The following is a 57,671-nucleotide window of genomic DNA, read 5'->3' as shown; positions in this document are numbered from 1 at the left end:
ATTATATCCTGGACTGGTCCGTCCTGAGAAGCAAGATACGGGACTATACACCATAGGTAGAATAGACCATGCACGGATCACCCCCGGGACACTTATTCCGATGCATCCACACAGGAATGATGAAATCATCACCTACCTGAGAACAGGCAATGTGAAACATCTTGACGCTACAAACAAAACCGACATAATCTCAAACCAAAGATTAATGGTAATGAATGCAGGGGGCAGCTTTTTTCATGAAGAGAGGGTATTAGCGGAAGGTGGTGTTTTGGAAGGACTACAAATATTCATCAGGCCAGATACTGCCGATCTTCCGCCCCAGGTTCAGTTCTTTCAGTTGACTGAAATTTACAGTACCAACTTATGGAGAAAGATAGCAGGTAAGGGGGATGGTTTCCCGCTTCAGTTACGAAGCCATACCTGGGTGATGGATCTGCGATTGGAAAAGGGGGAAGTAATACTCCTGCCAGATGCACCGTCTGAAAATTGCGCCTTCCTGTTCTATGTTTTCGTCGGAAAAATTACCGTCAATGATGCAATGCCTCTTGCCTCTGGAGAAAGTGTACTGATGGAGAATGAAGAACCAAAATTCCGTGCCGATGAAACAAGTGATATAGTACTGTTCATGACACAGCCAAATTCGGAGCATTTTGACAAAGGGATGTATAGTGGCAACCTGCATCTTTAAATAACCTTGGTCGCCATCAGAACAGTGATCTGATACAAGTTTAATGCTCCCATTGCACGCACCTTTGTAAAGTAATCAAATGACTATAACTAAATCACGCTAAACATGACATCCAGTAAAAAAACAAGAAATCAAAAGAGAAATCCTGAAATCACGATTGCGGTGACCATCAACTCGCAAATTGAAAACGCTTTCAATTATATAGCTCCCATCAACCTAATGCACATCTTTCGAGGAAATGCCATGATCCCGGCAATCATTGATACCAGTGTGAAACAGGGATGGAACCAAGCCGGACTGCAAAGAACTGTTTACTTTGGAGATGGGTCCACCTCTCGGGAAACCCTTCTTACAGTAGATTCACCGACTTCATTTTCTTACAAAAACGAACATTTTACTTCAAAGATCCTCTCATCCCTCCTTAAACGACTCGAAGGCGAATGGCTGTTCATAGATCTGGAAAACGGCAGCACAAAAATAGAATGGACTTATAGAACCATCCCTACAAATTTTTTTGCCAGGCTGTTTGTAAAATTAGTCCTTATAAAAGCAGTGCATGCTATGCTTAGGGATGCAATGGAAATCATCAGGCATGACCTGGAGACTGGAGAATTAGAAGCAGGGACCACCTGGTAACCTCCATTTTGAACAGTGGTCGGGTACAACTTTTAATTTTTCAAACACATCATCTTGACATAAAAACAATCTAACATTTAAAAATCATCAATATGAAAAAGAAAATTGTAATACTGGGTGCCACAGGAACGGTGGGCAGTAAAATATCAAAAATCCTATTAAATGAAGGACATGAGGTAACCTTGATAGCCAGAAATATAGAAAAGCTGGAAGAAGATCGCCACCTGGGTGCAAAAATAATCGCAGGGGATATCACTGATGTGGTTATGCTGACCGCTGCCTTCAAAGATGCTGATAGTGCTTTTATAATTCTTCCGGACAATGTAAAGGCTGAAAATACCAGAACTTACCAAAGACAGGTAACTGGCAATCTGATTGAAGCCATTAAAGGTTCCGGCATCCCATACATAGTCAATATGAGTAGCATTGGATCGCATATGCATGAAGGAAATGGCATCATGGGCGGTACCGGTGAGCAGGAAGTAAGGTTAAACCAATTGACGGATGTGAATGTACTCCATTTACGTTCCGCCTACTTTATGGATAATTTTTTAAGGACAATAGGGCTGGTGAAGAAGATGGGTTTTAACGGAACGGTTGCAGACGGAGACCATCCGATACCAATGGTATCCACTCAGGATGTAGCAAAAATCGCAGCGGGGCATTTGGCCAACCTTGACTTTAACGGTAAAAGCGTCCAGGCGGTGATGGGACCGAAAGACTACACTTATAGAGAGTTTACAGGTATAATCGGTAAGGCTATAGCCAGCCCAGACTTGCCTTATAGGCAATTGCCCGTGGAGCAGGTAAAGCAAACCTTCTTAGGCAACGGGTTTTCTGAAGATTTTGTCGATAACCTGATTGAAATGGGAACGGCCATCAAATCCGGCTTCATGAATTATCAAAAAAGGGATAAGGCTACTACCACGCCTACCACAGCGGAAGATTTCGTAAGTCAAGTTTATCTTCCTCTCTACCATAGGCACTAAGGGGCCAGCACCGGCTTTGTCTCTGGAAACATCAAGCATAAGATCATAGCATTATCAATCTATTTAATCAGTGATTGGGTACAAATCCATCATTGGCTATATGGTCATCTTTGTATCATTTCAATTACAATCAAATTATAACACCCATGAAATTATTAGAAAAGAATCAGTTGGCAGGTCTAACTTTAAAAAACAAAATGGCAATGTCTGCCATGACCAGAAGCCGTGCAAACGAAAAAGGTGAAGTAGGGGATATGACCGTTCTATACTATACTCAAAGAGTTAGCGCTGGACTCATATTTACTGAAGCCATCAGGATTAGTGAAGAGGCAACCGGCAGCCCACTAACACCTGGCATTTACACCAGTGAGCAGATAGAGGCATGGAAAAAAGTTACCAAATCTGTACACGATCAGGGAGGGCTGATCATTGCCCAGCTTTGGCACACAGGCCGTGTAGGGCACTCGGTCGACAGAAGCGGTAAATTACCACTTGCACCATCCCCACTTCCCATACAGGGAATGCAACATTTTACCTCACAGGGCATGAAAGCCTATGAAACGCCACAGGAAATGACCATTGCCGAAATAAAGCAAACCATAAAGGATTATGGACAAGCAGCCAAAAATGCCCTGTCAGCTGGTTTTGACGGTGTAGAGCTTCATGCGGCAAACGGTTATTTACCAAGTCAGTTTCTGGCAGAAAGTTCGAATCAAAGATCAGATGAGTATGGCCGAAGTATTCCCAATAAAGTCCGTTTCGTGGTGGAGGTAATGCAGGAATTGATCAGTGCAGTGGGAGGTGATAAAGTAGGAATCAAACTTTCACCTTTTCACCCTTATGGGGACATGATTTTGGATAATCCTGTTAGTACCTACACGTACCTGGTAGAGGAACTCAATAAATTAGACTTTGCCTATGTGGAATTAATGAAGCGCAGCCCGTACTTCCCTTCGCCTGCTCACTACCCTGCCGATGATGAAATAGAATTGTTTGGCAGCATGATACAGCAAACGGTTATCGCAAATGCAGGATATGACAAAGTTGCTGCCGAAGCAGAACTGGAGAAAGGCATAGCTGGGCTTATCTCATTCGGTACGCTGTTTCTGGCTAATCCCGATTTACCTAAACGGTTTGAAAAAGATGCCGCGCTAAATGAACCAGACAGGGCATCGATGTTTGGCGGGGGAGAGCAAGGTTATATTGACTATCCATTTTTAATAGATTAAATTAAGTATAAAATGGAAATATCTTCAGAATCTTAATTGTATTGGCGGTAGTTCATCCACCTCGCACCAAGGTAAAGTTGCAAACTACCGCCAATCCCATCCTTCTTCCTCTCCATCTGCCATCCCCTAGGACCTCCATACGCCTTCCTCTCGAAATCCATATCCATGACCCTAAAAGGGTCAAACCCATCAATAGCCATGGGTAGCGACCCATGGAAAACAGGGATTCGTCTTCCCCACGACCCCTAAAGGGGTCGAACTTACTTATTGTCTCCTCTATACGCCGCCCTCTTGAGGCCCTATTTTAATAAATACACAAAATACTGTATGGTGGTCCGAAGTGCGTATGTAGGATAGCTTTCTGCAAATGACGGTAATGATAGGCGGCGTGTACCTGATTCCTTTACCCCGTTGATTCATGGATATTACTCAAGGGTAGGATAGGTTACCCCCAATTGTTCGAGATACGTACCATATTTGCTGGGCTCATAATAGAATTTTTCTAAAGCAGGCCTATACTGGTCCATAGGCAACTTGTTTAAAAATACAGCAGGCCGATCTGTTTCTGCCATAATTGGGGCATACTTTATGAATTTGGTCTGTTCTTCCTTAAAATATGTCCAGGCATCCTTGAGTATCTGCGGGTCCAGTAAAAGGTCCAGCACAGTCAGAGCCTCCACTTTGGCTCCTGCAGTTACGCCTTTGTGTGCTATAGGGGTGGCCATGGTCACCGCATTGGTCCAATGATGGCCCGGTAGATCCGGTGCATTGGCAGGATAACGCAGTACGACAGTCGGTATGTTCCAGGATACATCACCTATGTCATCGCTGGCCCCGCCCATAGAAAATTCAGATGGTCCTTTTAATTCTGTCAGTTCTGTAGGCAGCCCCGTCTGGTTGTCCCCCTTTTCAGGATTGATCACTTTTTGCACTGCTTTTGCCAACTGCTGATCTTCATCAGTCCATTCCGGTAGACCAACTCGTTGAATGTTCCTATACGTAGCCTCTGCTATGGCCTTATTAAAATGCCCAGGCCAGGCACTTCCTAATACTTGATGGGACATAGTGGTGTTACTCATCTGAGCTGCTCCCTCACCAATCCGTATAGCGTCCTCATATAGTTGATGGATTTTTTCATAGTTTCTTTCTCTGAAGAAATACCATACAGAAGCCCTTCCCGGCACCACATTGGGCTGGTCACCTCCGTCAGTGATGACATAATGAGATCTTTGGGTAGGTTCTAGATGTTCTCTGTGAAAATTCCATGCGGTGTTCATCAATTCTACACCGTCTAAAGCGCTTTTACCTTTCCATGAGCTAGCCGCATGGGCCGTCTCACCTTCAAAATCAAATTGGACGGATACCAGACCATTGTTTCCAGAATCTCCCCAGGAGACACCCATATTACTGCTGACATGCGAAAAGATACAGGCATCCGCCTCTTTAAATATCCCACTTCGTACCAGATAGGCTTTACCGGCCAATTGCTCTTCGGCAATTCCCGGCCAGATCATCAAAGTGCCGGTTATATGCTCGGACTCCATTATTTTTTTAAGGGCAAGTGCAGCAGTGATACTTAATGGAACTCCAGAGTTATGTCCTTCCCCGTGCCCAGGTGCATTTTTCACCAAAGGTTTATGGTAGGCTACACCTGGGGTTTGATTGGTATTGGGAAGGCCATCAATATCCGAACCTATAGCGATAAAAGGTTTTCCTGAACCCCATTTGGCAGTCCAGGCGGTGGGCATATCCGCCACACCTCTTTCGATCTCAAAACCGTTCATCTCTAAGATACCTGTCAAATACTTGGATGTTTCCACCTCTTGAAAACCGAGTTCAGAAAAGCTGAACACCATGTCTACCATCTCTTGGGTCAGCTTTTGCTGCCGGTTAATTTCTTCTATAAGCTGTGCTTTTAAGCTAGCCACTTTTCTGGAACTGTATTGCCCAAAAACATTGTCTGGGGCAAGCAGAATAAACCCTGCCAATATTATGAATATCTTATTTGCCATATTAATAAGCATTAAAAATGAAATGGAAGCTCATCATGGTTGCAGGCCGGCTCCAGCCAGCTTTGATCCATCTGTCCAATAGGCGCACCCTCAGGTGATGGGAGGGGAGTTAGTATATTTACCGTTTCTTCAGGATGCTTCTCATATCCCTCAATCAATGATAGGCAGTAATAGTTATGTGCCTTCTGCCCATTGGACACCGATGTAGGGCTGTCGGCAATATAACCTTGGAGTTCCTTGATCTTAAACATGGCAGTAGCCCTCGCCTGTGAAGAAGCGCTTTTGTCCACTGACAATAAAATCAAGTGCTGCAAAACCAATTTATCGACTACCCTTTTGATTTCGCCTTCATATCCGGGAAACTCAGGGGATTTCCAGGTTGCTGAAATCAATTGGTCAATCACATGCTCCAAACTTGGTAGATCAGGGTCCATTGCGCTTTGGGCTACCAATCTGGAAGCCCTTTCCGGATGCATCAAAAAACCTAAAGTAAGGTGCGCTGCTATTTCTGGAGGGCTTAAGGGATCAAAGACAAGTCCTGTGGTCCTGCTGAATACTTCCCTGGGATTAGCTCCGTAACCGTAAGGTCGTGGGGGGATAATGTCTAAAATGTTAGGTGGTAGCGCCAATGCTTCCGGTTTCAAAGTGGCCAGTACAGATTTGAGGGCCTTTTTTTGTTCTTCAGCGGATACCGATGCAAAAGGTATGTCTTTTTCACCCCTCAAAATATAGGCATAATCCACCCCGGCGATTAGTTTGGTAGCGGCCTCTACCTGATAGCGGTGAAACATATACATGGGTACCAGGACTTCTTCCAATGTAGCCAAAGGCTGTCCTTCCCGGATTTTCCTTTCTGAAAAACCGTCCAACACTATTTTTCTTATTTTCATCGTTTTGTCCAATTCATCCACCGCATTTCCACCATTGTCCCATAGGTGGTTCTCAGGATGTGCACTGCCCACGGGCCTGGCATCTTGATCAGACAGGAACATCTGGCCCTCACGCTGGTATGCTTTTACCAGTTTATCTATCTCCTCCAGCTCATCAGATCCATCTGGGAAATTGCTATAGGCCATATTGATGGCAATTTTGTCCCAAGTACCGATGCCCTCTTGATAAGAATCGGATATATCGATAGTATTTTGGGAAGTCAGGTGTACGGTAGGGTGGGGGTAGTCCATTACAGAAGCCCGGCCCCTGGTACTGGCAATGTAGTTATGTGGCAATCCCAATGTATGGCCCACTTCATGGGCCGCCAGTTGCCTCATTCTGGCCATGGCAAGATCCATCATCGCTTTATCGTCCGGTTTTCCCGATGCATAATCCGCGATTAAACCTTGGGCCAGGAGATAATCCTGTCGGACCCGTAATGAACCTAAAGTCACTTTACCTTTGATGATCTCCCCGGTACGGGGATCGGTGATGCCACCGCCATAAGACCAACCTCTGGTAGACCTATGTACCCACTGTACCAGATGGTAACGGATGTCCATAGGGTCGGCATCTTCAGGGAGTAGTTTTACTTCAAAGGCATTTAGGAAGCCGGCCGCTTCGAATGCCTCTGCCCACCATCGTGTACCCTCCATCAGGGCAGTTCTTATTGGTTCAGGTGTGCCCGGATCCACATAATAGATAATAGGAGCTACTACCTCACTAGGCGCTGGGCCGGGATTTTTTTTCTCTAACCTATGTCTCCTTATATAGCGTTTTTCTATAGGTTGGTCCACGGGGCTGGCATAGTCAAAGAAACTGACCGAATTGATCCCTGCGCGGGGATCAAACAGCCTGGGCTCATATCCATCGTCAGGTAACTCGACAAAGGAATGGTGCATTCTCAATGTAATGGCATTGGTGGAGGGGACTACTGCCCTCAAATAGCCGCCGGCCTGCTCACCTGTCAAGGTTATGGTAGCTTCTATTTCCGTGTTTTTTGGAAAACTTTTGGTTCTGGGAAGGTAAATGGCAGATCTGCTTGGGTCCAGTTTATAATTGCCCTGTTTGGTCCGTGAGATGGCAGCTGAGGCACCGGCCGCATCCTGCAGTAAAAAGGAAGTGGCATCCACTAAAACTGCTTTACCTCCACCTGCTGCTATTTCAAAACCCCAATGTATCGATTTGGCAAAGGATTCTTCCACAGCTTGTTTTTCCAAAGCATTATCAGTTAATGCCCTATAGCTGTAGTTTTGTTCTGTCATCATGAGCTTGTTGCCCGATCGTTCAAATTTTACAACCTTTGCCGGCGAAATCCTGCCCCGGTCCAGGCCAATATCATTGGAGCCCAGCCCGGAAGCCAAAGAAGCATAATACAGTATTTCGGTATCCAATTTATCTATTTCCAGCCAGATCTTCCCTTTGCCTTCATCCCAGTACAGGGTTAGGAATCCAGGCATTTTTTTCATCCCGGAAGTAAAGCTATTGATGGAGGCTTGATCCGGTGGGGACGGTTTGGTTTGGGCTATTGTTTCTATTGTCAATAGAAACAAAACAAACATCATTGATATTAATTTATTGAGTGATTGTATATTCATCATAGATCGGTCTATCATAATAGGCTGTTGGTTATAATTTCTGAATTGGGCATAGGGAATATATATTCCTCTTGGCCGGGTGTTACAGCAGGAGCTATTAAACTACTGCTGCCCTTTGATGGTATGGTCATGCCCCTTCGCAACAGATCATTGGACCTGAAACCTTCTCCTATCAGTTCAATTCTCCTTTCTTTTAAAATGGTTTCGATGAGGGTATCTTGGGTAGATACTGCATAGTCGGGAAATATAAAATCAGGGTCAGACCGGTGCCTGACTTCATCAAGTAGGCTTCGTGAAGCACCCAAGTTGCCGGTTTCTGCCAAAGCTTCAGCATAGTTTAACAAGACCTCAGCATATCGGATGACAGGCACAAAGTCAAGAAAAGGGGCAGGTTTGGCATATTTGGTCAGGTAATTTAAACCCCCGGAAACCCTGAAAAGCCCTCGTCTATTATCATGGGCAGGCCATAAGGGATCTGCGAAAATCCCTTGCGGATTGAGGTAATATTCTGCACTGACATTATATATAAAGCCTAACGAATTCTGACCAGTGGAGCTGCTCAATTCTGTCATCGGCATGGAAAAGATGGATTCTGTAGAGGTATAATTTGTCCTGAAGATTTCCATAATATCATTAAGACCATGTGCCACACCTGAAGGCGCAACAAATGGAGAAGAGGCAGTGACGATTTTTGAAGCCTCTTCTATGACTTTTTCATAATTCCCCATAGTTAAATAAACCCTTGTTTTCAGTGCAATAGCTGTATTTTGATGAGCCCTGGTGGTATTGAGCAAGGGGGTAGCATAGGAGAGCGGAAGCCCTTCTTCTGCTTCATCTAGATCTTTGAGGATTTGCGCATATACTTCGGCGACTGTGCTTCGTGCCAGATCATTGTTGGCAGTGGTCTTTTCTGCCCGAAGGCGTAAGGGTAACCCGGGGGACGCACCGTCATCTTCTTGATAAGGCCTACTATATAGGGTAATCATACTGAAGTAGGATAAGGCGCGAACGAATTTGGCTTCCGCTAAATACTGCTCCGCCAGCACAGCATCTACTTTATCCTTATTAGCTTCCAGACCTTCAAGAAAAAGGTTGGTCTGATTTATAGTAGTATAGGCATCTGCCCAAAGCAACTGTACTTCGTTGGAACTGGAATTGATGTTATGGCTCCAGGTATCATATCCTGTAAAAATATTGTTGGTTCTGTTTATAAAATCTTCACCTCTGAAATCCCCGTACATGACATACCTGCCGCCATAAAAATAGCCGGCTTTAAGTCCATTGTAAAAACCATTTACTAGGCCAAGGATACGTTCAGGATTATCATAAATATTGTTTTCGGTCAGGTTCAGTTGTGGTTCGGGAAATAAGAGTTCATCTTCCATGCAGGAGGATGCTATCAAGGTTAACCCTAACATCCAGATAGAAATTGATTTATATATGGTATTGCTCATTGTTTCTTATGTTTGAAGTTGATCAAAATCCGATATTTAAGCCCAGTGTAAATGTCCGTCCCTGTGGAACTGAGTTCTTTTCTACCCCGGGTGTGGTATTGGAGTTGCCATTGGATGATATTTCCGGATCAGTGCCGGTATATCTGGTAAGGACAAAGGCATTAAAGACCTGAGAATATACCCTGACAGAAGAAAGTCCAAGTCTGCGTAAGGCAGTTTCAGGCAATCTATATCCAATGGAGGCTGTCTGTAAACGTATGAAGTCGCCTTTTTCGGCATTGGCAGAGATAGGCCATGAGGAGCCGTTGGAAAGCAGGTCACCGAACACTACTCTGGGCATATCAGTGATGTCTCCCGGGCTGGTCCACCTGTTCAATACCTCTACTGAATTGTTCCAAAACCGCTGGTCCCTCCAGGTACCCTGTGATCCATTCATGATATAATTACCACCGGAATAAGTAAACATGACACTCATGTCAAAATTTCCAAATGTAAAATGCTGATCAATTCCGCCATAATATTTAGGAAGCGTATTTCCTAGGAGGTAAAAGTCTCCGGCAGTTATGGCGGCTGCAGGTGATCCGTCCAGATAAGTCCATCTGCTTTGCCCGGCAGGCACCACATGGCTATATTGGACGCGTTCCCCTGCCGCATTTACAAATACCCTTTGCCCATTTTCAGGATTTACACCTTCTGTAAGCGCACCGAATAAGCTTCCTACAGAATGACCCACCCTGGTGATATTGGTGGTTTCAGCTGAAGAACTGGTGGTGCCTATGATGTCACTTCCTGCCAATGCAGTGACCCTGTTTTTCATATTCGTATAATTAATAGTGGCACTCCACGAAAACTTACCAGTATTGATCAGATTGGCAAGTAATGACACCTCTATACCTTTATTATACATGGAACCCACGTTACCTAAAATCGAATTGCCGGGAATGCCTTTGGAGGGTGATTGGGGAACATCTAATATCAATCCGTTTACATTATTGTGAAAATAGGTCAAATCCAGTTGGAACCGATCATTGAACAGCCCTATATCCGCCCCGATATTGGTCTGCTCACTGGTTTCCCAACCCAGATCCGGATTGCCTGCCTGACTAAATCTCCATGTGGGAGCATTGCCATATAGTGAAGCGTCATACATGACCAGGGAGCCAAATGCATTGGTTAAATTTCCATTGCCGACTACACCCCAGCTGCCTCTTAATTTTATACTGCTTAAGTAATTGGAGACGCCTGAGTTGATATAAAAATGCTCATCCGATAACGACCAACCAAAAGATGCCCCGCCAAAATTTCCGTACTTCCTCTCTTGTCCAAGGGCGGAGTTGCCATCTCTTCTGAAATTCATCGTGAAGAAATATCTTTTATTATAATCATAGGTCAGGCGTGTAAATTGAGAGAGGTATGAAAATTCATTTATAAAATTTCCAGTTGGGACAATAGCTCCGAAATTACCCTGATAATCGTTGAAAAATACGTCAGAACCTAAACTCCTTTGTGCCCCCCAGGAGGAATTATCAAATTTCTGAATGTCATATCCAAGTAATAAAGATACGTTATGGCTTTCGTTAAAGGTCCGCTGGTAGCTGGCTGTACTCACCCAGTTCCAGTTATATCTCAAAGCATTTACATTGATGGCCAATCCCTGAGAGGCAAACCCTGGACCGTGTACCGGTGAATTGTAAGTTATGTTCTCGGTTCTTAATTTGTCAATGGAGTAGGTCGTGGTAAATGATAAACCTTCTATCGGTGTAGCCGCCAAACTTAAGTTGCTGATAATTCGATCATTTTCGGAATCGTATTGATTTAAGTCAAGCATCGGTACCGGATTATAGAAATTACTGACCACTTGATTGTTGCCCATGCCCATATTATTGGTTGGGGTGATATTGTAAGAGCCGTCGGGATTATATGGACTGACATTAGGCGCGGTCAACCAGGCCAATCGCGCAGATCCGATCAGGCCAAAAGCATTTCCTTGCAATGAACCCGTGGCAGGAGAGGAATTAAGACTGTTATTGTAGTTTACATTTCCAGAAAATCTTAGCCAGTTATTTAGTTTATGGTCCAAATTAAAACGTACCGCTTTTCGCTCAAAGGTGTTGGTTTTGAGTATTCCTTCTTGATTACTATAGTTAGCAGAGAAGAAATAGGTAGTAGTTTCAGATCCTCCGGATACACTCAGGTTATGGTTTTGTGATGTTCCGGTCTGATATACATGATCATACCAATTGGTATCTACCAAGGTGCCGTCGGCATTAAAAGAAGGGAAGAATAGTTCAGCAGCGACGTTTTCGTTAAATTCATTTCCCCCTAAGATTTTGGCATTCAGGACAGCTTCATTTTTAATCATCATAAACTGTTCAGCATTGAGCATGGTGGGAAGTCTTACTGCGTTGGTAGCACCGCCCCATACATCATAGGTTACCTTTGGTTTTCCTTTTATGCCTCTTTTGGTGGTAATCAAAAGCACACCCGCAGCGGCCCTTGAACCATAAATAGAGGTGGAGGCAGCGTCTTTTAGAATATCAATAGATTCTATATCGGCGGGATTGATATCGCCAAGTGGATTGTTGGCCACATTAGAATTACCCGAAACGTCCCCAGTGTTGATCGGAATACCATCTACTACTATAAGTGGATAGGAACTCAAGGAAATGGAATTGATCCCTCTTACCCGTATGACAGGAGCATTGTTGAGCACACCATTCGGTTGGGAAATATTGACTCCCGTAGCTCTTCCAGCTAGTCCCTGGTCAAAACTTTGGACCGAAAGATCCCTTAATTTATCTCCGTCTACTGAAGAAGCAGATCCTGTAAATTCTTTTTTAGTCTGTGTACCGTAACCCACTACAATTACTTCCTGTAATAAACCATCTGGGGTTAATGTAATGGTAAGAAATGATTGATTCCCGACAGGTACTTCTTTGGGTTTAAATCCTAAGTAGCTAATCCTTAAAGTAGAACCTTCCGGTATATCCATTTCAAAACTTCCATCCAAATCAGTTACTACCCCTTTTGTGCTGCCAACTAACATTACTGAGGCCCCGATTAATGGCTCACCTGAATCTTCATCTATTATCTTTCCTTTGATGAGGTAATCGGGAAGTTGCACAGAGGCAATTCCAGAATTGGAGGTTTTATTATTATTCTTGGTATGTCTGCCAGGTATTGCTGCTTCGAGACCGGGACTTATAAGGGTTACGAAAAAGAAAATTCCACACAGAGTCATTCTTTGTACTGCTTTTAGTACAAATTGTAAGTATTTTTTCATAAATTTACTTTGTTTATTTAAACGATAGTGAATCAGGGAAATCTTGGGGCCGAATCCAGGGTTTCCCTATTTTTTTAACATGCTCTCCTCATATATTAGAATGATTATAGGTTAAATGATTATGGATAAACCTGAAAGGTTTGATCTTGGGTTATCCATATAAATTATTATTTGGTCCAAGCTTATAAGTTTGATGTATAAAACTAAAATTGTACAGCTGTCCAACAGAATATTACTCAGCTTAAATATAAACTATAATTTTTACTTTTTCCTAAATTTAAATAAAAATCGGTTTATTTTTAAACCTATTTTTTAAAAAAAATGATAATTTATTACATATATGGTATAAATATAAGCCTCTTATTGAAAATTAATTAATTCTTTAAGTCAGAAATAATATGCCTATTTCTGTTTTATTATGATAGTGTTGTATCATTTTCAATGGTTATATTTATATATGAAGTAGATATAAGGAAGAAAGGATATAAAGGAAGCGTTACGTTTTTTTAGACGGCTGCTTACTATCCTTTATTACCAGCCGATGTGGTAAATTTTATCAGCTACGACTAGTATAGCTATTACTCCAGCTGTTTGGCATTACAGATTCCGGCGGACTAGCATCTTCATCATATTCCTGAGAGATCCGATGTTGGCGTTGGCAAATGATTATAAGAAAATTTGATGCATCCTGAAACCATTCACAGGCTAGGTTTGTGGAGGTTTGTTATCGTAGTAAAAAATACTGTTCAACATCCTTCATAATTCTAATAGATCTTCAAAATATAATTTAGATAGGAATTAACGTTCTGCGGGGTGATGATTTCCAATGGAAACAAAACTTCTGATGGGGGGACCTTTTTAAGCAGCAGGTGGTTAGCCAGATAATTGATGCCCAAATAGGCCTGCCGCCTCGGGTTCTGATGGATTAAAAAATCAATCGTGCCTGTTTTGAGGTAGGCAATATTGTTTTCTAGGAGGTCGTATCCCACCAGTTTGATGCCTTTTCTGCCGCTTTTTTCGAGCAATGCCGCTATCATGGATATGCCTTTACTGGTAGTGACCAATATTCCATTTAGATCTGGGTCAGCAAGAAGTTCTGTGATGCCATCTTCCTGGGAACTGCTCAGGCTTAGGGATTTGACTAGGATCCTGCCAGGATGATTTTCTTCGAAATAAGCCCTGAATCCTTTTTCTTTCTCAATCAAGTGTACCGAATTCTGTATTTCTTCATGTATGTGCAGTACCGCAAATGTACCATATCCCTGATGGCCCAGGCTGGCCAGTTCCCCGCCCACCTTACCACTTTCATATAAGTTCTGCCCGATAAAACTGATAGCCCGGACTTCCGGGATATTGGTGTTGAAGAGTACATAAGGGACGGATTTGTTCTTGAAAAATGCCAGAAAGGGGAGGGTTTCCTGATAAAATATAGGGGAAACCAAAATGCCATCAGGCTGTGCCTGGTATACCGCCTCTGCTACCTGATTGAATGACCGCTTATCGGACAAATCAAAAAAGTAATAGGCAATTTGAAAATCATATTGGGCCCATTCTGATGCCGCCTGCTCCACACCTTCTTTAGACTGTAGCCAGTATTCATCAGATTCAGCATTGGGGATAAGCACGGCTATCTGGTGCTTTTTTTTTGTGCCCAGGGTTCGTGCCAGCAGGTTGGGTTCGTAATTAATCTTCTCCAGCGCATCCTGCACCTTTTTCATGGCTACCTCCGACACTTTACCTCTCTCATGCAGGACCCTATCTACCGTACCGACGGATACACCTGCCAGTTTGGCTATATCCTTAATTCTATTTTTACTGTTACTCATGGGTTTTGTTATCTGTAACAAACGGTAGTGTATTTATTACCGACGTTAAAAAGATGTAATATAATCAGAAAACTGATGCGAAATAAGGTAATTATTGGCTGTTTTTCAAAAGTAGTCAATATCGATTATCACTTTTAAAGGACACTTGGACACTATCCATATTTTCCTTTAATTTTGGAAAGTGGAAGAATATATATAGGCGGAGGTTTTTCTATTGGGCTACCCTGCATTTCTGGTATCGCATCCCGGAAAGTGGGTAGGGAACCGGTCGTTTCCTCTTACTGGACACTTATTCCATAGATCGTCCATATTGATGATGGATGGTAAAGCTGGGAGGGGTGCAAGGGAGGAAAAACAGGCCTGGACCTGACCTCTACTTTAGCAGATAGCTAAAAAGGATGCTGATATATCGCGCATATGCACTTTGGGCTTTCTCCTAGTACTGAAGGATACAATGAAAAAGGGTCTTTTAATGAGGTCAAATATTATGTAAGTGTATCTTTCTTTTTTAAATATAATAGTGACATATTTGTCTATGTGCGCGGGCACAATTAAATATTAATTAGCAACATCTTTGAGGAAAGTGCCATACAGGCAATAAAATATGGCTGGTCAGGTTTGAGTGCCTGTCGTCCGATTGGTGTGAAAAATAATGTAAACATAATGTGAAAGATTCATGATCTATAAAACAAAAATTTTTTCCCCAGCCTTTTTTGTATTCAGCAGTATCTGCTGCTGTCTGCTTTTTTTTCAGGCCTGTACACCTGCAAAAATGCCTGAACCTTTGGTATCATTGATTCCAAAACCAACGAACCTAAACCTTCACGAAGGACATTTTACCCTTAACAAGGATACCAAAATTATCGTGGACCCTGACGAAGAAGGTCTGTACAAAATCGCCGGAATGCTGGCGATCGATATAGAAACCCAAGGGGGGATCTTGCCTGAGGTCATACAGGGAAAACCTCAGGGGACCGATCTAAACTATATTCATTTAACCCTCAGCAGTCCTGTGGATACCCTTGCAAATGAAGGATATTACTTAAAGGTAAGTGGGGAGACCATCATTTTGGCTGCAAATGATCCCCAAGGGATGTTTTGGGGCAGCCAAACCATCCGTCAACTGCTGCCCGCTCAGCCAACGAAAGTGCCTTTGCAGATCGCAGCCCTGGAAATACTGGATAAACCGCGCTATAGCTGGAGGGGCATGCACCTGGATGTAGGGCGGCATTTTTATCCGGTATCTTTTATAAAAAAATACCTTGACTACATGGCCATGCACAAAATGAATACTTTTCACTGGCACCTCACGGAGGATCAGGGCTGGCGCATCGAAATTAAAAAATATCCCAAATTGACCGAAATAGGATCACGACGGGAACAGACCCTGGTAGGGCATGCCGGAAGCCAACCTTACGTGTTTGATGAACAGCCCTATGGAGGTTATTACTCCCAGGAAGAAATCAGAGAGATCGTGCAATATGCCCAGGATCGATACATCACAGTGGTACCAGAAATAGAAATGCCCGGACATTCCCTGGCTGCTCTGGCAGCTTACCCTGAACTCTCCTGTACAGGAGGTCCTTTCAAAGTAGCAGGGACCTGGGGGGTTTTTGAAGATGTATACTGTGCCGGAAATGAAGCCACTTTTACATTTTTGGAAGATGTATTGACAGAGGTAATGGATTTGTTCCCTGGGGCATACGTTCACATCGGCGGTGATGAGTCCCCCAAAGCGCGCTGGGAAAAATGTCCAAAATGCCAGGCCCGCATCAAAGAAGAAGGGCTCAAAGATGAGCATGAGCTACAAAGTTATTTTATCCAACGTATGGAGAAATTTCTCAATGCGCATGATAAAAAGATCATTGGCTGGGACGAGATCCTGGAAGGCGGACTGGCACCCAATGCTGCAGTCATGTCATGGAGAGGCATGGAAGGGGGCATAGCTGCAGCTGAAGCGCTACATGATGTCGTAATGACACCAGGATCCCATGTTTACTTTGACCACTATCAAGGCGAACCCAGTCTTGAACCTCTGGCATTTGGCGGCTATACGCCCTTACATAAGGTGTATGCTTTCGAACCTACACCAGAGACCTTATCAAAGGAACAGCAAAGGTTTATATTAGGCGCCCAGGCCAATGTATGGTCTGAATACATTCCTACTACGGAACAGGTGGAGTATATGATCATGCCACGGATGTCTGCCCTTGCAGAGGTCCTTTGGACACCTGCTGCCGACAGAAACTGGGAGGATTTTATGTACCGCATGCAGCAGCAATACCGACGTTTTGATGCCATGGGTGTCAATTATTCCAAGAGTGCATTTCAGGTTAGGCATGATATAAAAGTGGACAGTGTACATAAGGAGGCCACTGTTACTTTCAAAAGTGATGCAGCTGGAGTGGACATACGTTATTCGCTGGATGGTTCAGCACCTACTCCGGCATCCAGGCTTTATACCGTCCCTTTTACACTTTCCGAATCGGCGATTATCAAAGCGGCGACTTTCCAAAACGACGAGCTGATGGGACAGGTGACAGAGCGTACGGTGGATATACACCAGGCTTTTGGCGCACCGGTCACCCTGAGCCATCCTCCGCATGCGAATTATACAGGAAGCAACGGATCCGGTACCTTAGTTAACGGACTGGCCGGGTCTACCACTCATACCGATGGCGCCTGGCTGGGGTTTCTGGGGGTGGACCTGGAGGCTGTGATTGACCTCCAGTCAGTAAAAGAGCTGTCAGCTATTCGTACTTCTTTCCTTCAGCAGCCGGGCGCCCACATTTTCCTGCCGGCTGCAGTCGAGTATGCCGTATCAGAGGACGGAACAATATTTAATACCATCGACTCCCCGTCTCTGTCTGATGCACCTGCTCAAGGCACCTTGATTCAAAAATATGAGGCCACATTCCCGGCCACTAAAGCGCAGTTTATCAGGGTTAGGGCCGCTAATGTAAATGCACTTCCCTGGGATAAAGAACAAAGGAAAAGAAGTACATGGCTCTTTGTGGATGAGATGGTGGTAGAATGAGGCAGGGCTTAAAAACAAGCTATGAAGAGCACTTAAAATGTTATCGCTTTGGATAATGACATTCATTTACAATTATCCTGTCAGCTTGAAAAAATTAGCTGCTACGGAAGCTCTGGACCTAGAAAATATATAATATGCCTATTCGGGTTGAGGCCTTGGAAGAGTCCCTTGTCGCTAATCAGCCCGGGTTTTTTACCTCCGGTAGAAGTCAATAAGGATTAAAAATATTACAAATAAAATATTCATAACAGTTTGGCCATATCCCTATCGACTAAAGGGGCCATTTTCCATCCTTAATTTCTTTTAAGACTAGAAGGTCTATGTCTGTAATATTCAAGCCAACATGTTTTATCTTTTCTCTATTCCAGGTATAGGTAATGTGGACGGTCCCGTCTTTTGCCTGAATGACAGCCGGGTAAGAAAATTCACCAGGCTGGTCTTCCAGCACCACCAATGCCCGCCAGTTAAGGCCGTCCTGAGAAACGGCCACATTTAAGGGAGACCTTAAACCTCCCCATAAGTCTTCGCTTTTGACGGCATGGTTATATACCAAAAGCTGCCATCCGTTGTTTAAGGTCACAGCATCTGTCCCTGAATTTGGGTTGGGCAAACTTGTTTGGGCGAGCCGTTCCCAGCGCTTCCCCATGTCCTTGGACCAGCTGCTGACCAGATAGCCTTCTTTGCTTCTTGCCAACATTTGTAAGCGTCCATCCTCATACTGTAATATACTTGGTTGAATAGCACTTAAGCCTTTGTCTTCCGGTAGGTGAACTATTTGCCAGGTTTTACCTAAATCTTCACTCAGCTCAAAATGGACCTTCCATCCGTCATGTTCTGTACTGGAAGGGTTTATTAAAGTGCCATTGGACAATAATTCAGGTTTGTTTTTTATAGGCCCAAAAACACCTTCAGGTAAACGGGAGGGTTCAGACCAAGTCAGTCCGTGATCATGGGAGCTGATGACCATTCCCCACCATTTCTGAGGTTCAGGACCTACCTTATAATATAAAAATAAAAGCCCATCAGGCGCCTGGAATAAAACAGGGTTCCAGACGGGGAACCTTTTGTCCGGGTGTTGTAGGCCGTTTGCAACGGAGATGGGTGCAGTCCATAAACCATCAATTTTTCTGCTTATCCAGATCTCTACGTCTTCATGGCCCTCATGCGTACCGCCAAACCAGGTAGCGATCAGCCCTTCTGGAGTTTCAGCAATGGAGGAAGCATGGGCGCTGGGAAAAGTGGCCTCATTATATATGTATTCCTGTATCATAATCGGATTATTAGCCTTAATTATAAAGTTTTTTGGCAAATATGCACTTATAGAAAGTGCTGATACAATTACTAAAATTCCAGCTAAGGCTTTATATAATTTTTTAGGCATAGTGATGCAGGGTTATAAGTGAATAGTAGCGCAGTTATAAATGGGTTAAGAACTATGCAGGCCTATAGCTCATGGATATGGCAGGGGCGGCAGCATGTTTCTTTCTGAAAGAAGGTGGTAATCTTACCAGAACCTTTCCATCTTTTTTGACCCACTTCAGCTGTTCGCCTGTGGCCAACACCTTGACAGAGCTTCCTATTTCGGGTTCGTTACCGGTCCAGGTAATGTGAGAAGGTAATGCTTTGCTCTTTTCCAAGCGGGTAATGGCATTGATATCCCCGTTTTTGTTTTGGGTAAAAAAGGTCTCTCCATCCCGGTAATGTGTGGCAGGGCGGGTAGCGTATAAGGCTGCTCCATTTCCTTTCATCCATGCACCTATTTCATTTAACCTGATTAGTTCACGTTCGCCTATGGTCCCATCGGGTTTGGGGCCTATTCCCAATACCATGCTTCCACCTTTAGCTACAATTTCTATGAGCATATGAATGATTTCTTCCGGTTCTTTCATTTTATCATCGGGCACATGACCCCAGTTGTTGCCTAAAGGAATGCAGCTTTCCCAAGGGTGGTCAAGCTTATCATCTGGTATGCTTCTTTCAGGTGTCTGATAATTTTCATATGGACCATGAACGGTTCTGTCTACTATAAGTAAACCTGGCTGCTTTTCTCGTGCTTTTGCTGCTATGGTAGGGATATCGATGTCCTGGCTCCATTCAGGAATAGGGGCTCCCCAGGACAATACTTCCTCATTGACAGTGTTCAGAGGTCTTACCCAGCCTCCGTCCAGCCATAGAATGTCCACCTCTCCATATCCGGACATCAACTCGTTGATTTGGTTATGGGTAAATTGTTTAAAGCTGTTCCAGCGCTCGGGATATTTGCGCAGGTCATAATTATTGTTACGGTTTGGAGTGGCGTATTTGGGCCACCAGTAATCTTCAGAATGCCAGTCCGGTTTGGAATAATAGGCCCCGATCATAAAATCCTTTTGACGGAAAGCCTCGAAAATATGTTTGGACACATCGGCCTTTGGATGATCTGAAAAAGGTCCTGCTGTAATTTTAAAGTCAGATTCATCGGTATCAAACATGGCAAAACCGTCATGATGCTTGGTGGTGAAGATCAAGTATTTCATACCTGCATCCTGGGCAGTTTGCGCCCATATTTCTGGATTGAACTGATGGGGAGCAAACTCTTCTTTCAGTCCCCAATACCATTCCTTATAGGCAGGGTAGTCCAGTGAGTCCGGTCTGCTGATCCAATCTTCCGAACATAACTGCCATGATTCAATGATACCCGGAACCGCATAGAGGCCCCAGTGGATGATGATTCCAAACTTAAGGTCCTGCCATTGATCCAGTTTTTCTAATACCAATGGGTCTTCGGGCCACTGGTAAGTGGTGGACCGCTGATGAATGTTATCCTTCTGGGCAAATGATGGGAGGGTGCTGTACACCAGGATCATAACCAATAATAAAGTCCGGCATGATATGATGGTTTTATACGTTGTTTTAGTCATTAGATGCTGTTGTTTATATCATTTTTCATGAACTGGATATAATGAAGGTACGTCTTTACAAAGAGGAATGTGCCGCGAGGTTTTTCTTGTCAATCTTCCATTCATTGTTATAGAAACCCGTACTTTTAATGCTCTTATAGCCGTTGATCAGCATATCCGCTGAGAAAATGGTAAAGTCTGGATACCCGCTTCCAGCTGCAAAATACTGATTAGACACTGTAGCTTTCATTCCAGTTATACCGGATCCTGAGATGACGGCTATGGAAGCCACTTCACTGTCAGCTCTGGGCCACATGAAATAGGCGCCGATATCAGTGCCATTATAGACCTGATCTCCCACGGTAATGAGCCCTTTTTTCACCTGTATGGGACTGTCGGCCAAGAGTTGTTTCCAAGCTAGGTTGGTCTGGGCATTGCCATAAATGACCACGCCCCTGTCGGGATATTTGGATGGTTTAAAATCTTTATCGGCTATTAAATCCACCGCGCCATTGCCCCGGTAATACCAGACCTGAGCATCATAGGCTGCCTTTTGATAGGCCCAGGCATTTTCTTCCTGATCACCCTTTGTACCGTATACAAATACCATCCGGTTATTGAAGGGTTCTTTAAAGGTGCCATTTCTGAGCTTTCCCTTATGATGAGTGTCGGGTGCGGTGCCTAAAGACCATTGGCCTGCATGGTGTAAATAGACGAAACGATGATTAGGATCTACCACTATATCCATCGCTTCCTGATCATCGAGAAGTACCTGGATCGTATCGCCCTCCTTAAAATTGTGTAGGGAAAGGCGCAAAACTGCTACATTTTCCGTACTTCCTTTGATCGTTTTATGGCTCATATCCCGGTCAAGAAGTATTTTGCTCATTTTTAAAGACTTCTCCTGCTGGTGGATTTGTGCCCAGTAATGACTGGATGATACAGCCGGATTGGCAGTAGTAAAATTTAAGTGGTGCACGCTGCTGTCATGCGGAATGCTATGATGGCTGAAAAAGTCAAAGATGGGAGGCCAGTCTACACTTTCATCCCCAAACCAATGGGAACCTCCGGGATACTCATAGTAGCTGAAGTCTGTATGAAAAGTGCTGAGTTCCTGACGCATTTGTCTGGCATAGTCTACCGGCACCACCCTGTCGCTATCCCCATGGTGAATGTAAATGCCCAGAGAGCTATAATTTCTGATCAACGAAAGTACATTGCTCCCATTTCCAGCCTGTAAAAGGAGGTTATTGGTCTCTGATGTACCTGGATCTGGAATTTTTCCATCTGCTGATCCGTAAGCCAGCAGACTTGGGTATCCGGCGCATGGGGCAATGGCAGCCCATTTTTCCGGGTAGGTAGCACCTAAAAACCAAGTACCATGTCCTCCCATAGAATGGCCGGTCAGGTATATTTTTTGCGGATCTGGCTTATAGTGCCCTTTGGCTATCTCTAGGACTTCCAGAGCATCTATTCTTCCCCATTCTTCCCAGTTAAACCCTCTAGGTCTCCTGTTGGTAGGTGCAACGATCACTCCCCAGTCTTTAGGCTTATAGGCCCTGGCCTGGCTGATGGCCTCGACTTCAGCCCCATGTACTGATAAAAATAAGGCACTATTTACCTGTGAGCCCCCTGTCTGGGGTACTACACTATAATACTGAACACTGCCGTCAATTTCACTTATAAATGTTCTACTATGTGGTTCATCCGGATGAAGGGCCTGAATGCTGACCGTACTTTCGGCTATCGGTTTGCCCCTATCTATAAGCTGCAATAGGCAAGAGATGGAATCTTTTTTGGTTATAGTGCCTGCATCAAAATGAAAAGCAACTTTTCGGGTCGCCATTGCCGGGACGGAAGCCATTTCTGTAGTAATGGTTTTGCTGTTAATGGTACTGCTGATGGATAGTCCTTTTAAAGGCTGGTCAGTTGAATTGATTATTACAATGGCACCGGTGAGCGTCCCTTGATGCTCACCTACCAGAATGTGGGGTAGGGTCGCATCAGCAGTATAGATGCTGATAGGGTTTTCAGGAAAGACGAGTTTGGCAGTAAGGCCGTTCCATCTGGTAAAGCGGGATGCTCTGACCAGAATTTCATTCCGGCCTTTTTTCAGCTGTACGGGAGAATGGAGCCACCCATATTTATAAATATCACCGGCATATGGAATGCCGTTAAAAAACAACATGCTATGACCTGCTACATTTAGTAAGGCCGATTGCTCTTTGTCTGAATCATAGTATAAATAGATATAGCCTTCAGATATTCCATCGCCCCTAAAGGTATGGGTGGAATCGGCATTTACCGCTTTCCATGGTAAACTTTCACCGGATTGGGTTTTGAAAGTGGCATCTGCTGATGTCGGGGCTATAAAATCCCCAGTGAACAACTGATAGGCAAGCTCATCTTTGATTAAGGCTTCCCTGCCATAGCTTACTTCCGCATCCAGAATCAAGCCTGTGGTAAACTGATGGGGCTTTTGTGCTAAAAGCGGGGAGGAGAAACAAAAAAGCAGTAAGAAAACGGGCAGTATATAGTTCATTTTTAGCTGGTTTAAAAGTAAATCGCCTCATATATTATGATGAAATCAAATCGGTTATCCTCCTTTTTTGCCTTTGGTGGGGCCTAGAGTTTAAACGTGATATCTAATCATAAAAAGATAAAGGAGGTCGTATGCTACAACCTCCCTTATCCATACTCTTTTTACCTACCTGACGTGCCAGAAAACCTTGGCAGTAGGAGTGTCATTTCCACTTACCTTTTGGTAGTTGGCAGCATTGTACAATCTTTCACTTTCGGGATAGAATAACCGGGAAGGAGGTAGAGGTGCCTGGACAGAACTGTTGTCGGTAACAAAGCTCATTCTCGGATAGCCGGTTCTTCTAAGTTCTGCCCATCCATGGTAGGCTTGGATCAGTCCAAAGTTTAGCCAGGCTTGGGTGCCGATTTTTTCCAGTTTCTCTTCTTTGGTACCTTCATACGCAATCTTCGGATGGGTTAGGAATGCCGCCATTTCGTCATTGGTAGGAGGAGCTTTGGGCAAAAAGCTGGTACCGTCGGCATTGTCATTTCGGTTATTGATTTCATAGAGATAAGCTATGGATTGACGAATGCCATTATAATAGGATTCCGCAGCACTTCCCAGCCCCCATCTTTCGGCAGCTTCAGCTTTTAAGAGGCTGATCTCTGCAGCTGTAATGATGATGCCAGGGAATTTGTCATTATGACTGTAGGTAGCTGAATCAATACGTGAAATGGCTCCGCTGGCAACCATCTCGGTTTGCTGTGCAGCAGACAGGTTATTAGGTAACCCCTGGTAGGTGCCAGCATTGTTGGTGGTAAACATCACCCGAAGGCGTGGGTCTCCAGATGGCAATAACAGTTCATTGACCATAAATCCTGGAGCCGGTTCACCCTGTAATGCTTCCCTTATACCGTTTACCCCTACTACTGAGCGTAGCTGTTCCCCACGGGCCTCGATTTCTATTTGGTTAAACTGGTCGGTCACCACCGGATACCTGTCAGGACTATTGAGTATCTCTACCGCTACAGCCCTGGCTTTGTTTTCATCTGCATAGGATATACGCATGGCCATCCTTAACCTTAGGGAGTTGGCATAAATGCGCCAGTGCATGAGGTCTCCCAGATTTATGATATCTGCCCTGTCAAATTGAGTTTTGTAAAAGGCAATGGTTTCCACATCTGCCAGATAGTCTGCTATCCTTTTCAGGTCATCCAGGATAAAATGGTACAGTTCTTCCTGATTATCGTATGCAGGGAGGATAATCTGTCCCCCTGTAGCATTTAACTGACCTGATTCATGAAAAGGAATATCCCCCCACATATCCACCATTTGGGCTGTTTGGTCATAGAGAAATATTTTACCTGCTTCTATGAACAGTAGGTATCCTTGTCGTTCATCTTCAGTCTCGAGGCTGTTGTACACCTTTTCCATCTCTCTGAAGGATGCCACAGGTGCAGTATAGAAATAATCCCACCTGGTCTGTGTATAGGCCACTGCCTGCTCATAGAGTCCGGGATTATTATAGTAGCCATTTGTCTGGGTATACGTGCCCAGCATGGGAGCCTGGAAGGTAAACATATTCCAATACCTAGGGAAAATGGTATTGTTACTCTGTTTGCCGTGGTTATATAATAGTCCGGAAAACAACTGTGGAATATTGGCATTTACTGAGCTTTCAGGATCATAATAATTTTCATCAAAATCCTCCTTAATGCAGCTCGATAACACCATGCCCATGGCTGCCAAGAGAAACGTAAATTTTAATATATAATTTTTTTTCATGATTTTTCTAATTAATGATGAAGGTCACAGAATAGTTAAAAAGCACCGCGTAAAGTTAAACCTATGGAGCGGGGCACAGCACCTGCATTACCGATATTGGCCCTGGTGATCCAGTCGGTACCGACTGTAGCTTCAGCATCATAATGAGGGATGCTTTTATATATGAAGAACAGGTTACGGCCGTAGGCGGACAGGGTCAGGTTTTGAGCCCTAAGTTTCCCGGCAAATGATTTTGGTAGTTGGTAACCGATAGAAATCTCACGCATTCTTATATAATTATTGTCAAACACTGCGGTTTCATAAGTACCGGTTCGTCCAGAACCAGGGTAGGATCCCCAGTAATAGCTCTGGCGGTAGTACTCTCCGGATTCAATGATGGTAGCATTCGGTTCACCACCTGCTGTAACTCCGTCTAGGAGCATTCCATCATTAAAGATAGGCTGACCACTAGGTCCTTGTGTCAGATTACCCGCACCTACAAAGTTGCCCTGTTCATTTACATAATATGGAAGGCCTCCAGTTTCTGCATCTCTGCCAAAGAGGGTTTCTTCAAACACACCAGCACTTCTGCCATATTGGATGGAAGGTGAAACCACTTGGCCTCCCCAGCTATAATCGATCACGGTATTGAGGAACAAATTTTTATAAGTGAAATTATTGATCAATCCACCTACTGATTTCGCCTGCACATTGCCCAGTAAAACTAAATTGTCATAGTCCGGTACATAAAATCCGTTATCATTTACCAGCAGTTCCCCATTTTCATGTCTTGTAAGCGTATAGCCTAAAATATCTCCTGCTGGACGGCCTACCTGGGAGCGGATATAGAGGGATCCATTGTCTATATTACTGTGCTGTAGGAAATCTGTGCCCGGCATCAAGCTTAAGAGCCTATTGCGGTTAAAGGATGAATTTATGACGGTTTGCCAGTTAAAATCACCTCTTACGATGGGGGTGAAATTGATGCCTACCTCTACGCCATAGTTACTCATGCTCCCTACGTTTTGGATAATGGAACTGGCACCGGTAGTGGAGGTTACATCCAGCTGGTTGATCATGTCATTGATTTTGTTATTGTAATAGGATATGTTAAATCCCAACCGGTTTCTTAAAAAAGATGTTTCCCAGCCAATTTCATATTCACGTTTGATTTCATTTCTCAGTTCATTGTTTCCATAGTTGCTGGGCGGTACCAATGAGGGTACACCACTGATAGGATGTGCGTTATATACCACGTTGGCGGTGTAGAAATTAGGAGGATTGCCCACTACCCCAAAAGAGCTTCTGATTTTACTGAAATCAATAAAGGAGGGAAGGCTAATGGCACTGCTAAGTTCAAAAGCGGCACTCACGGACGGGAAGTAAAATACATTGTTGCCTGGGAATAGGGTAGAGGTTCTTTCCTGACGAAGGGAAGCTTCAATAAACAGGTAATCATTGAAATCAAAGCCTATAATTCCGAATAGCCCGTCTTTTACTAAAGTTTCGCGCCTGGAATACCCCCTTGGATTTTGGTTGGAAGCACTCATACTGAACCAGTTTACCTGCGATAAGCCCCCCTGGGTTTCCTGGGAGGTATTCATATAGCGTTCTTCCCTGGCCTGATAACCCAACTGTACCGTCATACCAAGATTACTGGCAAGGTCCATATTATAGGTGGCCAGTACGTCACCATATATGATGTTCATTTTATTGGAGGCAGTGCTGTAATATCCTGAAGTACCGATGGCCAAAGGAATAGTGTTTGGTTCTTTATTCTCTGAAGTATAACCGGTGTAATCAGTACCAAGGCGGGCTCTTATCGTAAAATTATCCAGAATAGAATAATTTAAGGTGGCAGCTCCCATCAGCCTGTTGGTATATTCATCATATTGTCTTTCACGCTGGTCCCAGAAGTAATTCATATAATCAGTTCCTGCAGTATTGTATAGAAATGCCTCATTTGGATCCTGCTCCCGGTTAGCTGCAGTCACATATCTGAAACCTCTGCTGGTCCTATAATTTTGTCTAAACCACTCTATATTGTTACCTGCTCCCAAAAAACCGGTGTAATTATTGGTCAGCCTGTCAATCATAAACGGGCGGTTGTTGACATGCTCGTTCATATAATTGGCTACTAAATTAATATCCAATTTAGAAGTCATCAGATAATTTGAATTAAGGCTGAAGGTATTTTTGTTCTGAGGGCCTCCTTCCATGATCCCCCTATAGTTATTTCGGGTATAGGAGAATCTATGGCTGCCTTTTTCTGTGGTATTGGAAATGGCCACATTGTAGATTTCATTATATCCTGTGCGGTAAAAATTGCGCATGTTGTCTTCATGACCTACATAAGGACGGACTACCCCATCCCAATAAATGGCATCCCGGCCATCAAACCTCGGCCCGAACTGTCCCCAGGCATTCAATAAAGGCTGGGCGATAAAATCCCCATCACTATATCCTGCAGGAGCAGGGATATTGATGGTACCGGGAGTATTGGGATTGCCCATCCAAAGGCGTCCATCCCTTACTTCCCGCATTAAAAAGCCTTCATTATTAGCCCCAAAATTGGATTGATTGATAGATCTAGCATAACCAGGTCCAAAAGTATTCTGGATCTTGGGTAGGGTGCCTACATTTTCAGTACCGAACGTGGCACTGAAATCGACCCCTATGCCATCTTGGACCCTGCCTTTTTTAGTAGTGACGATGATGACGCCGCTGGCTGCATCTGAACCATATAATGCAGAGGCCGCAGCTCCTTTTAAGACAGTAAGGCTCTCGATATTTTCTGGATTGATATCTAATATACCATTTCCTCTAATCCGCTGGTCACCCCAAAATCCATCATTATTTGCTTCCCCATTTCTGGAGATCACCCCATCCACTACCAACAGTGGCTGTCGCTGGAATCCCAAGGAATTCATACCACCCCTGATATCAATGGCTACTGCACTGGTAGCACCACCGGCATTGGTGCTGATGGAAACACCAGGCACCTTGCCATATAAAGCTGAAGCCACATTGGTAGGGGAGGCCTGTAATATGTCTTCCGACCTTACAGTAGAAACAGCATATCCGATTTTACGCTGTTCCCGCTCGATTCCCATCGCAGTGACTGCCACTTCTTCCAGTCGCATCAAATCAGGCTCTAGGATTACTTCTAAAGTTGACCTGTTTTGTAAGTTAATTTCTTGGGTTAGAAATCCCACAAAGGAAAAAGTCAATACAGGATTCTCAATATTACTGACATCCAGCGTGAATCTTCCATCAATATCAGTAACGGTCCCTCGGCTGGTCCCTTTCAGTAAAACAGATACACCGGGGATGACATTGTCATCTTCGGAAGAAATGACCCTTCCGCTTATGGTCTGTGCATATGCCGCCGCATTTGCAAGCATAAAACACATAAAAAGATTGAGTAGAATTTTTTTCATAGGTGAATTGGTATAGATATTTAATGAATGAACAATTGACTTTCTTAGACTAAATGTAATACTTTCAATTAAATAACAAAAAATAAAATAAATAAATGTGTGCGCACACAAAATAAATGTTTACGCACACAATTAGCTTTTTAATGCTGGAATCGATTGTTGAACCCATTTATTCACCAAAATATTTAAATATTTATTTTCACTTAAAATAATCCGAGTGATGTATATAGTAGTGCTTAATGCCATTTGTATCGGGTTGGTATGGATAGGTGGGTAGACTGACGGTAAATAAAACAGTAATGAATGTGGCCCTCCGCTAAACTAATTATGCGGAAAGTAAAAAATCCAAAAATGTTATTGCAAAAAAAAAATACAGTCTAAAAAATAGGGTTAACACTTCAAAATCTGGCCGGGGAGGGTCCAGATAGATCAATGTGTAGCCGCATTTTCAAGTATTTGTAACACTTCTTCATTAATATCCCCAAATAAAGAGACACCTGCTGCTCCGTTTTGCAAAGCATAGGTAATACCCAAATGGAGTTCCTTACTATGCTTGAAATCAGGTAAATATAGCCCTGCATATAAAGGGAAACGTCCATTGAGTCCCTGCACGCCTTCTGCTACAGCATCGCCTATCCAAGATACCTCTTCCTTATAGAAACCGTGGTAGATCATAGGTGCCACGCCGTTTAAATCCCAGTTTTTCCAGTCCTGTCTGACTATCCGTTTGGCTACTTCCGGAGTAGGGAAGACAGCCGCTGTGATCGGTTTATGTTTGCTTTTGGCCACTTTAGCCAGACTGTTTACCACATGGTTAATAGCCCGATAGCGATATAGTCTCCACGATAAGCTTTCCTGCGGATAAGGTATGGATAATATATCAGTATCACGCCAGGCTTTGTAGCCGGCCTGACATACCTCACAGTAGCAGTAATCATATTCAGGAAGTTCACTGGTTTGCTCAATGCTATATTTATCCCAGAGGTTGACAGGAAGGATCACATCGCTAAAACGGATATAATCCAAATGAATCCCATCTACGTAATCCTTAGCCAAAATGTCGGTTACTGCCTGTTCGAGATAGTTGATCACTTCAGGCCTGGAGGGGCACAGCCACCGGTAATAGTCCACATATGGCGGTTGGTCAGCGCAGGATTCGCCCTTCCGGTTTTTTGCGTACCACTCTGGATGCGACTCGAGCAGTGATTTGTCGCCCTGGTTTAAGGTCCACATCCAGCGATGAGCCTCCAATCTGGCTGCTTTGGCTTGCCTGAAATGTTTTTCACTGTCAGCTTCAAAGAATATTCCACGTATGCCGGCCTGATAATAGCGTTCATAACGTTTTTGTAGCGCTTCCACCGTATCTTTGTCATTAGGATGGGTCCAGACCCAATGTTTCCATTCCTTATTGTTCTTGTCGGTTAAAGGTATGGCTGATGTTGCTATTGCCTTCCAGGGCAGGTTTATGGATAAACCTGCCAAAAATCCGGCTTTGATAAAAGTTCTTCTTGTTTTCATTTTTTTCAGTGTTTTTATTAACCAGAGAGTTTATATATAATGAATCCAGTAAGGTAAAAAACTCCGTAGCCTATACTGCTGTGTCAGGTATGATCTGTTTATTTACCGGTCAATTCTATCAATCCTTCTTGGTTGATGCTCCAGTTTAATTGGTCATCCCCCTGAATGATAGCTTTGAATTGGTAGGTGCCTGCCTCCATAGTAATTTTGTTAGTCTGGTTTTCCAATAGAAAACTGGCTTCTGCGCATGGATATCCTTTTGATACTACTTTATGTTGAGACCTTATATTATTCCATTCATTTATGCCAAGTTGATCAAAAGAGACTGCATAGCGATCGTGAGTCCTATGATAAGCTTGCTGTTTATAGTAAATCAGCCATAGGTAGCGTTTCTGCTTTTCTGCATAGGGCAGTTCAGGTACTGGGCTACCCTGCAAAGAAGTCTGTCGGGTGAAATGCAGGTAGCCCCAGCGTTCCGGATAATGCATGTTTACCAGACCCTGCGGTGACCAGACCCAGTTTTTTTCCGGCAATGGTTTTCCTTTTTCATCCTTACTTTTCACATATTTTCCTTTCTTTATATCCATTTCCCATTGTACACGGGAAAAATTAATGCGCCAGAGGCTGCCCTCTTCAGGGATTTTTGGTTCATTGCCCATGCTGATCGATCGGAAAGGAATGGCCATTTCAATGGTCCAGCCTTTATCTTTATCCCCCGGGTCGTTAAGGGTTCCCTGAACTTGTATGGCGGAGCGGAAATCATGCAGGTTCCAGTGGATCATGGCCCTTCCATTATTACGGTAAGGTTTGGGCAGAAAAAGATCAAATAGGGTATTGAGTGCGTTTACTTCGATTTCATAATATTGATGGGTGGTGTTTTCAGGGTCAATAAAGACTTCAAAATCATTGTCGTGATAAATGACGTCATCATGTTCGGTCAATCTTGCCCAAACATGGGGCTCTTCCAGTTCGGCTGCAATATAGAGGTAGTGGTCATCCCATAATATCTTCATCCTGGTCGAGTAGGTGGGTGCTGCTTTTAAATCCCCTTCTATATCTGTAAAAACTTCACTCCAAGCAGCCTGCTGCCAAACTGATGCTTCAATATTGCCATCAATCTCCGGTGCTTCATTGGTATAAAAGGTGAGGTATTGCCTAGGGGGTGTAAACAGCTGTTCGTATGCAGAAAAGGCAGATTGTGCTTTACAGGGCAAAGCACCTAGTAGGAACATAAATATCCCGCAAATAATGACCAGGCAAAAATTACTTAACTTTAACGTTTGTATGTGGGATGTCAATGGGGGTAATAGGTGTTTAAATAGCTTCAAAATGTCATATAATTATAGGTATGAATATCCAACGTGGCATTTACTTATTGCCTTGTGCCTGTCATCTTAAGGTCGGTATATCTGATTTTTTTTAAAGAAAATAGAACCCATAAGTGGGATTTTTTATACCATTTTTTATTTAATGTGAAGCTTAAGGTAATAATAAAATATATAACCTACAATCAATTTTAAATTATGTGTGCGAACACAATTGGTTTATATATCATTTTTGTAGTAAGTTTATTATTAGGATGCATAGGCATATGTGGATGCAATACTTTCCATAGGGTGGGACTGCCCTCAGGATGCCCATTCCCCGGAAGGAGGAGCACAGCGAAAACCACTCAGGACCGGTTACGCAATCGCCCCTAACTTTTAACCCGTCAACTTTATTTTATATCATTTTTCTACAGTTCAAGGCCCACTGATGAATATGCCAATAGACCATATCCTATTCCGGATAGAGGCAAAAGTGATAATTAGGTCATTTTTTCCTACGATTATTGACCTGTGCTATGTGAAATATACATCATTCATAGTGGCCCTTTATGCTCTTTGTAGTCGGTGGCACACCGGAACTTCTCGGGCAAGAGTGCTTTAATGAAATGCCAGCGGAGCAGGTCTAAATCTACATCAGGACCAGGATGGCAGTGAATGTTTTGCTCCGTTCATGAGGTCTCATTCCTGTATATGATTCAACATTTATGGTACATTTTTTTCTGCAATTATTTTTTTATCTATTCGGAATTGTCAGTTTTGCAATATGGACCGCATGGCTCTTTCCGGTATGCTTTTATCATCGGGCAGCCGCCTAAAAAGGTATAATGGAAAGTGGCTTCCCCACATTTACTAAAGGCTGTACTTGATGGGGCGCTATGAAACCATTTAATGATAATTGTACATTCCAACAAATTAAGCCAATAGTATAGAAAATGGTAGATATAGACATATTAAAGTTTCCGATAGGGGTGTTCAAATATCCATCCACCATCACTCAAGAAGTTATGAATGAATGGATTTCAGATATTGCTTCATTTCCAGACAGACTTTCTAAAGAAGTCACTGACTTAACGGAGGATCAATTGGACGTACTTTATAGACCTGATGGATGGTCAATCAGACAGGTAGTACATCACTGTGCTGATAGTCACATGAATAGTTTAATGCGTCTAAAACTGGCATTGACAGAAGAGGCCCCTTTGATCAAACCATATTTTGAGGACCGCTGGGCTGAGCTTATTGATACCCGACAAATGCCCATCCATTCATCTTTGCTACTGCTGGAAGGCATTCATGCCAAATGGACGCTGCTATTGAATAATTTGTCTGAAGAACAATATAAAAGGACGTATATCCATCCCGAACATGGAAAGGTGATTAGCATCCTGGAGTGTACGGGTATGTATGCCTGGCATTGCAATCACCACCTTGCCCACATTACAGCAACCAAGAAAAGTAATGATTGGAAATAGGTTGGTTTACCTATTTTATTGATTACTGCCCTTAATCAAAAGTAATAGAAGGGGCTCTTTGAAGTCATAGAGTGAATATCCAAAAGATAGCCAATTCCAGTGATCACCATGTATCGTACATTAGGACCAAACTACTGTGACGAAGCTTTTGCCATGTGGCGCAGTAAGACATTATGTAATAGAGATTTCCTGTATTATCCGAAAGGCAGCGTTTTTTTTGGTAGGTCAGCTCTGCCCATGGTCAATTTGTGTGGGTTAAATGATCATTTTACTATGGATATAACGTTGATGAATTTAATCTGCTTTTTATAAAATCCGTTAACCCAATTCTGGAAACTTTATATTTAATCTATCTGCATAGGGGCAAGTCTAAAGCGGTTCTTGCTGGCTAAGGCAGTGAAAACTGCCCAGTCCCCAGATTAGATCTAAGGAATCCACGCCCACGACTTCTCTGTCTTTAAAGCAATCAGTTAAAATGTCTATCGCTTTTTCATCTTTTGGATCATGGAAAGTAGGGACAATGACGGCATGGTTTGAAATATAAAAATTTGCATATGAGGCGGGAAGTCTCATGTCTTCATATATAATCTCTCCCGGCATGGGCAGCTCGATGATATTGAGCTGTTTTCCGTTTTCAAGCCGCATTTTTTGAAGCAGTTTTAGGTTGTCCTTTAGTGGCTTGTAGTTTTCGTCTGCCTTATCTTCCGTTATCATGGTCACCACAGTATCTTCATTTACAAACCGGGTTAGATCATCTACATGCCCATCGGTATCATCGCCGATTATTCCATCTTTTAACCAAAGTACATTCGACACACCATAGTATTCCTGTAAGTAGGTTTCTATATCAGTTTTAGATAGGTGGGGATTTCGGTTGGGGTTCAGCAAACAGGCTTCAGTAGTAAGCAAAGTTCCCTTTCCATTGACTTCTATGGAACCACCTTCCATGATGATGTCAGGTTTGAAATAGGGGATTTGCCTGTATTCAGCGATTTTCAGGGGGATGAGATTATCCAGGTCATAAGGGGGGTATTTGCCTCCCCAGGCATTATAATTCCATTTTACCAGGGCTTTTCGGTGCTCTGCATGTGGATTGGTAAGAAAAGCAGGCCCATGATCCCTGCACCAAGCATCATTGGTAGGGAAAAAATGGAAGTATACATTTTCCATATTAACCTGGGCTTGCTTGAGGTGTTGGGTAGCAAAATCCTGCATAACCTGATCCCCTACATGAATGTGAACCTCTTCACCCATTGCGATGTATTTGATAAATGCTGCGTAGGAAGGATAGATGCTGCTAATTTTTCCCGGCCAGGAAGCTTCCTTGTGAGGCCAGCTCAGCCAAGTGGCTTTATGGGGTGCAAATTCTGCCGGAAAGGTGTAGCCAAGGGCTGCAGGGCTGAGGTTTTTGTCAAATGCAGCAAATGCAGTACCTGACATGTGGTGTGAGGATTCAGTCTTCATCTATAAATCTTTTGAGAAGGGGTGCATAGGTTTCTATTCTTCGGTCTCGGAGAAAGGGCCAATGGGTTCTGTAGCGGTCAGAATGGTCTTTATGGATTTCTACTACGGCGATCTCTTCTTTGATGTGATCGGCTTGGTAAAGCACCCTTCCAAAAGCATTGCTTACAAAAGACCCTCCCCAGAAGTTCATGTCCCCTTCTGTTCCAACTCTGTTTACAGCAACTACCGGAACTCCGTTTGCTACTGCGTGAGCTTTTTGGATGGTTTGCCAGGCTTGGTACTGTTCTGAATTGGTAGGGTCATCCTGGTCTTTGTGCCAGCCGATAGCGGTAGGATAAAACAGTATCTGTGCACCCATCAGTGCAGTAATCCTTGCCGCTTCAGGATACCATTGGTCCCAGCATATCAATACTCCAAGATCTGCATATTTGGTTTTAAAGATCTTATATCCGAGATCTCCTGGAGTAAAATAAAATTTTTCGTAATAACCGGGGTCATCTGGGATATGCATTTTTCTGTATTTGCCCAGATAAGTGCCATCAGCATCCAGTACTGCGGTGGTATTGTGGTATAAACCTTCAGTTCTTTTCTCAAATAAAGAGGCAATGATCACTACATCTAAAGCCTTGGCCAGACCGGAAAAAAAATCCGTGGAGGGTCCAGGGATTTTTTCGGCCAATTTGAAATTATCATGGTCCTCGATGTCGCAAAAGTATAGAGAGCCGAACAATTCCTGAAGACAAATGATCTGCGCACCCTTAGCAGCAGCTTCTTTTATACCAGCTGCCGCTTTTTCCTGGTTTGATTTTAGGTCTTCTGAGCAGGAATTTTGCACCAAACCTATTTTTATGGTTTTATTTGACACGTAAATTTCTATTAATTATGTATTATGCTAACAATATAGTGTAAAAATAAATTTACAGAGAAATTTTTTTGAAAAAATATAACCTTAATTATATAAAACAAGGGCTTACATGCAGCTATTCATTATAAATTTTAGGAGCTAATGGTAAGATAGGATAGCCAGCTTCCCACATCAGGTAAAATATTAAAAATCAATAAAGGAGCCAAGCATAAAAGCTTTTGAACCTAGGTGAGATTTATTACGTAATGCTGATAAATCTTCAACCAGCTTATTTTGCTTTTTTGAAAAAACTTTAAATAAAGTATCCCCATAGAATAGATACAGCTTTTCAGGTTATCCTGTCAACCGGGTTTTTACTCTTTTAAATAGGAGGATATAATATAAAGTATTTAAAGTGAAGCTCTAAAGATATGAATTTTACATAAATGAAAATTATCACCGGAACTCTGATCATGATTTTGTTCATCACGATACTGTTAGCCATCTCAATTTTAGTTTTTATGAATCATCCCCAATTTGGTAAAGCGCCAAAAGGTAAGCGTTTAGAAATGTTGCAACAATCTCCCAATTATAAGAATGGGGAATTTCAGAATATCCATTTTACCCCCATGGTAAGTGAAGGGTATTCTATGAGCGGAGTGATGTATGATTTTATTTTCAGTAAATTTCCCCGTACTGTTCCGGCTACCGAAATTCCTTCTATAAGGACATCATTAAAAAATCTGGATAGGACAGATAACGTCTTGATCTGGTTTGGGCATTCTTCCTATTTTATCCAACTGAATGGGATACGGTTCCTAATAGATCCTGTTTTCAGCGGCAATGCCTCCCCAGTGCCATATTCCAATAGATCATTTAAAGGTACAGATATATATACAGCGGACGATATGCCCGAAATAGATCATGTGCTGATCAGCCATGATCATTATGATCATCTGGATTATCCAACAATAATGTTGTTAAAGCCAAAAATCAAGCAGGTTATATGTGGATTGGGAGTGGGGGCTCATTTTGAATACTGGAAGTTTGATGTCAGCAAAATCATAGAAAAAGACTGGAACGAAACAGTGGTAATCAATGATGATATCACCCTGCATACTGCTTCTGCGCGGCACTTTTCGGGGAGAGGTTTAAAAAGGAAGAATACTTTGTGGCTATCCTTTATATTACAAACCAACGCGTTGAAATTGTACCTTGGAGGGGATAGCGGATATGATACGCATTTTGCTGAGCTCGGTGAAAAGTTTGGAAGTTTTGATCTGGCAGTTTTGGACAACGGCCAGTATAATATCGCTTGGAAAGAGCTTCATATGACCCCAGAGGAGGCACTTACTGCTGCCAAAGATTTAAAGACCAAACGCCTTTTCCCAGTACATACCTCTAAATTTAAACTGGCCAGTCATCCATGGGATGAACCGATGAAAAATATTGCCAAACTTAACGAAATATCTGGCCGAATCCCTCTGGTCACACCCATGATAGGGGAGGTGGTCGATTTGGATGACATTGACCAGACCTTTGGACAGTGGTGGGAGCATCTACCCTAAGGTAATCGCTTCCGGTATTTAAAAAAAATATCCCTCATACAAATAAGCTTTGATTTACTGCATAATTTAGCCCAAATAATTTATACTATGATCAGCCCAATAGGTTGATTATTAAAAATGTAACCTTTCATTATCCGGAGTACTAAACCGTAGTCAGAAATATTTTTATAGGCTAGATGCTTCCACAGTATTATCTAAACCAGCTATTACCGCCATGCCGTTATAGGGAAATACCCAGAATGTAATCAAAATGATGAGAATGGGTTTTGTCTTCATTCCATTTCATTTTGAAAAAATAAAATGGGATAACTTCATTATCATTGTTTAGAAAGATTCTTCCACTACCTTTCCGCCGATATATACTTGCAGGATTTGTTTACAGTTTCTAATATCGAGTAAAGGGTCAGCATCCAGTATTATAAAATCTGCCCAGTTACCTTCTTTTAAGATGCCAAGGCCTTTTAAATCTAGATACTCTGCCACATTTTTAGTTGCGGACAGGAGTATTTCCATTGGCGTTAGACCGGCTTCGGCCATCATCTCCATTTCGAGGTGTTCAAAATATCCCATGAAGCGGGTAGGCACCCCACTGTCTGTTCCGAAGACTATGGGAATTCCCGCATCATGTAGACTTTTTAAGTTAGTGTAGGCGACTGGAAGCTGCTGCTTGTATATCTGGGCACTGCGTTTGTTACGAACATCTTCCTGTCTTTTAGGATCCATAAGAGGTTGGATCACGTCTCTGGGATATTCTTTTAGGAAAAAAGGATCTGAGAAAAAGTGGGCAGTATCTGCATACACATACGTAGATAGTTCACGGGTAAGAGTAGGGCAATAGCCAATGTTCTTTTGCTTTAACAATTCGAGGAAAGTATGATCTACCACCTGATCCCTTATACTATGGGCGAGCAAGTCTGATCCTGCTTTTACCAATTTTCTGGAGTCATCTAGTTCGTACATATGGGTAGCTATCTTGTAACCGAGCTCATGGGAGCGGTCAATGACAGCCCTGTATACATCTTCAGGCATTTTATCAGAAGTGCCCAGGTTATCATCTACCCTGATTTTCATAAAATCTACTCCCATTTGATGATTATATTCTATGTCGGCGATAGCATCTTCAGGAGTATTTCCAGTAATAACCTTACCGGCGATAAAAAGTCTGGCCCGGGATACGGGTAAACTATCATTGACATGTCTAAATGGGACCCCATCTTTTTGGTCGTCTCCAAGACTTACCACAGTGGTGATGCCATATCTGGCATATATCCCAAGGTTATCAAGTACATTTTGTGCAGAATAGTGGTCACCTTCTATTCCCTTTGCTTGCCCTACATGCCCATGGCCATTGATCAACCCAGGGATAATGAATTTTCCGGTGAGGTCTACCATATGGGCTTCCTCGGGTATAGATACATCATCACAGCTTCCTACGGCAGTTACTTTACCTTCCCGAATGAGCAATACGCCATTTTCGATAGGTTGATCACCCGAACCATCGATAATAGAAGCGCCGGTGTATGCGGTATAGTCACCTTCAGAAACTTGTTCATCAGTGGCACAAGAACTAAGTAAAAGCACGGTCAGAAAATATTGCATCAATTTGTTCATGCCTTTAAGTTATTTAAAAATATTGGTAAAATGGTGATTGGTGGGAAATAGAGAAGTAATACACGGCAACTAATATTAGGCAATTAAGGAGGATATCATTTACAAAGAAAAATTAATAAGTGGCTTTATTGTATGCGTACATATGATTAAATAGAGGATAAATTGAATTTAAATTAGAGGAATGAAAAAGAGGGTGGTAATTTATTTTTCAATATACATAGATTTTATTAAACATTAACCTAACTATTCTGGATTGGGTTGTAATGAATTAATAAGTAGGCTTAAAATAATTGAAATTAGCGGGCAGGATACCAAGTATATGAGATGATATTTAATTTACATAGTATTATTTTAACAATAATTCCCTTTTTAGAATTATAATCGAATTTTATGGAAAGAAATATAATCCTATTTTACATTATATATAAAATAGGATTATATAAAGAAACAGGTAATATTAACTATTTTTTATATAGACCCACGTTCGATATAATTAAATACATTCTTAACTTGTTCTGATTTTCCTTTTTTAATCATATAAGCTGCCGTTTCTCCCATTACTTTAAAATCTGTAGACATAACGGTAATGCCTAGAAGTTCTTTTAATGGAGTGTCATTATAAGATATGACTCCTACATCCTTGCCAAGTTGCATACCATGATCCTTAATTTGCCTCATGAGATTGACTAGATCATTTTCCTCAATAGTGATATAAGCATCATTAGAGCCAAATTCCATATCAGGAAAAATTGTCGGAATAACTTCGGAATCAAATCCATAAGAACTACAGAATTTTTTAAATCCCTCTCTTATTTCCTGCGGGTATGGATATAGTACATTTTCGGGGTATACTAAAATCAATTTGTCATATTTGACCAAATTTCGGCTACCTTCTTCTAATGCATGATAAATATCAGATTTGAAGTCCTGGCAAACTGAAGCAATATTATTACATAAAGATGGGAGCAAGTTATCCATAATAATCAATTTATCTTCCGGCAATTCATTCAAAACATCCAATACTGCATCATTTTCGTTTTGATGTTCTTGTTTATCATTTTTAAAATGGGGCATAACAACGTAATAATCATAAGCTCCCATGTTTTCTCTGAGTATACTCGTAAGGATAGTGGGATCGCAATTATAGAGATTCAAATCAACTGTGGCCGAATCACCTAGGCTATTCAGGAATGAATTGTAAATTTCAAGCTTATAATAACTTGGTTTATTAAGTAAGAATAAAATCTTTATCTGGGTATGTGATACATTTCTTGCCACATAATATCCTTTGCCTTTTACAGAAGATACAATTTTCCTTTTCTTAAGCTCATTGTAAGCTTTCTCTACTGTATCTCTTGAAAGGAAAAATTCCTCACTGATTTCATTGATAGATGGAATTTTTTCTCCTACAATTAAGTAATTTCTACCAATGTTTTCTACGATTGAATTAACAATCTGTAAATACTTAGGAATTCGGGACTCATGGTTGATTCGAATAATGTTATCTAATGCTATCATAAAATTTTGGGTTTATTGTGGGTGCAATCGTTTGAACTTTATTTCATAACTTTTTTTTTATTTCATAATTTTCTCAAGATTTACGTTCTGTATGTAAGCTTAACTTCGAAGTGCTATTCAAATATGATTATATAAAATTATATCCTATACTAAATTCAAGCGACGGTCGATTTTATAAAAGAATAAATAACTTAAATAACCTTCTTATGATAGCAATATATGCAGTCAATAGTGTTTGTATTGTGCTAATTGACATGCTAATTGTTTTTGTTCAAAACTATGAAAGAGAATAAATTATATCCTACTATAGATAATTCACCAGGGGAATCTGGTGTTTGGTGGCATGAGCAGAATTTGGGACCATTAGAAAATCTACCATTTCTGACGCAGTTCGGGAGTATGAAATTTTCTAAAGTCCGTCTGGATGAAAATATGCGACCCCATTTAAATGATGGGATAGAAATCCATTTTATAGAAAGCGGAAAATATGATTGGAGAATTGAGGAAAAGAATGTTGAATTGTTTCCTGACGACCTATCGATTACTGCTCCCTGGCATTGGAATGGAAGTCCCTCGGGGAAAATGGATATGGGGCAAATCAACTGGCTGATAATAAAACCCCATGAATATGCACCCGATCAACCTCTCAATTTTGGGAATTGGACAAGTATATCCGAGCAGTATCAAATTAAGCTGGGAAAATTAATAGCGGCTGAGAATGGAATAATCCTTCGAAAAGCAAAACTGTTTAAAAAGCACATCTTAGCTTTAAAGGAAGAATTGCTCCTTCAGGCACCTGGTTACGAATTAGTGGTTAGAAATATTATTGAAAACCTTCTGATAGATTTATATCGCCATCTATCTACCCGAAAGAAAAAAATAGGGCAGGAGGATTGTTTTATCAGTAAGCTTACTGAAATGATCAATGATGATCTGACCGAAAAATGGATAGTGGAAGATTTAGCCTATTCTTTTGGTATGGGTAAAACAAAATTTACCGACGAGGTAAAAAGATTGACCGGATACCCACCAAGCAGTTTTATCATTCACTTAAAGATCGAAAGAGCAAAACAATTGCTAACCAGTGCGGAAGAATTGGGCCTTTCAGATATAGCTTATCAATGTGGCTTTTCCTCTTTGCAACATTTTACTTCTGCCTTTAGACAGAGAACAGGTACAACTCCTTCCAAATACCAACAGAATTCATATGTTTCAAATGTATAGTTTTAAATACTTTTGCAATTTATATTAATTGTTATTGGACATTAACAGTAATCTCGGAAGAGGAAATTCCTTCAGCATTAGCTTTTAAAGTAATAGGTCCGGGATTTTCTGTAGCCTGGACTATTACCAAACATTTTCCTCTAAAGGCTTTCCTGTAGTTGGCCTTAAAAGGTTCTAAACTGGCCTGATATCCGTTATCTACTCCGGCGATAAACCCGTTTCCTTCAACTTCAAATGTTACCAGATCATCAGCATTGGGGACTATATTTCCATTTTTATCCCTAATGGAAACAGTGATAAATGAAAGATCTTTGCCATCTGCTTTGATATCGCTTCTATCTGCTTCCAAATGAATTTTAGCGGCTTTTCCGGCGGTTTGGATTTCTCTTTCCAATACAGTTTTTCCATCTTTTCTGGAAACGGCCCGGATAGTACCTTTTTCATATGGAAGTCTCCACATGACATTTAAATCATCTCCTTCCTTTTTACGCTTTCCTACAGATTTGTCGTTTAAAAACAGCTCAACTTCATCAGCCTGGTTATAATAGGCCCATACATCCACTTCTTTGCCCTCTTCCCAGTTCCAGTGGGGAAATAGATGCAGAGTAGGCGTGTTGGTCCATTCGCTTTTGTACATGTAGAAGGCATCTTTTGGAAAGCCGGCCAGGTCTATGATCCCGAAATAGGAACTTCTGGCCGGATAGGGGTAAGGAATAGGCTCACCCAGATAATCAAATCCTGTCCAAACAAACAATCCTGACATAAAATCCTGGTTCTTAATCGTCGTCCAGGTTTCTTCATGCGTGGACCCCCAATAGGCGGAAACCTGGTCAAATGCAGAAACGGTATAATCATCCTTACCGGTAACCAATGGTTTATCATGAGCTTCAGGCCAACGCATAATGGAATCAGAGGGGAAAAAATATTCACCTCGTGTAGCCAAAGCAGACATGTTTTCTGTGGCGATGAGTTTTTCACCTGGGTACCATTCCGGAAATTTTTCATAATCTCTGTGTTTGTAATTGAAACCCAAAAGATCCAATGCACCGGATTGGTATATAAAGTTTTTATCCGGCTCGTTCTCAGTAAGAGCACAAGTGACCGGCCGCGTGGTGTCAAGGTTTTTTACTATGCTTACCAGTTCTCTGGTAATGGTGATACCGGTGCTGTCAAATTGTTCCCGTATTTCATTTCCAATGCTCCACATAAATATGGAAGGATGGTTACGGTCCCGTCTGATCATATCTTCCAGATCCTGCTTGTGCCATTCATCCCAATCTTTATGGTAACCTTCCTTGGCTTTTCTTTTTTTCCATTCATCAAAAGCTTCATCCTGCACGATAAAGCCCATGCGGTCACAAAGATCCAGTAATTCCGGTGCCGGCGGGTTATGGGCGGTCCTGATTGCATTGACACCCATCTCTTTTAAGATTTCCAGTTGTCTTTCTATAGCCCGCTCATTAACTGCTGCACCTAAAGCGCCTAAATCATGGTGGTTGCAGACCCCTAGAATTTTCATCGGTTTTCCATTTAAAGAAAACCCTTTTTCAGGATGGAAATCAAAGTATCTGATCCCAAATGGGGTCCTGTAATCATCCAACAGTTCATTTCCATCATAGATCTGCGTAAGGGCACTGTACATATACGGCCTGTCCACATCCCATAATACGGGATCGGCTAAATCTAAATTTTGATCAAAAGTTAGGGTCGAGTCATTTTCCATTTGGTGATCAGATTCCATGGAAGCCACCTTATTATTGTCTCCATCTAATATCGTGGTCAATACCCTTACCTGACGGTTTTCATTAGATTGATTTTTGATCGTAAGCTGAAGATTGATGTTGGAGGAGCTTTCAGTTATCTTTGGGGTAGTAATAAAAGTGCCCCAGTGATCTACGTGCACTTTTCCCGTTTTTATTAAACGCACGTTTCTATAGATACCCGAGCCGGTGTACCAACGGGAATTAGGCTGCTGTGAATTATCTACTTTAACCGCTATTACATTGGCTTCCTCTCCATAATTTAAATGTGGGCTCAGCTCATGCTGAAAGGAACTGTATCCATTTGGTCTGATCCCTAAATAATGACCGTTGATCCATATTTCACTGTTTCTGTAAATCCCGTCAAACTCTATCCAGACCGTTTTAAAAGAGTCGGATTCCGGAAGGGAAAATGTTTTTCTATACCATCCCATTCCCGCAGGAAGTGCGCCCCCTTCGGGAGTGGTAGGATGTTCTTTACTGAACTCACCCTCTATGCTCCAATCATGGGGCAAGGTCAATTTCCTCCAGCTTTCAGAATCGTATTCCATGTCGACAGCATCAGGATGGTCTCCCAATTGAAAATGCCAGCATTTATTGAAATCCAGTTGTTGGCGATTGGCCTGCTTTTGTTGTTGACAGCTAGAAAAAAACAATAATAAAGCTGCTATAATAAGGATTGGTTTGGCCATGGTATAGTATCAAATATAGTTTTTATGACTATTGTAAGTTTATCTTTCTAAGGGCATTCCAGACTAATTTATTGGATAAAACTTAAATTAGACTGTTCTGCATTTGGTATAAAGGATTTACATTATTTATTGGAACTCCATCCTATCCAGACGAAGGCCTTTCAAGTCCTCAGAATGGATTCTGATGATGTATTTTCCTGCATTTATACTGGTACCTGTAGTGGTATTCAGTATTCTCCATTTTTCATCTGCCACAGGAAAACTTATCTCATCATCTCTCATCATCACCCCGTTGGATGCCTCTATCTGAAGTCTTACGTTGATCGGTTCATCAGACACATTCATATATCTGAACCGGATCAGGTAAGTGCCTGCCAATCCCGGATTAACTTCCCAGGCAATACCGGCTTCTCCAACTTCGGTGAATTCAATGTATTTACTTTCTTTAAAATTTCCTGTTTCGATACCATCTCCTTTAAAAAGGGCAGTTTCAGCTTCCTGATGGATTCCCGGTCTTTCGTCTTCCCCGTCACCCATCTCATATTGCGGTACTACCACTATGGAATACATACCACCTGATGTGCTCTTGGCCAATTTATCAACTGAACCGAATTGGATTTTTTCTCCATGGCTTACTTCCTTGGTATAGACGCTAAAATTCTCACCCTGATTGTTTTCCGCATCTTCTTCAATCGGCAGGAACCCTTCCATCCATCGCGGGAGTGATTTGATCCTATCATTGATCAGAACATATACGATTGAATTTTTATTGGCTATGAAGTTACCGGAAAAACCTTTTCTTGGTAAAGTGAAAGGTAACCGTATATAGTCCGCTCCGAAGAGCAAATAGGGTAACTTGCTAAATTTGGTGTCTGAATCCGAAAATTGTGGATGACCTGTATCCAGCCATGATTGGACTTCTATTTTAGCACCTCCCTTTAAATTACTGTTCAGGTCCAGAATGTTTTTAGGAGAAGGATCCGCAGGTTGAACGGATTTGTCCATACTTGCTATTCCTATACCTGATATAATTGCCTGGCCGGAGGTGATTTTTGGAAAGGAAAGAATTAGCTTTCCATCTTTAGCCTGTCCTTTTACTGTTTTTTTCAAAGCTTTATCATGACCGGCTTCTTTCCATATATCCAGATTTTGTATTACAGTTTCATCATTAATGGCGACATCAAAAGTTCTCCATCCGGTACTGTTCAGACCAGCGCCTGTACCATACCAGGGCTCTATAAAAAACAGATCCATTAAATATTCTCCATCGGGTAGGGGAAATTCATATTTAAGCTTGGTCATACCGAATCTGAAGGTCTGAAACAGGTCCCAATCTTTAGAACCGGAGATAGGATCATGAGTCCTTCTTTGGCTGGCATAAAAAGCCGGCATATCTGCAAACTCGTCCGTCCATGACTTAGACCCCCATGAATTATCGGTAGTTTTCTGCACATCCGACATCCATAGATGACCGTTTTGATCGATATAATCAGGCCCTCCGGCATTCACCCTGTAGATATAATGGAAATCAGGATCCCCTTGCAACAGGTTTTCATCATCACTGTATAGTTGCTGAAAATTGGGAGATTCCGGCAGATGATGTAAAACGATGATATCTTCAGCCATTTCTTTTCCATCCACATAGCCAATTGCTTTAAGCACGTTGTATTGGATATCTACCTGATCCCATTGGAAATTCTTGCCCATTCCCGGATTCTTTTTTCTTCCCAGAGACTTGCCATCCGTATCATTGAACAACTCTACTTCATCGCAATTGGAAAACACCACCAAGCTGTCTTTTATGCCAGTTTCAATCCACCTGTCCGGCCAGGTATGGGAGACTATATAAACCATAGGCTCCTTTACCTTGTCTGAATATTCAGAACGGTACATGAAATATGCATCCAAAGGCTCTTCCCATGGAGTCACCAATCCCTTATAATTTATTGGGCCAACCCGGTCAATGTCTCTGAAGCCTTCACCATTTTGAATCCGTCCCGGATTTTCATGTGAATTGTACAACCAGTGAAACTGCCCTGATAAGCTATCTTTATATGCTTCAGCCAGTTCTACTTTTTTCTGCATCAACTGATAGAACCTATCCTCGCTATAATCTCCTTTTTGTACAAATGGCCCTTCAGTATGGAGGTCCAAGGTTCTCCATGCACCGTATTCACCATTCAACAATTGACGGCTGAGTTCTTCCCCGTATTTTTCGGGATCACCCCCATAGGTTCCGGACCAGTTCTGGACTACGTTCCAGTCTGTACCTTCTCCACCATTACAGGTAGTCACCAATTTTTGATTATATGAATTGGGGTCAAGTTCCCGTATAAGTTCTGTACATTCCTGTGCAAATTCTTTTGGAATAGTACTTTCATTTTGCAGGCCCCACATGACTACAGAGGGGCTATTTCTTCTTTCAATTACCCATTCCTTAAGCAATTCTTTGAAGTTTTCTTTGAATTCGGGCGTGTCATACCATATGTGTGCAGAAAATTGTGTCCATAGTAAAACACCCTGCTTGTCCCATTCTTCATGATATTTGAAGTGGTGGGGCTGGTGCGCATCACGGAAGGCGTTAAATCCTGCACCTACCATCTGGTTTACCCTTGATAGAACCTGCTCATCAGTGAAAGCATGGCTTTGGCCCATCATGTGTTCATATTCACAGATACCATTGATGTATAAAGGCTCGCCGTTTATAAAAAAACGGTGGTCACCGTCATCTCTTCCTATGGGCCAACTTACCCATCGTATACCATATGGGGTGACCAGCTCATCTATGACCTTACCGTCTTCATGGATTTCAGTGATCATTTTGTATAAATAGGGATCTTTAGGTGACCAGAGCTTAGGCTGGGAAATAAATGCTGTTTCTTGCTTGGTCTCCTTTGTTGCTTTCGGTTCCAATACCAAAGGACTTTCCTGCCGCTCCACCTCTTTACCATCTTTGTCAATAAGTCTGTTCACAATAGTAATCTCCCTACTCTTATCACCATAATTTTTTATGGTCGTATTCATTTGGAGCTTGGCTTTCTCTTTGGAAATTTCATCATCATTCCAGATATGGATTCCAAAAGGTTCGATCTTTACCTGATCTGTGATCAATAGCGATACGGGTCTGAAGATACCCATAGGCTGGGAACCTTCCGAAAAACCCCATTCACCGGAACACCCACCACATACCCATGGCAGATCGGCTATCATACTCGGATGGTCTGCTTTAACTGCAATGGTATTTTCTCCATTAAAATCTAAATGTTCTGTAATATCAAGGGTAAAGGTAGTCCTGCCGCCTGCATGGCCTCCTACTTTTTTACCATTGATCCAGACCGTTGCATAAGAACCCACGCCTTCAAAAAATAAAAAATGTTGCTTCCCTTTATCTGCATTGTCTAATGTCAGATTTTTACGATACCAAGCAGCACCGTGCTTATTGCCGTGCTTCATCCTTCGGTACCCTTCATATTGGTCCCAGTTATGAGGTACATCTACAGATATCCAGTTTTGGGCATTATAATTTTTGGCTTCAATGCCTTTCTCTTCGAGAGGGGCTACTCCTGAAGCTATGGTTTTCCAGTCACTGTTTAATGATATTTGCTTTCTTGTCTGCTGAGCTGAAACTAAGCCCAAACATAATATCAATAGGAAGAAGGTACTGGTAACTGTTCTTTTTAACATTTTTGTTAATCTACTTTGGGTCTTTTATTTAATTCTTTCGGAGATATTGATCAATAGAACAACCAATCGATTGCTTCTTTTTCATCCTTGCCAATGATACCGGCATCTCTGTATTCTATAGATTGGGTGCCATCGATAAAGCCTAAAATCATCACTTTACCTTTCCCCAGTATCAGCTCATTATTTCCGGGTTCAAAGGAATAGGTATGGATATTAACGCGGGGCATACCTTCAATTTTCATGGCATTGGCCAATTTTATTTCAGATTCTCCCCTTAGATTTCCTGCAGCATTTGTCTCAAGATCAGGAGCCCTGGAAAATTCTTTTTGATCTGAATTGAAATACCCAACTACCAATTTAACGGGAGTTTGATTGGCAAACTTCAAAGTTGTTCCTTCCGATTTTTGTTTTTCGGATGAAAGTAAAACAGCATTTAAGCCTTTGATCTCTTCTGCGATCTGCTCAATTCTACCGGACTCATCAGTATATACTTTTTGGCCCTCTTTTAAAACAAATGAACTGTGGGAAATATTATCCAACCATTCTACCTTAGTCGTAGTCCAGGCAGAAACATCTGCCCTTTCTATTTTCCCATCTTCAGATGATTTAAGCAGATCCACATTTCTTTTGAATTTCATTAATTCCTTTTCGTAATGGGGCAGCATTTCAATCCATGTGGAATGCTTTCCGTCATCTCCTCCTATAGGAATACGACGCTGTGCGGTCTGCATACTATTAGCATATAAGTAGGTGTCTTTGGTCAGGTCCACCAGTTGCTTATAATGGTCCACACTCTTTTCCAGATGGGGTATAGCTTTTTCAAGATCTTCCAGATCTCCTGAATACTGGTGCCTTAAAACCATATGGGATGCTTTTACTTTTTCTGAAAAGAAATTTGCGAAGGCGTTATAACAATATACATCGTTTTTAAGTCTTTCAAATTCCTCCTGATTTGCATTTACTTTATCAGCAGCTTGATCTATCGCCTCTACTGCCTTTCTTCCGTGAGCCACCACTTCATCAATAATTTGGGTAGGCGTTTCTCCTTCATGGGGTTCATTGTTCCACTCTTTTTTGACATATTCAATCAAGATTTCCCCCACAGGTCCACATGATTCATAAAAGCCTGGATAAACTCTCCATTTATAGGGATTGACCAATTGACTTCCAAACATTCCTAAAAGCAAGGTTTGTCTGTTGCCTTCGGTAATGCCAAACCTTCTCAGAAGCTTGGGAGCGATTTCCCCAGTTTCCTCATAGGCGTCCAGTATGTGGTGACCTGCGTCGCCTGCGTCATATACCTCAGAGAGCTTATTGCTCCAATATGTTATTTCTTCATTTCTGTCGCGTTGGCTTTTCCAAGCATACCTTGCCCAGGCTTTGTACCAGATCCAATCTCTATCAATCTGTAGAAGTCTCTCATTCGTATTGTCAGCCGTATATGGCCAGTCCCAATAGGAAGCTTGGGGATATAGGTGTAAGGCATTTGCACCATGAACTTCGTGCATGGCTAATACACTTTTCTGAATGAAGTCAGGAGACCCATATCGGAAGGGTTCCAGATTTGCCAAAATATGAACATTGGAAATATGGATGTTTCCTTTGGAACTGAGATCTCTATGGATCTGGGACCATGGCCCGCGGGGCTCGTAGGTGGTTAAGGATTCCCCGTTATATTTATGAGTAGTATATAAGTTATTATATAATGGCAGGGCCTTCTCCATGACCAACGGCGCATTTGTATCATGAGCACGCAGGATAATGGGAGGTTCATCGGTTCTGCCCAAAGCTTTTAATCCATCCTTGACACCGGGTATAATGGTTTCTGTAAACCATTTTATATCATTCTCTTCACCTTGCATAGCTTCCCCCAAAGCAACCAAAAGTCCTACATTTGGATATTTTTCTATAAAAGCAGCTATTGACTTCTGCGTATAATCTGCCAGTAGGGGAGTGATAGGTCTGCTTCTGTCCTGGCTTTTAATATTGTGATGGTCTGCAAATGGTTTGGAAACGATAATATTATAAAACATTTGGATAACCCAAATCCCTCTTTTTTCTGCTTCTTCTGTAAGAAAATGAAACATTTCTTGATTCTTTTCAAAATCTTCTTCAGACACTTCCATTGCATACGGGTAATCTTCCAATTTTACCAAAGATGCAAAAGGGTGCCCATTCCATAGGTATAGAGAATTCATACGGTTTTCTACCAGCATATCCAGGTAGTCAATCCATAAATTTTTGTCATAGAACCATTGGAAATTTTCCGGTGTATAAGGATATTCATAGACACCTCTTCCGGGCAAATAAGTAGTCTTTTGCATTCCTATGGCGGTGCCCCGTAGTACCATTTCGGGCTGGTCTACCAAATTCAGATTAAAATCTAAACTACCATGTTGCCTTAATCTATCGCCTACTTCTAGAGCACCATAAAGAGATCCTGAAGCATCACTTCCCAATATTACGATGGTTTGATCGGTTGAGCTTATTTGAAAACCCTCTTTGGAAGGTTCAGAAGAAAGTGCTTGGGAGTAATTCGAATTATTGATCCAATCCATAAGTATAGGATCATCTTTTTCTCCTATGAGGATAGACTTATCGTCAGCTTCCCATTCCTGAATTATTTTTCTGTTCACTTGGTATCCCTGATCTTCCAGCTCCTTCACCAGTCTATCGGTTCCGAATAAGGTGCGGGCGGATGCGTTTCCCGTAGTTACTACAGTGATACTTTCCTGCTGGGCACAGGAATAAAGGAGTATAGAAAATAGGATTGCAATTAGGGAATGAGCTTTCATGTCTTGGGTTGATTAATTAATCATATTTTGGTTAAGGAACCTGCAGATTGAAAAACGGATTTCAGGTAGGCGACATTAGCACCAAAATTCCCTTTTACATTCCGCACATCATTTACATCTCTTGAACGTTCTATGATCAACCAGCCTTGCCATCCCATCTCATCCAGCGTCTGCTTTATTTTTGGCATGTTGATTTTTATATTGTTTTCGATCCAGACCCCATCGGTATCTGAAGCATGAATTTGAGCAATCCGGTCTTTACCCAACGTTCGCAGCTCTGTGGGAATATCCTTTACATTTTTAATGGCATTGGCGAAATTGAATGAAATTTGGATGCCTTTTGAGTCTATATCCTTTAGCAGTTGCACTTCATCTTTGGCATCCAAAGCCGTTTCTACTGCTATCACTGCTCCTTGCTGATAGGCTTTGTCCCCAGCTTTTTTTAGCCTTTCTACGACGGCAGGTCTGATTTCGGGTCTTTTCACCAAGTCACCCTCTACACCCAGTGGAAGATAAGCGATTTTTATCCCCATTCCGGCCATAGTGTCCAAAGTGTCCTGAACCATTCTGTCCACCGTATCCCTTTCAGCAAATGATTGTGCGTAAAATCCCGACATGGCAATGGAACTGATTTCCACCCCTCTATTTTGTGATTCTGCTAAAAATTGCTTCCTTACTTCAGGATCGCCTAACTTACTGTCAAAGGTATCCCTATTGCCAAGGCCTCCCATGTCAAGCTGGATACCGTCAGCATTGATTTCCTGTGCTAATGCAAAAGCGCTAAGCTTTTGTCTTTTTAAAATCATCCAGTCACAGACTGCAATTTTATATCTTTTATCCAATAATCCCGTCACTTTAGCTTTAGCCGGAAGGCAGGATATCAGGGAAGGGCCTATAAATATGCCACTGCCGAAGACTAAAAGTGATTTTAAAAATGATCTTCTTTTATTGGTATCGGGATCAATATTTTGGTTGTGCTTCATATCAAGATTTGCTGATTAAATCAGCTAGGTTTAGATTAGGGTATTCCCAATTAACTATAGACACAGTGCTAAATCACCTTTTTAGGGATATTTCAAGAGCCCGGAATTAATATGATTATTACAGTGACGATTTTCTATTACAGATTAAGCATTAAGAATTATTTCCAAGATATATAATATGATGGGATGGCCTATCCTGTACTTTCCCGAAAAATTATCCTGTACTTTGAATTGATCGATAAAAGAATATACCCAGCTGTTATTTTATTACTTTAATATGAGCAATTATTTGTTTTGAAATATTCTAATCCCAATTTAACTCAAAACCCAGGGTTTTAATTATTAATGAAAGTAGTATAGCTAAACATAGTGCTATCCTGTAAGTGCAGGATGGCCTTTATGCTTTCCTTTCTTATAATTGATTAATAATACCTTCAGTCCAGGCTGATTTTTATACTATTAAATTATTTATGAATATTACTAATCCAATAAAAATTACAGCCTTCTTATTGGCTTGTTTTGTAACCTCCATAGCTCAGGCCGCAGATATTTGGGTAAGTCCAAGTGGTAATGACAGTAATAAGGGATCACAGGCAAATCCAGTAGCCACAGTACATATGGCTTTAAGAAAAGCCAGAGAAATGAGAAGACTTGGAGATCTCTCTGTCGAAGGGGGTGTTCAAATATTGATACAGAATGGTACTTACCAATTTGCTGAACCTTTATTGGTCCGACCCGAAGATTCAGGGACGGCAGATAGTCCTACCATTATCAAAGCGGCAGAAGGTGCCAGTCCGATATTTTCAGGGGGTGTCAGGGTAAAGGGCTGGAAAAAAAGCAACCAATCCATTAAAGGCCTGCCCAGAGCTGCCAGAGGTAATCTTTGGGTAGCTGATATACCTTTTATAGGTGGCAATTGGCTTGATTTCCGTCAAATGTGGGTGGACGGCCGGAAAGCTGTCAGGGCTACCAATCTATATGATAGGGAGCTGGACCGTATCCTTTCTTTAGATGTAGAAAATCAGGAAATGTGGATTCCTACCCCTAAACAGGATTTCAACGATCTGGATCAATTAGAATTTGTTATCCACCAATGGTGGGCAATAGCTAACCTAAGAGTTAAATCATTGGAAAAACAAGGTGAAAAAACTAAGCTGACTTTTCATCAGCCGGAAAGTCTGATTGAATTTGAACATCCATGGCCTGCCCCTTTTATTGATAAGGACAATGAGTACCAAGGTAATTCAGCCTTCTTTTTCACGGGATCTGCCGAACTTCTGAGCCAACCGGGGCAGTGGTTTGCTGATAAAAAGTCTGGGAAGCTTTATTATTGGCCAAAGCCGGGTGAAAATATGAATGCAGCAGAAGTGGTTTTACCTTTTTTGGAAACCATAGTACAAATAGAAGGAAACCTGGAAAACCCGGTAAAACATTTTGGGTTTGAGGGTATTAATTTTCAACATGCTACCTGGTTACGGCCTTCCCAATTCGGTCATGTACCCTTACAAGCTGGGTGGTACATTTTGGAAGCTTATAAGCTTAAAGAACCTGGCACTCCCGATAAAGCCAAATTAGAAAACCAGGCTTGGATAGGAAGACAACCAGGAGGAGTCATTGTGAATAATGCCCATAATATCTCATTTGAATTATGTGGTTTTAGACACATGGGGGCTACCGGATTGGATCTGGTCAGCGGTGTAAATAATACCGGAATAATAGGAAATGTTTTCGAGGATATAGGAGGTACAGGTATACAGGCCGGTTTCTTTGGTGGGCCTGATTTTGAAGCACACCTTCCTTATGATCCTAAAGACCCGCGGGAATTGGTTCATCATATATATATAGCGAATAATCTGATAACGGATGCTACTAATGAGGACTGGGGTTGTGTAGGTATTGCAGTGGGATTTGCCCATGATATAAACATTGAACATAACGAGATCAGGGATTTAAATTATTCCGGAATAAGTGTAGGATGGGGATGGACAAAAACCATTGGTGCGTCCAAAAATAACAGGGTACATGCGAACAAAATCCATCGCTTTGCCAAACAGATGTACGACGTAGGGGGGATATATACACTTTCTGCCCAGCCCAATATGGAAATCAGCGAAAACGTCATTTTTGACTTAATGGATGCACCTTATGCCCATATGCCACACCATCACCAGTATATATATTTTGATGAAGCATCATCTTATATAAGAGCTATAAATAATTGGACAGAAAGGGATAAATTCTTTTCCAATACTCCGGGACCCGGAAATGAATGGGATAATAATGGCCCCCAGGTTTCTGAAGAAATTAAAGAAAAGGCGGGGATCAAATCTGAATACCAGCATATTTTAAATAAATAATTCAATACCCGTGAAAAAAACCAACTATCAACTTTTTGATTTTCTTGATTTTGATTCCGAATTGCCGGAAGAAAAATTTAAAGAAAGGCTATGGGTTGCCCAGCGCCCAAGTGGTATTGAAATTCGTGGAAAAGAAATAGTTTTAACTGTTCCTTTTCATGCACAAAAGCAATCAAAAGAAATTTCTCTGGATACATCAATATCTCCTAAATCATATTTACTCAAACTCTCCGCATACGGCGATAACATTCTAAGAGTAAGTGTGGAAATAGATGCTGAAATCCAGCAAGATTCTGCTATGCTGGATCTGGCTCCGGGTACGGAATTACAGCGTCTGTATTTTGAAAAAAACAGGAGGGAATGGATAGTAAAAGATGAAAAACATATAGTGAGAGCTATATTTAATTTTCAGGATCCCGAAATAAATTATTGGAGTTCCTTACTTCCCCCGCCGGATGAAGCTTTAGAAGCAACTTTTTTTCCTAATGGTAAAAATCCTGTAAAAATTAATGCTTACGATCAGTTTTTTCCGGCCAGAAAAGAGGCAATAGGAATGGCATTCGTTGAAAATCAAGGAAAACCTGATCGTGTTACCGTTTCTTTTTATGCCAAACCGGATGAAAAATTTGTCGGTACCGGTGAAAGGTTTTTGAAAATGGATCTTTCCGGTCAAACCTTATTATTAAAAAATCAGGATGGGCAAGGGGTAAATAACCATAGGACCTATAAAAATATTCCATTCTATATGTCCAGTGAGCATTATGGATTGTTCTTGCATACCTCTGCTTTCAGTAAATTTTCTCTGGCAGATCACTCCACCCGCTCTGCCCAGATTTTGGTAGAAGAGCCTGTACTGGATCTTTTTCTCATCGGTGGGGGCAATCCGGAAGAAATTACCTATAGATATCGCCAGCTCACGGGTTTTCCGGCCTTACCTCCTTTATGGAGTTTTGGGATTTGGATGAGCAAGATGTCCTACTTTTCAGCAGAGGAGGTAGTGTCTATCTGTGACAGGTTAAGAGCAGAAGATTTTCCGTGCGATGTGATCCATCTGGATACCGGGTGGTTCAAAACGGACTGGTTATGTGAATGGAAGTTTAATTTAGAAAGATTTCCAGACCCCGAAAAATTTATAGCAGACCTCAAGGCTGATGGCTATCGGGTTAGTTTATGGCAGATGCCGTACATAGCCTCAGAGGCTGAGCAGTATAAGGAAGCTAAAGAAAATAATTTTATCGGTCCTTTAAAAGCCGGGAGAAGTCAAAATGGATCCAACTTTAGCGCCCTTGATTATGCCGGGACTATTGATTTTACCTATCCGGATGCAGTGCAGTGGTATCAGGATCTACTTAGGAAACTTTTAGATATGGGAGTAGCCTGTATCAAGACTGATTTTGGAGAAGAAATTCACCTTGATGCAGATTACCATGGTATGCCTGCGGAATTATTGAACAATCTCTATGCACTCCTCTATCAAAAAGCAGCTTTTGAAATTACCGAAGAAATAACCGGTGATAAGATCGTATGGGCAAGAGCAGGATGGGCCGGCAGCCAGAGGTATCCATTGCACTGGGGTGGTGATGCCGCTTCCAGTTGGGATGGAATGGCAGGATCTCTTAAAGGAGGTTTACATTTAGGCTTGTCAGGCTTTGGATTTTGGAGTCATGATGTGCCGGGCTTTCATGGGGTACCAAATTTTATGAACTCAGTGATACCTGATGACCTTTATCTGCGCTGGACCCAGTTTGGTGTATTTACATCACATATACGCTATCACGGCACCTCCAACCGTGAGCCTTATCACTTCCCTAATATAGCTGACACTGTGAGGAAATGGTGGAAGCTTAGATATGCTATTATACCTTATATTCTGAAACAAAGCCAAAAGACTGTTAAGACAGGCTATCCTGTATTGAGAGCTTTGATTTATCACCATCCGGAAGATAAAATTTGCTGGCATATAGATGATCAATACTTTTTTGGAGATGACTTTTTGGTAGCCCCTATCATGAATTCAGAAAACAAAAGAGATGTGTACATACCGGAAGGAGAATGGACAAATTTCTTCTCAGGGGAGTCCATTAGCGGCGGAAAGTGGCTGAAGAACATGGGGTGTCCTCTCGAAGAGATGCCCATTTGGGTCAAGTCAGGATCAAGCATTCCAGTTTATACCCAAGCGGTGGATTGTACAGATCAAATGAATTTGGAAGATGCTAAAGAAATTACAATAGATGATTCCTTTCAGGGTATCTGGGGCCATTTAGGTTTATAAGCTTAATCAATACAAGGTAGGGATGAATATGACTACAACTAAAAAACTGAAATTGGGTATACTGGGACTTGGCGAGGGAAGGAGCACCATCTCTGCGTCTATGAACAGTTCCAAAATTGATCTGATTCAGATCTGTGATATCAATGAAGATTTGTGTAAGCAAAGGGCTAAGGAGTTTGATTTTCCTAATTATACAACCCGATATGAGGATATGCTCAGTAATCCTGAAATTGATGCTATAGGTATTTATACTCCTGATAAATTTCATGCTTTACATATAAAAATGGCAATGGAACATGGCAAGCATGTAGTGTGTACCAAACCCTTGTTAGATGACTTAAAAAATGCTGTAGAACTCCTGGAATTACAACGGGTCAACGGTACTAAACTTTTTGTTGGTCAGAGCAGCCGGTTTTTTGAACCGATGAAAAGGCAGCGCTTGGATTTTGAGAAAGGCTTAATAGGAGAATTGATCACTATGGAAGCTTATTACCATGCCGATCACCGGTGGTTTCTTTCAAAGCCATGGTCTTTGGAATCTTCTTTTAAATGGCTGTATGGTGGCCTGAGTCATCCGGTAGACTTCGTAAGATGGTACCTGCCCCGCATAGAAGAAGTTATGGGCTATGGTATGCTCAGCCCTAATGGTTTAAAAGGAGGATTAAAAAATGACGATACGATGCATTTTATCTTCAAGTCTGAAGATGGTAAGATAGCCAGGGTATCCGGAGCATATACCGGACCTGTGCAGCCGGCTTTAAGGGACAGTGAGATGAGTTGTATCCTGCGAGGGACAGAAGGCTGCAGCCAAGGGGATTATATGGAACTGAGATATGCGATCACTGATAATGAAGGGGAAGAGCAGGTACTAACATGGGAACATAAATCAAAATATTATTTCCGGTTTGAAGGAAAAAGTCATCATGCCGGAGAATACAATAATTATCTGGAACACTTTGCCGATAGCATACAAAATGATTTTACAGCTTATCCGGATTTAAGAGAAGGTATAGGTACCATAGCTTTATTAAAGACGATGGAAAAATCTCTTGAGTCCGGAAAACCTGAAAAAGTTGCTGACGTGCTCGAAGAATATGGATTGTCTGAGTTTATAAATTTTGAAACCCAAAAAAATTAACCATTAACATATATATCATGAAAAATTTTATAACGGCTGAACAAATCAACCAATTTCAGGAAGACGGATTCTGCATTGTCCGTAATGTAATTCCGAAAGAGTTAATCACACGTTTACAGGAAGCCTGCCATCGTTTTATGCGGGAAAAGGATGAGGAGATGGACCGCAAAGGTATGGAAGTAGATGAGATTAACCACAAAGGCAAACGGTATTTTATAGCGCTGAGATATCAGGACAGTCAGGCGATGCAGGACCTCATTTTCAGTGAACAGATGGAGGAAATCACCCGTGAGATTTTAGGGGATGATGTATTTTTATTTTTAGAACAATTTGTAGTGAAGGCTGCAGACAAAGGAATGACTTTTTCATGGCACCAGGATTCCGGTTACCTTGATTTTCCCCATAAGCCTTACTTATCCATCTGGTGCCCTTTAGACGATGTAACTGAGGAAAACGGTACTGTCTACCTATTGCCCTATAAAGATGCAGGCACTAAAGATAGGATTGAGCATGTACTGCAAGAGGGTACTAATGATAAAATAGGTTATTTTGGAGATAATCCGGGCGTACCGGCAATATTAAATGCGGGAGATGTGGCACTCTTTTCCAGTACCTGTTTTCATTGCAGTGGGTCTAATGTCACCAATAAATCCAGAAGAGTATTATTATTACAATATTCTGCAGAACCTATTATGAAAGATGGTAAGCCACTATATTGGGCAGATCCTTTTATTCAAAATGGCGAGCGGGTAAAGGAAATTCCCGCGCATTAATTTAAAGTTATAAAAATGGTAAAAATTTCAATAGAAAGATTTATTACTTTAGGGGGTAAAATTTTTTTTTGCCCTTATTTTTTATGGCTAAGGATATCCAAAAGTAGAAATGGAAATACATGAAGTACTAGTACCCCTTGATTTTGCTGTAGTAGGTTTATACTTGGTTATTTTAATCGGGATAGGTGCCTGGGTAAGTTTCAAAAAGGATCGTGATACTGATGAAAACCTGTTTTTGGCAGGAAATTCATTGGGATGGCCCAGCATAGGGTTTACCATGTGGGGTACTAATGTGGGACCTTCTATGCTCATCGCCTCAGCCAGTATAGGATATACCACAGGTATAGTAGCAGGAAATTTTGCCTGGTATGCATTTATTTTTAT

Annotated in this window: 33 protein-coding genes (2 of these 33 running past the window's edge); 13 read left to right on the top strand and 20 right to left on the bottom strand. The window is 41.9% G+C overall.

Annotated elements, in window-relative coordinates; all coding sequences use genetic code 11:
- The 4 genes from EL17_RS10395 to EL17_RS10380 all read left to right on the top strand — a co-directional run.
- Positions 1–688, top strand: partial view of a pirin family protein gene (locus tag EL17_RS10395; RefSeq protein WP_035073376.1) — the 3' portion only. Its footprint begins 65 nt before the window's first position; 688 of the gene's 753 nt are visible here — the last part of the coding sequence; its start codon lies beyond the left edge, outside the window; it ends in the stop codon at positions 686–688.
- Positions 689–793: 105 nt separating this feature from the next.
- Complete coding sequence (locus EL17_RS10390; RefSeq protein WP_035073374.1) at positions 794–1,324, top strand: SRPBCC family protein; 531 nt, start codon at positions 794–796, stop codon at positions 1,322–1,324.
- A 92-nt stretch (positions 1,325–1,416) separates the two neighbouring features.
- Positions 1,417–2,313, top strand: coding sequence for an NmrA family NAD(P)-binding protein (locus tag EL17_RS10385; protein ID WP_035073372.1), 897 nt, complete (start codon positions 1,417–1,419; stop codon positions 2,311–2,313).
- Positions 2,314–2,459: 146 nt separating this feature from the next.
- Positions 2,460–3,542, top strand: coding sequence for an alkene reductase (locus EL17_RS10380; RefSeq protein ID WP_035073370.1), 1,083 nt, complete (start codon positions 2,460–2,462; stop codon positions 3,540–3,542).
- 425 nt (positions 3,543–3,967) lie between these two features.
- On the opposite strand, the gene EL17_RS10375 is transcribed toward EL17_RS10380, so the two are convergent.
- From EL17_RS10375 to EL17_RS10355, 5 genes are all read right to left on the bottom strand, one after another.
- Positions 3,968–5,554 (bottom strand): amidohydrolase, encoded by a 1,587-nt coding sequence (locus EL17_RS10375; RefSeq protein ID WP_035073553.1) that lies wholly within the window; start codon positions 5,552–5,554, stop codon positions 3,968–3,970.
- Between the two features lie 11 nt (positions 5,555–5,565).
- On the bottom strand, positions 5,566–8,082 hold the full coding sequence (locus tag EL17_RS10370) for a zinc-dependent metalloprotease (protein WP_449371675.1): 2,517 nt from the start codon (positions 8,080–8,082) through the stop codon (positions 5,566–5,568).
- Positions 8,083–8,096: 14 nt separating this feature from the next.
- The gene (locus EL17_RS10365) at positions 8,097–9,536 is read right to left on the bottom strand and encodes a RagB/SusD family nutrient uptake outer membrane protein (protein ID WP_035073368.1); all 1,440 of its coding nucleotides are present in this window, start codon (positions 9,534–9,536) and stop codon (positions 8,097–8,099) included.
- Between the two features lie 22 nt (positions 9,537–9,558).
- Positions 9,559–12,819: a SusC/RagA family TonB-linked outer membrane protein gene (locus tag EL17_RS10360; RefSeq protein ID WP_084166178.1), complete on the bottom strand. Its 3,261-nt coding sequence runs from the start codon at positions 12,817–12,819 to the stop codon at positions 9,559–9,561.
- A 764-nt stretch (positions 12,820–13,583) separates the two neighbouring features.
- A complete protein-coding gene (locus tag EL17_RS10355; protein ID WP_035073366.1) occupies positions 13,584–14,645 on the bottom strand; it encodes a LacI family DNA-binding transcriptional regulator in 1,062 nt (353 codons plus the stop codon).
- A 676-nt stretch (positions 14,646–15,321) separates the two neighbouring features.
- Here EL17_RS10355 and EL17_RS10350 point away from each other — a divergent pair.
- On the top strand, positions 15,322–17,682 hold the full coding sequence (locus tag EL17_RS10350; protein WP_051719928.1) for a beta-N-acetylhexosaminidase: 2,361 nt from the start codon (positions 15,322–15,324) through the stop codon (positions 17,680–17,682).
- A 271-nt stretch (positions 17,683–17,953) separates the two neighbouring features.
- Here EL17_RS10350 and EL17_RS10345 read toward each other — a convergent pair whose 3' ends face one another.
- The 7 genes from EL17_RS10345 to EL17_RS10315 form a co-directional block, all read right to left on the bottom strand.
- Positions 17,954–18,952 carry a sialidase family protein gene (locus EL17_RS10345; protein WP_240485969.1) on the bottom strand — a complete coding sequence of 333 codons (999 nt, stop codon included), beginning with the start codon at positions 18,950–18,952 and terminating at the stop codon, positions 17,954–17,956.
- Positions 18,953–19,115: 163 nt separating this feature from the next.
- Positions 19,116–20,582 (bottom strand): alpha-L-fucosidase, encoded by a 1,467-nt coding sequence (locus EL17_RS10340; RefSeq protein WP_084166177.1) that lies wholly within the window; start codon positions 20,580–20,582, stop codon positions 19,116–19,118.
- Between the two features lie 55 nt (positions 20,583–20,637).
- Complete coding sequence (locus EL17_RS10335; RefSeq protein WP_035073361.1) at positions 20,638–23,103, bottom strand: carboxylesterase family protein; 2,466 nt, start codon at positions 23,101–23,103, stop codon at positions 20,638–20,640.
- Between the two features lie 165 nt (positions 23,104–23,268).
- Positions 23,269–24,867: a SusD/RagB family nutrient-binding outer membrane lipoprotein gene (locus tag EL17_RS10330; RefSeq protein WP_035073359.1), complete on the bottom strand. Its 1,599-nt coding sequence runs from the start codon at positions 24,865–24,867 to the stop codon at positions 23,269–23,271.
- A 35-nt stretch (positions 24,868–24,902) separates the two neighbouring features.
- Positions 24,903–28,286, bottom strand: a complete 3,384-nt coding sequence (locus EL17_RS10325) for a SusC/RagA family TonB-linked outer membrane protein (protein WP_035073357.1) — start codon at positions 28,284–28,286, stop codon at positions 24,903–24,905.
- 429 nt (positions 28,287–28,715) lie between these two features.
- Positions 28,716–29,804, bottom strand: a complete 1,089-nt coding sequence (locus tag EL17_RS10320; RefSeq protein WP_035073355.1) for a family 10 glycosylhydrolase — start codon at positions 29,802–29,804, stop codon at positions 28,716–28,718.
- Positions 29,805–29,902: 98 nt separating this feature from the next.
- Entirely contained in the window at positions 29,903–31,036 is a 1,134-nt protein-coding gene (locus EL17_RS10315) for a carbohydrate-binding family 9-like protein (protein WP_051719927.1), read from the bottom strand.
- A gap of 1,028 nt (positions 31,037–32,064) precedes the next feature.
- Between EL17_RS10315 and EL17_RS10310 the strand changes: the two genes are divergently transcribed.
- On the top strand, positions 32,065–32,604 hold the full coding sequence (locus tag EL17_RS10310; protein ID WP_035073352.1) for a YfiT family bacillithiol transferase: 540 nt from the start codon (positions 32,065–32,067) through the stop codon (positions 32,602–32,604).
- Between the two features lie 369 nt (positions 32,605–32,973).
- On the opposite strand, the gene EL17_RS10305 is transcribed toward EL17_RS10310, so the two are convergent.
- The gene (locus EL17_RS10305) at positions 32,974–34,044 is read right to left on the bottom strand and encodes an agmatine deiminase family protein (RefSeq protein ID WP_035073350.1); all 1,071 of its coding nucleotides are present in this window, start codon (positions 34,042–34,044) and stop codon (positions 32,974–32,976) included.
- A gap of 13 nt (positions 34,045–34,057) precedes the next feature.
- Positions 34,058–34,933: a carbon-nitrogen hydrolase gene (locus EL17_RS10300; protein WP_051719926.1), complete on the bottom strand. Its 876-nt coding sequence runs from the start codon at positions 34,931–34,933 to the stop codon at positions 34,058–34,060.
- Between the two features lie 500 nt (positions 34,934–35,433).
- Between EL17_RS10300 and EL17_RS10295 the strand changes: the two genes are divergently transcribed.
- Positions 35,434–36,480 (top strand): MBL fold metallo-hydrolase, encoded by a 1,047-nt coding sequence (locus tag EL17_RS10295; protein ID WP_240485968.1) that lies wholly within the window; start codon positions 35,434–35,436, stop codon positions 36,478–36,480.
- 324 nt (positions 36,481–36,804) lie between these two features.
- On the opposite strand, the gene EL17_RS10290 is transcribed toward EL17_RS10295, so the two are convergent.
- Together EL17_RS10290 and EL17_RS10285 are read right to left on the bottom strand one after the other, a co-directional pair.
- Positions 36,805–38,091: an amidohydrolase family protein gene (locus EL17_RS10290; RefSeq protein WP_035073343.1), complete on the bottom strand. Its 1,287-nt coding sequence runs from the start codon at positions 38,089–38,091 to the stop codon at positions 36,805–36,807.
- Between the two features lie 468 nt (positions 38,092–38,559).
- On the bottom strand, positions 38,560–39,609 hold the full coding sequence (locus EL17_RS10285) for a GntR family transcriptional regulator (RefSeq protein ID WP_035073341.1): 1,050 nt from the start codon (positions 39,607–39,609) through the stop codon (positions 38,560–38,562).
- A 279-nt stretch (positions 39,610–39,888) separates the two neighbouring features.
- Here EL17_RS10285 and EL17_RS10280 point away from each other — a divergent pair, with 279 nt between their 5' ends.
- The gene (locus tag EL17_RS10280) at positions 39,889–40,833 is read left to right on the top strand and encodes a helix-turn-helix domain-containing protein (RefSeq protein ID WP_035073337.1); all 945 of its coding nucleotides are present in this window, start codon (positions 39,889–39,891) and stop codon (positions 40,831–40,833) included.
- Between the two features lie 31 nt (positions 40,834–40,864).
- On the opposite strand, the gene galB is transcribed toward EL17_RS10280, so the two are convergent.
- From galB to EL17_RS10260, 4 genes are all read right to left on the bottom strand, one after another.
- Entirely contained in the window at positions 40,865–43,285 is a 2,421-nt protein-coding gene (gene galB, locus EL17_RS10275) for a beta-galactosidase GalB (RefSeq protein ID WP_035073334.1), read from the bottom strand.
- Between the two features lie 126 nt (positions 43,286–43,411).
- Complete coding sequence (locus EL17_RS10270; RefSeq protein WP_035073331.1) at positions 43,412–46,969, bottom strand: malectin domain-containing carbohydrate-binding protein; 3,558 nt, start codon at positions 46,967–46,969, stop codon at positions 43,412–43,414.
- A 50-nt stretch (positions 46,970–47,019) separates the two neighbouring features.
- A complete protein-coding gene (locus EL17_RS10265; RefSeq protein ID WP_035073328.1) occupies positions 47,020–49,764 on the bottom strand; it encodes an alpha-d-galacturonidase in 2,745 nt (914 codons plus the stop codon).
- Between the two features lie 20 nt (positions 49,765–49,784).
- Positions 49,785–50,747: a sugar phosphate isomerase/epimerase family protein gene (locus EL17_RS10260; protein WP_084166175.1), complete on the bottom strand. Its 963-nt coding sequence runs from the start codon at positions 50,745–50,747 to the stop codon at positions 49,785–49,787.
- A 470-nt stretch (positions 50,748–51,217) separates the two neighbouring features.
- On the opposite strand from EL17_RS10260, the gene EL17_RS10255 reads away from it, so the two are divergent.
- From EL17_RS10255 to EL17_RS10235, 5 genes are all read left to right on the top strand, one after another.
- Positions 51,218–53,104, top strand: a complete 1,887-nt coding sequence (locus EL17_RS10255) for a right-handed parallel beta-helix repeat-containing protein (RefSeq protein ID WP_035073325.1) — start codon at positions 51,218–51,220, stop codon at positions 53,102–53,104.
- Positions 53,105–53,114: 10 nt separating this feature from the next.
- A complete protein-coding gene (locus tag EL17_RS10250; protein WP_035073322.1) occupies positions 53,115–55,376 on the top strand; it encodes a glycoside hydrolase family 31 protein in 2,262 nt (753 codons plus the stop codon).
- A gap of 28 nt (positions 55,377–55,404) precedes the next feature.
- On the top strand, positions 55,405–56,514 hold the full coding sequence (locus EL17_RS10245; RefSeq protein WP_035073538.1) for a Gfo/Idh/MocA family protein: 1,110 nt from the start codon (positions 55,405–55,407) through the stop codon (positions 56,512–56,514).
- 17 nt (positions 56,515–56,531) lie between these two features.
- Positions 56,532–57,287 (top strand): phytanoyl-CoA dioxygenase family protein, encoded by a 756-nt coding sequence (locus EL17_RS10240; RefSeq protein WP_035073319.1) that lies wholly within the window; start codon positions 56,532–56,534, stop codon positions 57,285–57,287.
- A 109-nt stretch (positions 57,288–57,396) separates the two neighbouring features.
- On the top strand, positions 57,397–57,671 hold the beginning of the coding sequence (locus EL17_RS10235) for a sodium:solute symporter (protein ID WP_035073316.1). 1,315 nt of this gene lie beyond the right edge of the window; 275 of the gene's 1,590 nt are visible here — the first part of the coding sequence; it begins with the start codon at positions 57,397–57,399; its stop codon lies off the right edge, out of view.

Origin of the sequence: Anditalea andensis (assembly GCF_000714815.1) — a bacterium.
GTDB classification, from domain to species: domain Bacteria; phylum Bacteroidota; class Bacteroidia; order Cytophagales; family Cyclobacteriaceae; genus Anditalea; species Anditalea andensis.
Note: the sequence above shows the minus strand (reverse complement) of the source record. Positions and strands in the feature narration are given on the sequence as shown.

Coding starts and splice junctions, on each gene's coding strand:
- EL17_RS10365 (WP_035073368.1), bottom strand. CDS start 9,536: ATGAGCAATACCATATATAAATCAATTTCTATCTGGATGTTAGGGTTA.
- EL17_RS10270 (WP_035073331.1), bottom strand. CDS start 46,969: ATGTTAAAAAGAACAGTTACCAGTACCTTCTTCCTATTGATATTATGT.
- EL17_RS10345 (WP_240485969.1), bottom strand. CDS start 18,952: ATGATACAGGAATACATATATAATGAGGCCACTTTTCCCAGCGCCCAT.
- EL17_RS10390 (WP_035073374.1), top strand. CDS start 794: ATGACATCCAGTAAAAAAACAAGAAATCAAAAGAGAAATCCTGAAATC.
- EL17_RS10285 (WP_035073341.1), bottom strand. CDS start 39,609: ATGATAGCATTAGATAACATTATTCGAATCAACCATGAGTCCCGAATT.
- EL17_RS10375 (WP_035073553.1), bottom strand. CDS start 5,554: ATGGCAAATAAGATATTCATAATATTGGCAGGGTTTATTCTGCTTGCC.
- EL17_RS10260 (WP_084166175.1), bottom strand. CDS start 50,747: ATGAAGCACAACCAAAATATTGATCCCGATACCAATAAAAGAAGATCA.
- EL17_RS10315 (WP_051719927.1), bottom strand. CDS start 31,036: ATGTTCCTACTAGGTGCTTTGCCCTGTAAAGCACAATCTGCCTTTTCT.
- EL17_RS10310 (WP_035073352.1), top strand. CDS start 32,065: ATGGTAGATATAGACATATTAAAGTTTCCGATAGGGGTGTTCAAATAT.
- EL17_RS10380 (WP_035073370.1), top strand. CDS start 2,460: ATGAAATTATTAGAAAAGAATCAGTTGGCAGGTCTAACTTTAAAAAAC.
- EL17_RS10240 (WP_035073319.1), top strand. CDS start 56,532: ATGAAAAATTTTATAACGGCTGAACAAATCAACCAATTTCAGGAAGAC.
- EL17_RS10385 (WP_035073372.1), top strand. CDS start 1,417: ATGAAAAAGAAAATTGTAATACTGGGTGCCACAGGAACGGTGGGCAGT.
- EL17_RS10370 (WP_449371675.1), bottom strand. CDS start 8,082: ATGAATATACAATCACTCAATAAATTAATATCAATGATGTTTGTTTTG.
- galB (WP_035073334.1), bottom strand. CDS start 43,285: ATGGCCAAACCAATCCTTATTATAGCAGCTTTATTATTGTTTTTTTCT.
- EL17_RS10320 (WP_035073355.1), bottom strand. CDS start 29,804: ATGAAAACAAGAAGAACTTTTATCAAAGCCGGATTTTTGGCAGGTTTA.
- EL17_RS10325 (WP_035073357.1), bottom strand. CDS start 28,286: ATGAAAAAAATTCTACTCAATCTTTTTATGTGTTTTATGCTTGCAAAT.
- EL17_RS10265 (WP_035073328.1), bottom strand. CDS start 49,764: ATGAAAGCTCATTCCCTAATTGCAATCCTATTTTCTATACTCCTTTAT.
- EL17_RS10330 (WP_035073359.1), bottom strand. CDS start 24,867: ATGAAAAAAAATTATATATTAAAATTTACGTTTCTCTTGGCAGCCATG.
- EL17_RS10350 (WP_051719928.1), top strand. CDS start 15,322: ATGATCTATAAAACAAAAATTTTTTCCCCAGCCTTTTTTGTATTCAGC.
- EL17_RS10355 (WP_035073366.1), bottom strand. CDS start 14,645: ATGAGTAACAGTAAAAATAGAATTAAGGATATAGCCAAACTGGCAGGT.
- EL17_RS10295 (WP_240485968.1), top strand. CDS start 35,434: ATGAATCATCCCCAATTTGGTAAAGCGCCAAAAGGTAAGCGTTTAGAA.
- EL17_RS10290 (WP_035073343.1), bottom strand. CDS start 38,091: ATGAACAAATTGATGCAATATTTTCTGACCGTGCTTTTACTTAGTTCT.
- EL17_RS10360 (WP_084166178.1), bottom strand. CDS start 12,819: ATGAAAAAATACTTACAATTTGTACTAAAAGCAGTACAAAGAATGACT.
- EL17_RS10255 (WP_035073325.1), top strand. CDS start 51,218: ATGAATATTACTAATCCAATAAAAATTACAGCCTTCTTATTGGCTTGT.
- EL17_RS10245 (WP_035073538.1), top strand. CDS start 55,405: ATGACTACAACTAAAAAACTGAAATTGGGTATACTGGGACTTGGCGAG.
- EL17_RS10335 (WP_035073361.1), bottom strand. CDS start 23,103: ATGAACTATATACTGCCCGTTTTCTTACTGCTTTTTTGTTTCTCCTCC.
- EL17_RS10280 (WP_035073337.1), top strand. CDS start 39,889: ATGAAAGAGAATAAATTATATCCTACTATAGATAATTCACCAGGGGAA.
- EL17_RS10340 (WP_084166177.1), bottom strand. CDS start 20,582: ATGACTAAAACAACGTATAAAACCATCATATCATGCCGGACTTTATTA.
- EL17_RS10305 (WP_035073350.1), bottom strand. CDS start 34,044: ATGTCAGGTACTGCATTTGCTGCATTTGACAAAAACCTCAGCCCTGCA.